The following is a 56,944-nucleotide window of genomic DNA, read 5'->3' as shown; positions in this document are numbered from 1 at the left end:
ATTTTAGAAAATATCACAAAGATTCCAAACATTCAACGACTTTGCAAAAAGTGGTCGATTTTTGCAAAAAGTGGTCGATTTTTAGACCTTTTGACTTTTCTGTTATAACAATATTGTTATACTTTTGTAGTGGTAAACTAAAAAAATTGCATCAAAAAAGCCGGGTTTAAAGCCCGGCTAGTATGATTTTGAAATCGGCCTTAAAACGCATCTGAGAGCGTCACAATATATACCATCTTTTTAGAGTGTACTAATTCTTTCCACCTCAGTCTTAGCGCCATCAAAATCGACATGGGTATAAACATTTAATGTAACACCGATTTCAGAATGGCCCATCAGATACTGAAGTGTCTTTGGATTCATTCCAGATTTTTATAATTCGCATAATAAAATAGCCAGGGAACCTTAATATCCCCTGGCATATAAAGCAGATATTATTGTAACTTCATTAAATCTAACTGAACAGCTTGGTTACGAGCGACATATACCACGCCTATTACTTGTACAATATCTTTTTCTTCATCTATCCAAAAATATACAAAGAAATTTCTGACAAGCATTTTACGAATTCCCTCACTTCTCCACCTTTTATCCTCAATAAGTTTTATCCGTTCGGGCATAGTGGATAGGCTCTTGATTTCCTCTTTTAATAAAGACAATACATTTTTTGCTGCATCAGGTGCATACAAATCCTCGGAAATATACTTATGTATACTGCGGAGATTATCTTTAGCCTGTCTTGTAATCTTAACTTTATATACTTTCACCAATCAGACCCCCAACTCAGAAAAAACTTCATCCACGTCGGAGGATTCATCCTGCTTGGCCTGCTTTAATCCAGTTTCCATAAATTTATCAAACTGTGCATTTGTCATTTCGTCACGTGCCATTATTTTATTAGGAAGTGTCAGACTAAACGGGATACCATTATGGGCTATAATTTGTCTATAGAACATATCGATTGCCACAGAGCGCGGTATACCAAGATTGGCAAGGATTATTTCTGCCTGTTCTTTTATATCAGCTTTCATTCTTAAATTAACATTTGCTGTTTTTACTGCCATACCAAATCACCTCTTTACACAATAATATACAAAAGTAACGCAATTCGCAATACATTTTATATAAATTAAAAGCGGCCCTCACTGAGAGCAGCTATGAGTGGTAAAAAAAGTGGGACTGCCGAAGCAGCCCCTTCAAATATTATTTTAGAAATTCCAGGTTGCGCCCAATTGAACGCTGCCGCCCCTTTGCTTACCTATCCAACCATTAAGACCAAAGTCAAGCGTCAGCGGTCCATCACCGGGCTTCACCTGCCAGCCAAGCTCAAGCAAGCCACTGCTGCCTTTCATGCTTGGGCTTGGAACGCTGTTGCCATTAAAATGCGCCCTTGCCTCACTGCCAAATTCGTACTGGTAAGCAATGCCACCGTAATAGCTGTTTTTATCGTTGATCTTATGGGTAAAACGTGCGCCTATACGGATGCGGTTGCTATCCACAGCATCAAAGTCACCCGTCTCGTTATTCATTCCTGCAATGTGAATGGTAGTAGTATCCCCACCCTGATGGCTGTAAAAATACTTAAAATAGCCATCCACTGTGTTGTTGTGACCAATATCAAAAACTTTGCCCAGGCCAATATGAGCTGCCAAATAATTTGAGTAGCTGTCATAATTTACATGACCAACACCATTTATATCAGACTTATAGTCAGAATCTACCCGTCCACCACGGAGGCTTCCCTCGTAATAGAAGCCATCGTTATTGACCTGACGCGCCATGATGCCGACTCCATAATAGTGAGCACCGCCCTCACCGTGGGTTCCATCATCAAGATAGCTGTCATAGCCACCGCCACCATATTCCACAATCGGACCAAAGAGCAGCTTTCCTTGAGAGTTGTTTATCTCACGGGCAAACCCCAGATTCAGCCCAAAGCCCTTGGTATCCACATGGGAACCGCTTTCTGCCCGCAATGATGAACCGCCGAAGGCCGCAAAGGGGGTAAAGCCGCCGGCAGCCTTCGCGCCTATTCCCGTACCATTGGCCGCCTTTTCAACAGCAACGGCATTAGCTGCCTGTTGGAAGCCTTGGGAAGCCAGCATATCAGCCCCAGCATTTACAAAGGTTGTGGCAGCTGCTCTTGTTTCTACCAAGGACTTAGCCCGCTCCGAAGCGTTATTTTCTACAACATCCCCTAAGGTGGCGGTAATATCTGTACTGTTTTGCCTAATGTTAAATTCATAAGAAGTATCCACGGTAAGGCTGGTGGCCTTTGGAGGTGTGGTCAGCTTCGTGGTAACAGCCGTACCTTCGAAACCTTTTTCGTTTTTTAGCAACGTTACACTATCTCCCTGTGAGAGCTGCACACCTGTAAGTGCTGCTGCACCGACGGTCACACCATTCAAAGATGTTTTTTGGTCAGTAACTGTAACCATCGTATCACCGGCCACAATATCGGCAGGCATGTAAAAATTCAGATTTTGCACATCACCAATTTCTTCTACAGTAATATTCTTGGCAGCAAAATTAATAGTGTTGCCGGAAGATGTAGGGGCATATCCACCATAAATTCCCCTAAATGTCATGCCACTTTTCAAGATATTGACCGTATTATCAGCAGCAGAGCCGTCAAGAGATTTGCCGCCATAAACACGGTACACAGTACCACCGGAAATATTAACTGTATTCCCGTTAGCAGCTCCATCATTTGTATCACCGCCATAAATCTTCATTACTTCACCACTGGTAAAAGTAACAGTATTATTATTCGCATTACCACTAACCGTACTGCCACCGTATGCCGATACAACCTCTCCGCCTGATATGTTCACCTCATTATTTGATGCACCCGCATTGGCTGCTCCACCAAAAATAGCCTGTATATTCGTACCATTATTGATAAACAGTTTATTTCCGTTGGCCTGACCGTTCATACCTTCAGCGTAGGCAGCATGCAAATCCTTATTCTTAAAATTACCACCATCCACCGTAAGAGTGTAGCCAGATAACGTAATATCAGCAGCATTCGAAAACTTAGCGGCATAATAACTATTGAACTCTGTGTTATCATCGCCACTAATCTTCAGTGATGTATCATTTTTAAGATAATATATAGTAACCGGGCTAGTTGCTTTTTCCAAATCCGCTGTAGCTCCGGCCGGTTCACTGGTAATTACCACTTCCGCCGATGCCATCCCACTGCCCGCTATCCACAGCGATACAGCAAGCGCCAGAGCCATATGTCCCTTTAAACCTTTCCAGCCCCTGCCCTGATTGGCTTTATTGAGGCTGATGTCCCCCCCTAGTGGATATTCATACTTCCTTGTAGTCATTTTCATATCCTCCCTGCTTGTCCATTGTGCCATGAGGCACGTTTTTCTCCTTGTTTTAGAAAATATCACAAATATTCCAAACATTCAACGACTTTGCAAAAAGTGGTCGATTTTTGCAAAAAGTGGTCGTTTTTTAGACCTTTTGACCTTTCTTATATAACAAAAATTGCATAAAAAAAAGCCCCTGCCTATTGATAGACAAGGGGTATTAATACGAAAAACCGCCACGGCTACCAACTGAGACGGCTTTTCTATAAACTGTTTCTTGTTCGGGGCTGACCGTCTATCGGTAGCACCTTTTTCTTAGGTTCATTATACCATTTTTAGTATAATCTTGAAAGTTCCAAACATTTGGAGATAGAATAAGGAAACTTCCTATGCTTTTCTTGCCTTCAGCAGCTCCTCAATCTGCTCAAAATGCTTCCGAATTTCTTTTTCCACCTCATCGGCTTCATATCCTTCAGATTGTGCCTTTGCAGCCTCCTTGGCGGCCTGTTTTTTCTTGGCTGCCTCAGAAATTGTACCTACAGCCTCTACAACTATACCAACCATTACATTCAGCAAGGTAATAGAGGTAAGAAGGATGAACACAAGGAAATAAATCCAGGCGTAAGGCTGAACCTCCATTATAGGTCTGGCCACAGCTGTTGCCCAGGACTCAAAGGTCATAACCTGGAACAACGTAAACATGGAGCCACCAACACCACCAAACAGCTCAGGGAAGTTATCACCATACAGAGCACTGCCAAAAACTGCAAAGATATAAAATATAATAAACAAAAGAACCAATGCCCAGCTCATACTAGGTATGGCCTTTAACATGGCTGAAACCAATATCTGAAGCTCAGGGAATTCTGCCAACGCCTTCAGTAATCTAAATATACGAAATGCCCGGATAATAGATACACTGGAAGAAATAAAGATTATGGAGCTGGCCACAACAACGAAATCAAAAATATTCCAGGCATCTGACCAGAAATTTCTCCGATAAACCAGCAGCTTGGCCACCAGCTCTATTACAAATATCACCAAACAAGCCTTATCCACTGCCTCCAGAAGAAAAATCTGTTCCGCTGTCAATGACCTGTCTGTCAATATACCCAACACAATAGCATTTAATATAATAACAGAAGTAATTATTTTCTGGGTGTGCTTCCATTCAAGTGCTTTCTGTAGTATTTCCATACTAATAGACTCCTCAAGACAAAAGGCGCGACAAACATTCGCGCCTTTATTTTTATATCTTTCGAGCCGGATGACTCACCATCTCTGGTGAACCATCCAACTCAATAAGAAGGGTAAATTTTACTCAACTACCCAAACGTCGCCGTCCTCGTCCACGAGAACATCGCCGGACTCTACAGGCTCATCAACAATAAGCTCAACTTCCTCATCCATTAAAGCGTAGTTAGAAGAAGTTACGTTGCAGTCCAGAGAAGCTGCACTAGCCATCTGAGCACCCAAAGCAAATACCATAGCTGCCAAAATCATACTAAACTTTTTCATAAGTATAATCTCCTCTCAATTTTAAAAAACATTTTTACCCTTTGCATACCATGACAGTACCTTAAAGAATTACAAACCATTTACAAACTTCTTCAGGCCATCAACATCAACTGGAGCCCAATACATCTTGCCATCGTCACCCTTAACGACTTCGCATTTGCACTCATAGGTCTGACCCATCTTGAGTGGGAACTCGTTGATGTAGTTCTCAATGCACTCCAGAGTAGCCTTCTGGAAATCTGGATCCTGCTTAAACTGCTCAACAGTGTAGCCATTAGCCTGCAGGGCACCCAATACAACGCCAAGAGCGAGAATATCCTCATTCGTCTCAGCCAGCTTTGCAGCACCTGCCTGATCAAGAACATTGGCTGTTACCTCTACTACAGGATGCTCAGCATCATCTGTCTTAATCTTGGTCTTAATCTGCATAGCTGCCTTCATCTTGGTGATGTATGTTGCAGTGATATCCTCAACATTTGCATCATTCAGTGGGAACTTAGCAAAAGCCTTCAGCAAATCGCCAATCACTGCCTCCTGAATCTGCTCCTCCTGAGCCTTTGTCATGCCGGTAGCTGCCATGCTATCTGATACGCCATAGGCCATTATCTCAGAATAGCCCAAAACAGCCTTGTCGGCAGTGTCCTTTGGCTTCTCCGTGCCACAGCCCGCGATAGCGAAAATGGCAATCAAAGCCACCAACCCTAACAGCAATTTTTTCATCATCTTGTTTTTCCTCCCTGAATTTAAATACTATTTGCCATCATGGTATTGTCTACTCAGAAGAAGAATATTTCTCCCTACTAGACAATTCAATTTTAAAATAATATTCAGTCAATTTCAACAACTTTGCAAAAAGTGGTCGATTTTTAGACCATTTGACTTTTCTTGTATAACAATAATGTTATACTACGATAGAAAATCATTTTAAAAAGATACCCAAATACAAAAAAGGACTGCCGAAGCGGCCCTTTTTTTACATTTTTCAAGTAAATAACCGTTAACAAAGGATTTACACTGTATATATTGTCCTATTTTTTAACCTTTAGCAGGAAAATTAAAATATATATTGAATACTCTAAATCGTGAGATGATGTTTTAATATTTTAGGGGAAAATGTGTTAGAACATCAAAAGTTATATTTTTATTTTTTGGAGGGGATTAATTATGAAGAAGAAAGCATTAAAAGCAGCAATTTTAGGTCTGGCTCTCAGCGTGTCAGCTACTGCCATGGCCGCCACTGGTATGTCCGGCTTGTCACCATTAGATGGCAGACCTGAGACCAACGCAAAGAAAATGCTGCCTAAAGCCACCTACAAAGTGGAATCTGTACACCAGGTTGAGGGACGCCAGGGTGTAGCTTCTGAGGGTGATTATTTTTGGGTTTCCGGTTCCAAGACTCTTGCAAAATATGACAAGAATTGGAATTTGATCGAGATTAACAAGAATCCTTTTGAGGGATACAGCATTCCATCCAACCATATTGGCGATATTGATGTTTACAACAACGAAATCTATGTAGGCGCTGAGAATTTCATGGATGGTGTTGGCAAGGACATTCAGATTGCAATTCACGATGCTGATACCTTGAAATTAAAGAGAACCTTCTCCTTTGAGCCTTCATCAGGTCAGGAAGAATGCTCTGGTATTTGTGTTAATCCAGATACCCAGACCGTGTGGATGTGTTCTTGGGTAGGTGAAGAATCTGGACGCTATCTCTATGAATATGATTTAAAGACCGGCAAATATCTCCGCAAGGTTCATCTCCAGTGCCCTCCACAGTGGGTACAGGGAATAGCATATTACAATGGTTCTTTCTATCTCACTGCAGATGACGGCACCGCTGATGAGATTGAGCCAGACCATGTATACCGCGTAGATATTCAGCCAGGTGCATCCAATGCCACCGTTGTTCTCGAGAGAACCCTTGACGATGTAACCTTCCAGGGAGAAATCGAGGGTATTACCTTCAACAAGGCAAAGAAGCAGATGCTGGTTCACTACAACCGTGGCTCCCGTATCGTACTGGGCATGGTAAAGGGCTTCTATCCTGGCTATGATAAGGAAATTTCCGAAGTATTCTGCTATGATATTAAGAAAAAATAAACTTTCTTAAAGTCCACATAAGGACTCCACAGCAATAATTAAGGCCTTCTATGATGTATTTAATCCTAGAAGGCCTTTTAGTATTTAAAAAAATGGAATTCATGGTCTTTTTGCTATTTTTTCCCTTTGATATCTTCCATCAATTTTACCAGCTTATCATGCCAGCCTTTTTGGAAGAATTTACATGTATCCTCATCTCTGGCCAGTAAATCCTCACCACCGCCTACAGCTGCAACATGGCCCCGACAGCCACCAGCACAACAGTTACGGTATTTACAGGACTCACAGCCTGGATTATGAGCAAAATACTCCCGTAGACGCATATCAATAAAGTCCATATAATATGAGTCCTTCAACGCAGAGCTAAGGGAAGTAGTTTTTAAATTAGGAAAATGACGGCGTCCGCCCTCCACGCTCCCCATAGGAATGCATGGAACCATATAACCATCAGGGGTTATATACATTTGGCTGCGTGCATGACCGCAAAGGCAGTAATTATCACAGTCCTCATCCTCCAAATTCTTTTTGCACGGAATTATATAGTCATCCTTATCAATATTACTGAAAATGCCTGCCAGCATTATATTGAGAGGTGCTCCATCCTCGTAAAATTGCGGGATATAATCTAAATATACCTGATATTCCTCCTCCATGGTTATGGCCTTATCCGCAATAGCCAAGCCTTCTCCTTCCAGACTCAAGCGATTCACCTTCAGGGTTTGACAGCCAAGTTCCCCAAGGAGCTTTACGCTTTCCCGCAGAGCATTAATATTGCCTTTGTGCAGACAATACTCCGCCCCAGTAGGAAAGCCACGTTCCTTGCACAGCTTAAAGGCATGCTTTACTGCCTTTTCCACTCCCGGGATTCCCCGTAGCCAGTCATGGCAGTCAATGCCGTCAAAGCTCATATTAAATTCTGGCTTTATTCCCCGGCGCTCAAATTCATCAAGTGTATGTTCATTTACAAGCAATCCATTTGACATAACGGTGGTAATAAGGATATCTGCATCCAGAAGTGCGTCAACAATTTTAAAGAAGTCGCGACGCAACAGGGCCTCGCCTCCGGTCAGGGAAACTACACGCACGCCAGCCGCCTCCATTTGCCGAACAATGTCCAGACAATCCTCAAGGGAAGGCTCGTCATCCATGCTTGTTTTTGAAGTAGTACGCGTCGGCGCGGACATATAGCAGTGACGGCAGCGACAATTACAATTTCCCGTAATGGACCAATGAATGGAGTAAAGAAAGCGATTAGGATATGCACGGTATTTTTGCTCCTCAGAAAGAGGTACCGGTATATCAGTTTCTTCCAAAATGCCTTCCTCAGATAGCTCCTTAAGATACTTCTTTTCTGTTGGTGAAAAAAGAGGACTATTTGCAGGTATGGAGCTGCAGGCCTTTTGTAATGCCCGATAAACATCCGTGGGCATAAAGCTGACTGCTTCTGAAAGATGTCTCACAATACCCGTAGGTAGCAGTTCCCAGCCCCTTAATCGCAAATCTTCTTTCAGCTTATAATACACACGAACCAACTCCCCTCAGTTTTATCTATACAAGAGTTAATTTCTACAAATAATACCAATATCCTGCAAATTCTCTTGGCAATTCATAGGTCAGCAGCTCTACAGCAACTAAGGCCCCCTACGATTAACACATAATCATAGAAGGCCTTTTAATAGCTTCAAAAAGCAACTTTTAAGTTTTTACTCAGCAGCTCAGCTCTGCTTGTCCTTATATATTGGAGCCCAATCTCTTCCGAGATCTCTGTAGCCAAACCATTTGGTGGAATTATCCCAGAAGAACTGATAGCGTGCAGAGCTAGGATATGGGCGGTATACCTGGTCAAAGGCCAATACCAGCTTTCCATCTCTCAACACTACGATAGTAGGCCGTGCGCCTGTTTCATGAGCGTAGTTCAAGCTGTCAATATAGGTCATCATGGTTTTCTTTTCTGGGGAATAACCGTACATATAAGCACGTTCCATGGACTCAATTACAAAGTATAATTCGCTGTTGCTGGTATTTTTGATTACACGGAAGGTGTATCCATTCTCTACCTGTGGGTAATAGTTATCAGATATTCTCTTATCATCCAACCAGGTGATTACATGCATTTTCTTGTCACTGCTGGAATTCCATAGCTTTCTCATCTGGATCTTCAGGGTACCATAAGGAGTATTGAAGTTTTCGTTAACAGCCTCATCTTCTCCCAAATTCTCGGAGAAATTGTACGCTTCGTAAACCATCTGATAGGTTTCCGCAGCAAAGCACATGGACGCACATGCCATAACCAGCATACCAACTAAAACGGCAAATAATTTTCTCATCTTGTTTCCTCCCTCTTTACAACAAAATACATTTTGGATAATCAACCAATAAGCATCGAAATCCAGCTTCGATGTATTTCTACAAAAAAAGGAGTAATTCCTTCTTTTTTGTTGAAATTTATGAAGTCATCCACAGATAAATCATGAAATTATTTTGATTCGTCCCTGTACTTTGCTGTACTCAGGGGTAATCTTCCCATGAAGTCTGTCTGTAATGTATTTCTGCAGACATTCACTGTCCCAAAGGCCAAGATTTTCAGCTGAAATAATTGCATCTTTAGCTGTTAGTCCGGTGTAGCTGTCACCGCCTGCTTTAATGAAGTTGTTTACAACTATTCTGTATTCGGCATCAGGATCAAAGGCTTTTCCTCCTACAGAATTTATAGTAACACGACTTCCGGGAGCTGCCGGAGCATAATACATGGAACGAGGATACTGAGGTCCCTTCTGATAAGGAACCGTTAAATTCAAGGTATATTCAATACCGGAAACCTGTGGGAAGCCACCCATTTCATCAGGAGTGCACTGGGTTGAAGCCTCAATAATCTCCAAAAGCTTGGAGCCTTTTATGGTAAGAACCCACATATCATTATCGAATGGGAATACAGACTGAATATCCTTAACCTTGATTTTTCCGGCATTGAAGCCGGTTCTGATGGCTCCACCATTTACAATACAGCCATCAGCCTTTTTATCCTGGCCCAAAATCTGATTTGACTGCCATAATATTGCATCTGAGCAGAAATCCCCCATGGCCATTTCCTGATTTCTCAGCCCCGGCATAAACTCTCCACTCATATCATTAACTGCGTCTCCAACAGTAGTGGACAAATGTAAATCAACATTATAGGAGGCATTGTTCACTAGCTTCTCCACATTTCTGTCAGCCTTTGTGTATTCCCCAAGGGAAATCATCTTTTCAGTCCATTTGCCGTCCTCGTACACTATACAGCCCAAATGCTCGGTAAAACTACCGGTTTCCACTTGTAATGCATTGCCAACAATATTATTTTTCACTAAGTGATCGTGACCATCAATAAAAATATCAATGCCATTTACATTTGCAATAACGTCCTCGGAACGGCTGCCCATGCAGCTGTCTTTACTGCCCAAATGCCCCAACGCAATAATGAGATCGCATTTTTCGGCAATCATTTTGCTAACATACATCTGGGTGCTGGCCATAAGCACCTTTCCTTCAAGAAAGTTCAAGGTGGCGACATTTTCAGGAAGGGCACTGGTCTTTGTTTCCGGAGTGGTTAAACCAATAATACCGATTTTGCCATACTCCTTTTCCAGAATAGTATAAGGCTTCACAAAGGTATTTTCGGTATTGTTGTCGATAATATTGGATGAAATAAACGGAAATTTAGCTTCCTTCATGCGTTCTTCCAATACACCAAGGCCGTAATCGAATTCATGGTTACCAATAGTTGCAGCATCATAGCCTATGGCATTCATAAAATTAATGCAGGATTTGCCCTTGTCATATTTTGCCAGGGCATTCCCCTGAATAATGTCCCCAGCATCCAGCATAATAACATTATAGCCCTTGGACTCCATATCCTTCTTGATCTGGGCAATTATAGGCATACCTATATGCTTGTCGTCTCCCTTGACAAAGCCATGGGTATCATTAGTGTGCAGTATCATTACCTTGCTAAAATCGGCCGCAAATACCGTCTGGCAAAGTAATAAAAATACTACCAGAAACGAGTACAAGGAACGCTTAAAAAAGTTGTAGCCCTTTTGATTCATTGTTTTTCATCCCCCTAAGAAAATAAAATGACTTAATTTATACTGCTATCTTGGCTTCTCCAACCACTTCGCCCTTGGCATTTCTTATGGTTCCGTCACGGTGGTAGGTTCTTATGATTTTATCCTCTCTGGTTACCAGCACTGTGTCCCCATCAGAATTTTGCTTAAATCTTCCCATTAACTGGCCATCACTGTCTACGATGGTACCTGAAGCCTTGGTAAAGATAAGCTCATTGCCGTCCTCCAGAAGAATACGGTCCGTATCTGTGGACTCATCATAAATTATTTCGGAGATATCCTCTCCTTTTTCATTCTTTATAGTAGTATGGTTGTCATCATCATCCCTAATGGTCTGAATGCCACCATTAAAGAGTGTCTGAAAGCCAGCTTTGCCTTCATATTTTTCAGCACCAACATATATTCCCCGCACCGCAAGGGTTGCCATCGAGGATTCAATAGCCGGTGAAAGAGCCGCTGCATTTTCCACAAACCAGCTTCCCATATCCACATTGGCCACATCCATAATCGTAGTTACCTGACTTGGCATTTCTACAGTTGGTACATGAACAGTATTATTCACTCCATCGATTCCTGCAATGCCATCGGTGCCGTCTGCCAGGGAACCGGAGAACAATGTATCTCCTCCAAGGTCAATTTTAAGGAATGGTAATACCATGGCCATAACCACCAACGGGGTTAAGCCGATTACATAGAAGGCCCTGTCTGTAGTATAACCGTGCTTATACAGCCAGCCCAGAAGCCTGTGGAAGAAAAATGCCAAAAACAGAGGCAAAATATATGAGCCCACATGGAGAGCTTCCTTGATAAAGCCAGTGGTGGCGTTGACAGCATCCACTCCCTGCTGGCCAAAGGTTTCCACAGCAGTTTCGCCACCAGCATTAAAGAAATCCACAACTCTAAGGGTAGCCTGAACCACTACAGTTTCATAAAAGAAGGAATTAAAGACCACAACCAGCAGATATATTCCATAGGCGTACAGGCCAACGCTTAAGGCCCGCCAATTATCTATGACAAAGCTGATACGCATAAGGAAAAATATCAATGCCAGACAGGCCACAGCAAAGCCTAATGGTGGGAATATGGCCGTCAGTATAAAGACCGCCAGCATAATTAGTATTGATTTCTTCAGCACATTCATGGCTGTCATGGTAAAAAACACAAAGCTCAGAACCAATCCTAAAAGGGCTGAATTAGTATCCAGAGTAAAGCCCAAGGAAAGCCACCATATCAGCAAAAACAGGTAATGCTTTAGTGTAAATATCCCCTTACCGTCTCCGCTATTTTCCATGTCAGTTCACCCCACCTTTAATTTGTTTTAAAAAAATTTCCCAAATACAATTATAACGCAGCTACTCATAATTTTCCCATAAAAAAGAAAATAGAATAACTGCGTTATGTTTTTACGCAAATATAAACTGCCAAGCTTTATGAAGATGTTTTCTTAAGAACTCCAAACCCTCTTTTTCATATTCAGGGTCACAATAGCATCTATTAAGTACGTTAGTGGCTGGGAAGGTAAGAACCTTGGCAACGTAATCAACATCAATGTCTGCATCCGGCTTTCTCAGCTTAACCAGACGCTCCACCAGATTGAGGGTATGCTTCTCAGGCAGCTCATAGCACTTTTCAATGTACATGAGACGAGCCCGTTCATTGCGGAACTGCTCAATAGTCAGCAGCTTTTTAATGCTCTTCAAAATTTCATCATGCAGAACATTTTCTACGAACGGCATTAAATAATTGACAAAGCTATCCTCATCCATTTGTTCAATATCAATGTCATCCAGATCTGCCACAGACAGGCTATGTTCCTCATAGAGCTCCACTACCCAATCACTGATAGCCTCTACAATTTCCTTTTTGCCGGTGAAATGCTTGTACAATGAAGGCGGAGTTACCTTCACAGCAGCTGCAATCATTTCAACCCCAACAGCCTCATATCCATACTCTGAAAATAATCTAAGTGACTCCTTTAATATTCTTTGTTTAGTATCTGTGCGTCTTATGATAATCAAACCCCTTCTGTAATAACCATAAAAACAAAACTTACTTATCCAGATTCCTCTTTTCATTATAATTAGAAAAGTAAAGTTTTACAAGCTAAAGTGTTATTTTTCTTTATAAAAGCTAATAGTATTTAATAATACGTTAATTTTATTTCGTCAAATCAACGATGATTATATTTTCGGAAGGTATTTTTATTCTACAACATACATTATATTTATAATTGTCATCCAATTCCGGATGAGAAAAAATAAAACCAGGAATAACAGAGGCACTTCCATAGAAAAGGCTTTCCATATCAGCTTGGGTTGCCTTGGCATAGCTTTCCAGCCTGGTCCACTTATCTGCCGTCATATTATATTCATCCAGATACTCTGCCAGCTCTTTTGTATTTTCCTCCACATCACAGCCGATTTCCGCACCAATAGGGCCATCAGCTATGGCAATGGCACACATAGCCCTGTCTCCGGAATAGGCGAGACTGAAGCCCAGTTCAGGATGCTTGGAATAAAATGGCTTACCGTTATTATTAAATTGCAGCTCCAGCTCCTGCTCTTTGTAGCCGGCCTCCTTTAAGGCCCTGGATAAAAGCACCCCTGCCGCCAAAACTGCCTGTTTGTCACGCTGGTCCTCTGTTTTATCTATTTTTTCTCTCCTATATTCATTGGCATTATCATAAAACTGCTGAAACAGCCCCTTGTCCTGGAGCTTGGAGCTGTCAGTAATATATACCTTTACATTTATATTATGAACCATATCTGTCATGAAAATTTCCCCCTAAAAAATCTCCTGAAGGACTCTTGAGCGAATCCATCAGGAGATTTTATTTTGAATTATCTTTTTTACCAGTTTATGAACCTTGGCAGCAGATTAAAGCTTAAACTTGGTTACATAATTCTGGAGAGACTGGGACAGCTCTGCCAAGGATGTACTTGCTCTGGCAATTTCATCCATCATGGCTGCCTGCTCTTCAGTGGAAGCACTTACGCCCTGAGCCTCATTTGCGGAACGATTACCCAACTGAAGCACATTATCCATGATATCTCTGATATCGTTGCAAACGATACCAGTCTTTTCGATGGCCTTCAGGGATACATCGATCTGGGTATTCATGTTGGTAATAAGCTCGGAAATCTGATCAAAAGCAGCTCCTGCTTCAGAAACAATCTTCGTACCTTCCTGTACGCCCTCATTGTTTTCCTTCATGGCCTGAACAGCCTTAATGGTATCAGACTGGATAGTAGTAATCATGTCGGAAATACTCTTGGCAGCAATCTCAGACTGCTCTGCCAGCTTTCTTACTTCCTCAGCTACTACAGCAAAGCCACGACCAGCTTCACCAGCACGGGCTGCCTCTATAGCAGCATTAAGAGCCAACAAATTGGTCTGACTGGCAATATTGGAAATTGTCTCAATAACCTGAACGATGCTGGCGGAACGCTCACCAAGGGCTTCCACGATAACGGAGGAAGCATCTATCTGCTTGGACATATTGTGCATAGTCTCAATGGCCTTACGAACAGTAACCTGACCATTGGCAACACCCTTAAGACTGTCATTGGCAGCTTCCTTCATATCGTTGGAATAATTTGTAAGGTCAGTCATGTCATTATTCATGTTGCTAACCTTATCATGAGTATTTTCCAGCTCTCTTACCTGATCCTGGTTATTTTCAGCCATCTTTACTGCGCTATTGGCAACCACACGGATACTTTCACCTGTCTGATTTGCAGTAGCTGTAAGCTCCTGGCTGGCTGCGGCTACCTGCTCTGCTGAGTGGGCAATGTTGGACATCAATGTTCTGATAGCATTCTTCATGCTGTTGGTATCATGAGCCAACAGAGCAATTTCGTCACTACCTTCAATATGGAGATCCGGAATACTGAGGTCTCCATTTGCCACATGCTCCAGAGCACTCTGAACCGACTTAAGAGGACTTAAGGTATGACGAACAGCAAAGGTGACAACTACGCCCATAATTAGGATAAGAATAACAGTAGCAATAGCCATACTTGTCATAAAAGCGTTGGCCATTACATCAAGGTCTGTGGCTGGTACACCTACAAACAGCATACCAATAATATTATTGCTGGAATCTTTAACTGGCTGATAGCATACGTAATAATCTTTGCCTACTACTTGTGTTACCATGTTTACGGTTTCACCCTTATTAAGAACTCTATCAGCTACCTCCGCAGAACACTTGGTGCCGGTGGCACGGGAGCCGTCTTCTTTCTTAACTGTAGTGGATACACGGGTATCACCTTGGAAGATGGTAATGGCATCACCTGTTTGTTCGCTCAAACGGTCAATATTGTCCGTCTTGCCATTTATAAGGGCATCACCCTTGTACAGCTGACCGTTTTTAATACTCCAGGAGCCATCATACTTGCCGTCCATAACTTCACGCAAGTAAAAGCCATCATTTAATGCCTTGTTTGTCAGAGCTTTATCGAATCCCGATATAGCATTCCGATATCCTAGAAATGCCGTCACCAGACAAACAGCGATAACACAGATACTAAAAAACAAAATAGCCTTTTTTTGCATATTCATTTTTTAAACACCCCTTTATACTTATAATTCCCCCTCGGCTTATGTCCAAGTTTTTAACCACAAAACAGCTATCACTGTCCTAATTATGAGTTAATATTTCTACACGATAACTTATTATCCTTCTTTTTTTGAAAAAAAATTAATTTTTCGCCATAAATTATCTGCAGTAAATAAAATTACGTCCTTCATTTCCAAAAAGCTTTTAGCTTATCAATACACTCCTGCATATCCAGAGGCATAGGGGCGGTGACCTCCACCATTTGTCCTGTAACGGGATGCTGAAATTGAATAGCAGAGGCATGAAGGGCCAGACGATTAATCAATCTTGAAGGAGTGCCATACATCTTGTCCCCCAATACCGGGTGTCCTGCAAAGTCCATGTGGACCCTTATCTGGTGGGTACGTCCAGTTTCCAGCCACAGCTCCAAAAGGGTATTGGGGCCGATTTCCTCCACCAGTTTAAAATGGGTTACCGCTGGCTGCCCCTTATCATCAGCCCTACGGCGATTTGACATACCGGGAACCTTGCCAATACTCTTTTCAATACGACCATCGGGATATTCCTCCAAGATGCCTTTACCAGTTACTATGGCATTATATATGCGGTGCATAGTATTGGACTTAAGCTGCGCCTCCAGCTTGGTCTGATATTCAGGCTTCTTGGCAAAAAGTACACAGCCGGTGGTATCACGGTCAAGACGATGCAAAGGACGAATGGTAATGGTCTGGCCCTTTTCCTGGAAATATCCCGCCAGAAAATTGGCCAAAGTGAAGCTGTCCGTCTGCCCTGTTGGGTGAACCAGCATATTGGCAGGCTTGTTCAGCACAATTACAGCATCGTCCTCGTAAAGAACATCCACTGGTCCAATCTGTGGCTTTACCCCAAAGGTATCATCGGCAAACAGGCGGATAGCAACCATATCGCCACCCTTAATACGCTGCTTTGAATGAACAGGGCGTCCATTTACAAATACATTCTTGGAACGAAATAGACGCTGGCGATTGCGTGAGGATACCTTCATTACTGATTTTAAATAATCCTCCACAGCCATATCGCCATATTTATCCGCCACAATATATTTTTTTAATGAATTTTGATTTTTCTTCATACAAGCTACTGTCCTATCATTTTTAGGAATTCAGCCTCATCAATTACGGGAATGCCAAGCTCCTGGGCCTTGGTCAGCTTACTTCCGGCAGCATCACCAGCCAAAACATAGTCTGTTTTCTTGGAAACACTGCCCGCCGCCTTGCCGCCGTTGGCTTCAATAAGTGACTTGGCATCATTTCGGCTAAGGGTTGGCAGGGTACCAGTTACCACCACTGTTTTGCCAGCCAAAATATCACTGACTATACCCGTATCCTCCAGCACCATATTAACCCCCTGTGCCTTCAGACGATTAATAACATCAATATTTACCTTATCCCTAAAGTAATCATAAATTGCTCTGGAGCTGATTTCGCCAATATCACGAACCTCCATTATTGCCTCAAGATCAGCCTCTGCCAACGCATCAATACTGCCAAAGTGCAGTATAAGCTCCCTTGCCGCCGCCTTGCCGATACCGGAAATGCCAAAGCCTGTCAAAAGTCGCTGAGGCTCGTTATTCTTGGATTCTTCGATAACTGCCAGCACCTTGTCCGTGTTCTTTTCCTTACCGATAATCCCCTTTTCAATCAGCTCATCACGATGATTTTTCAGCACGAAAATATCGGCAATATCCTTTATATAGCCAGCTTCAATGAGGGCCTTGATATTCTGCTCACCTATTCCCTTGATGTTCATGGCATCACGGCTGACAAAATTAATGATATGATTTTCCAGCTGGGCTGGGCAGGATGGGTTAATACACTTGATGTCAGAGGTATTTTCCTCTCTGATGGCTTTGGCACCACATGCAGGACATATATTGCCAATGGTAAATCTCACAGCCCCGGAAGGACGCTTTTCCTTAACCACACTGCGAACCTTTGGGATTATTTCCCCTGATTTGAATACCCGAATGGTATCACCAATACATATATCCAGATCGTCAATGTAGTCCTGATTATGGAGAGTAGCCCGCTCCACCTTTGTACCGCAAAGCTGCACCGGCTCAAAGATGGCTGTTGGTGTAATGCGACCAGTACGCCCTACAGACAGCTCTATATTCTTTAAAATGGTTTCCTTTTCCTCTGGAGGGTATTTATAGGCTACAGCCCAACGAGGTACCTTGGAGGTGGCTCCCAGCTGTTCTCTCTGGGCCAGACTGTTCAGCTTTACTACAGCACCGTCGATGTCGTATTCCAGCTCACCACGGGATTCACCTATGGCATCAATGGCCGCCAACACTTCCTCAGCCGTATGGCAAACACGATAGTTGTGAATTACCTTGATGCCCTGTTTTTTCATAAATTCATATGCCTCAGTATGGGTGCTAAACTCAATGCCTTCAGCAGTCTGGAGATTGAAAACGAACATGGAGAGGTTGCGCTCCTTGGTAATACGGCTGTCAAGCTGTCTAAGGGTTCCCGCTGCACAGTTGCGAGGGTTTGCAAAGGTTTTCATCCCCAGCAGCTCCTGACGTTCGTTCACCCGTTCAAAGGCCTCACGGCTCATATACACTTCGCCACGAACTTCAAAATATGGCACCTGTTCCTTCAGCTTCTGCTTAATATCCTTAATAACTCTGGCATTTTCTGTAACATCCTCGCCCTGCACAACACCATCGCCACGGGTTATGGCCTGGGTCAGCTCACCATCACGGTAGCGAAGGGCCAGAGAAAGACCATCAATTTTTTCCTCTACCACAAACTCCGGGTTATCCAGCTGCTCCTGCAGAGAAGTCACAAAATCAGTGACCTCCTCCTTGGAAAAAACATCCTGCAAGGACAGCATCGGCACATCATGAGCCACCAAAACACCGGCCTCACGCTTGGCTACACCACCCACCATCTGAGTCGGTGATGTTTTGGTAATGAGCTCTGGATACTCAGCCTCCAGCTTTTTCAGCTTCAGCATAAGCTGGTCAAACTCGTAGTCGGAAATCTCCGGAGCATCATTGTTGTAGTACAGATTACTATGATATTTTATTTCTTTTCTGAGAGCCGCCAGCTCTTTTTTAATCTCTTTAATGTCCATGTTAAGCCTTCTTTGAATAATTATGCTTTCTTAATAGGGGCATATTTAAGTACCAGCCTCTTTACTCCCTTATTTGGAAATGCTATCTGAAGCTCGGCATTTTCCCCACTGCCAATAACCGAAATAACTGTTCCTGTACCAAATACACCATGTACTACCTTGTCCCCGGCCTTCCACTCAATGCTGGTATCCGGCTTTATACGGCCAGATGGTTTGTTAGTGGTTGCTGTAGCAGAATTACTGGTATTGGTTACAATTCTGGCAGGTCCAGTGGTACCACGAACGGTTTTAAGGGCATCCATGGCAGACATGGACTGACCCTGATGGCCCGTATTGCTACTGCCTTGGGAGAACCGTGGCATATATGAGTTTCCCTGTCCTCTGTTATTTCCATAGGCACCGAAGCTGTTTCCAAAGCTGCTGCCGCCAAAGCTTCTATGGCATCTGGCAGAAAGCTCCTCCTTGTACTGAGGTGGAATTTCCTCCAAGAAGCGGGATGGATCATAAACTCTGGTCTGACCATAAATAGTACGCATTGAGGCGTAGGTTAAAAACAGCTTCCGCTCTGCGCGGGTTATGCCCACGTAGCAGGTGCGACGCTCCTCCTCCAGCTCCTCCGGGCTGTCCAGGGTTCTGGAATGAGGGAACATTCCTTCCTCCATTCCAGCAATAAATACCACCGGGAACTCCAGCCCCTTAGCCGCATGAAGGGTCATCATAGTAACCCTATCTGTGGCCTCAACGGTCTTATCGAGATCAGTAATCAAGGAAATATGCTCCAGGAAATTAAAGAGGCTGGTTTCTGTTTCCGTCTTTTCAAAATCCTTGGCCACACCCACAAATTCACGGACATTTTCTATGCGGGAGGTATTGTCCTCTCCCTTCTTCTTATCCGCTTTCAGAGCCTCGATATAACCTGTTTGGTCGATAATTTCCTCCATAAGCTGGGAAACTGACATACTTTCCTGCTTGTTCATCAGGTCCAGCAAAAGCATGGAGAAGGCCCCTAACGGATTCTTGGTCCTGGCAGTCAGACCAGGAATTTCATTTAGGGTATCCGGGTTGGCAATTATCTCGAAGAGAGAAATTTTCTTTTCGTTGGCATAAGCCAGCAATTTATTAATGGAGGTATCACCGATACCACGACGAGGCACATTGATAATACGCTGAAGGCTGACAGAATCAAATGGATTGGATAATACACGCATATAAGCGATAATATCCTTGATTTCCATGCGCTCATAGAACTTTAAGCCGCCTACCATGGTATATGGCATCCCCTGACGCATAAAGGCTTCCTCCAGCACTCGGGACTGGGCATTGGTTCTGTACAGCACTGCCATATCTCCATAAGGGGTGTTGAAAATGGTATTCTGCTTTACGATGTTGTCCAGAATAAATCTGGCCTCGTCACGCTCATCAGAGGCCAAATATGTGGTGATGGGGTCGCCCTCGGTGTTATCAGTCCACAGCACCTTTTTCTTTCTGTTCGGGTTATGCTCGATAACCGCATTGGCTGCCGCCAGTATTTTCTTTGTGGAACGGTAATTCTGTTCCAACATAATGGTGCGTGCCTCAGGATAATCGCTTTCAAAGTTCAGAATGTTGCGCATATCAGCACCACGCCATCCATAAATTGACTGATCCGCATCACCTACAACGCAGAGGTTGTGATGTCCACCGGCCAGCAGCTTGGTCAGCTCATACTGGGCCCCATTGGTATCCTGATACTCGTCCACCATAATGTATCTGAAACGGCGCTGATAACGGGTTCTGATTTCCTCATTTTCCTCCAGTACGGATACAGCTACCAAAAGCAGGTCATCAAAATCAAGAGCATTATTTGAACGTAGCTTGCTCTGATAAAGGGTATAAACCTCGGACACCTTCTGGTCGTAGAATGTACCATTAGTGCGAACGTGCTGGGCAAAAGCCACTGGCCCCATCATCTGATTTTTGGCATTGGAAATAGCCCCCAGTACAGCTCCTGGGGAATACTGCTTGTCATCAAGATTCAGCTCTTTAAGACACTTTTTAACCATAGACTGGGTATCGCTGGCATCATATATAACAAAATTTTTCTGGTATACTCCCGTAGCCTCTATCTCACGGCGTAAAATACGGGCGCAGAAGCTATGGAATGTGCTGAGCCAAATATCCTTTGAACCAACACCAATCATACGGTCAACACGCTCACGCATTTCAGCTGCTGCCTTGTTGGTAAAGGTAATGGCCAAAATGCTGTATGGAGATACTCCATGGGCTAAAAGATTTGCAATACGATGGGTCAGAACTCTGGTTTTTCCGGAGCCTGCTCCCGCCATTATCAAAAGTGGTCCTTCAAGGCACTCCACCGCTTCCCTTTGGGCGGGATTTAATCCACTGAATATATCCAAGGTTATCCTCCTAATTGTTATTCAAAAAGAAATAACCCCTTCAGGGCCTATTTAGGCAATAGAGCCATGCTGAAGGGGTAAAAATCACTTAGAATTTTGCAGCAGCCTCGGTAAGAGGAGGTACAATCTGCTTTTTGCGGGACATTACCCCTGGCAGATGAATGCAATCGCCGGAAGCATCCTGCTTGAAGGCATCTGCAATCAGCTTCTTTGGCTCACCATAGAATACCAGATCAGTGGATTCCTCAATGATGTCAGTAACCATAAGCATAATCAGATTATAGCCTTCCTTATCGCAAATATCCTTCATGGCAGCGGTAATATCAGCCTTCATATCAAGAACCTCAGCAGTGTCCATAACAGAAATCTGGCTTACCAGAGCCTTGTAGCTACCAAAGCTGAATGGCTTGGAATCTGTCTTGGCAATCTCAGCAGGAGTCTTGTCGCCAACGCCGGCACCAGCCTTCAGCATAGCCATAGCATACTCATGAAGGTCAACCTCTGCAATCTCAGCCAGCTTCTCAGCAGCATCGTGATCCTTGTCAGTGCAGGTTGGAGACTTATAAAGGACTGTATCGGACATAATCGCAGAAAGAAGAAGACCTGCAATGTCCTTTGGAATATTGATGTTCTTGTCCCAGAACATATTGGCAATAATAGTGGAAGTACAGCCAACTGGCTCAGTATGAACATAGATTGGACCAGCAGTGTTCAGACCACCGAAACGATGATGGTCAACGATTTCAATAAGCTCAGCATCAGCAAGGCCGTCGATAGCCTGTCCCACCTCATTGTGGTCCACCTGAATAACCTTCTGACCAGCCTCGACCTTGGTTGCCAAAATTGGAGCAGCCACATCGAAATAATCAAGTGCGTACTGGGTTTCCTTATTGATTTCACCGCAACGGATGGCAGTTGCATCCTCCCCCATAGCCTGCTTTAAAGCTGCATAGGAAATAGCAGCACAGATGGAATCGGTGTCTGGATTCTTGTGTCCTACAACATAAATACTCATTTAAAATAATCCTCCTAAATATGTATGAAAAGTGTCAAGTCCTTGGTCCTGGTCCAACCTGCTGAAGATTTACATAATCCAGCTGGCGCATGGCTTCATAAGCCACGATAGCCGCAGAATTGGACAGATTCAGTGAACGGGCACCTTCTATCATTGGAATACGAATACACTTTTCCCAGTTAGCCTTTAAAATGGACTCCGGGATACCAGCGGTTTCCTTGCCAAAAACCAGCATATCATCCAGTTGGAAAGTGGCCTCGGAATGGGCTCTTGGGGCCTTGGTGGAACAATAATGGAAGTTATTTTCCGGATATTTATCCAGCACCTCCTGAAAGTTTTCATGGACATGAACCTTCACCATGTCCCAATAGTCGAGACCAGCTCGCTTTAAGTGTTTATCATCAATGGAAAAGCCCAAGGGCTTCACCAAATGAAGCTCAATACCAGTTGCCGCACAAAGACGGGCAATATTACCGGTGTTGCCGGGAATTTCCGGCTCAATAAGAACAATATGCATTACAAAACCTCAAAATTTAATCAGCTGTCACCACAGCACCCTTGGATGCAGAGGTGGTGAGCTTGGCATAGCGTGCCAGATAGCCGTGCTTAATTTTTGGCTCTGGCTTAACCCATGCAGCCTTACGCTTGGCAAGGGTTTCATCGTCTACACGAAGCTCCAGCTTGCGATTTGGAATATCAATATCAATGATGTCCCCGTCCTCAATAAGGGCGATAGGACCGCCTGCCATAGCCTCTGGAGATACGTGGCCAATGCAGGCACCGCGGCTGGCTCCGGAGAAACGGCCATCTGTAATAAGGCCAACCTTCAGACCACGGCCCACAATAGCAGCGGTTGGATTCAGCATCTCCTGCATACCAGGACCACCCTTAGGGCCCTCATAGCGGATAACCACCACATCACCATCGTGGATGTCGCCATCCATAATAGCGTTTACAGCATCCTCCTCAGAGCTGTAGCACTTGGCCTTGCCAGAATATACCAGCATATCCTCAGCAACAGCAGAAGCCTTTACAACGGCATTTTCAGGGCAAAGGTTTCCGGAAAGAATTGCCAGACCGCCCTCTGGACGATAAGGCTCCTCAACTGTTTTTATTACATCTGGGCGCAAAATCCTTGCATTGGCAATGCGATCTGCCACAGTGCCACAAACAGTAAGGGCGTCAGTGTGAATAATGCCCTTCTTGGACAGCTCCTTCATTACGGCTGAAATACCACCAGCCTCGTTCAAATCCACAATATGATGATGTCCAGCAGGACTCAGGCAAGCAATATATGGTGTATTGTGACTGATTTCATCAAACTTCTGGGCAGGCAGCTCAATGCCGGCCTCATGGGCAATAGCAGTGAGATGAAGTACAGTATTGGAAGAACCGCCGATACCCATATCCACAGTAATGGCATTTTCAAAGGCCTTTTGGGTCAAAATATCCCGTGGCTTAATGTCCTTCTTCACTAATTCCAGAATCCGTTCACCGGCCCGCTTGGCCAACAAGCGACGGGCCCCAGTGTAGGCAGCTGGAATAGTGCCATTACCAGGGAGTCCCATGCCCAGGGCCTCAGTAAGGCAGTTCATTGTATTTGCAGTAAACAGGCCAGCGCAGGAGCCACAGCCAGGGCAAGCTACTGCCTCGATGGCTGTCATATCATCCTCGTTGATTTTACCTGCAGCAAACTCACCGGCCGCCTCAAAGGACTGGCTGACGCTTATGTCCTTGCCATGATAACGGCCTGGCAGCATAGGGCCACCACTTACAACGATACAAGGAATATTGAGACGGGCTGCTGCCATAATCATGCCCGGAACTACCTTATCGCAGTTTGGAATCAGAACCAATCCATCAAAGCCCGTAGCCATAGCCACTGCCTCAATGGAGTCAGCAATCAGCTCACGACTGGCAAGTGAGTATTTCATGCCTGTATGTCCCATGGCGATACCATCGCAAACACCGATTGCAGGGAACTCCATAGGAGTACCGCCGGCTGCGGCAACACCCAACTTGGCTGCTTCCGCAATCTCCTTGAGATGAATATGGCCTGGAATTACTTCATTAAAGGAATTGCAGATACCAATCAATGGCTTCTTCAAATCCTCCGGGCCAAAGCCCATAGCATTAAACAGGGAACGATGGGCGCAACGGGTAGCGCCTTTTTTTACAACATCTGATCTCATAAATACACACCTGCCTAAATATTTGATTCTAAAGCGTGTTTACTAAGCTACACACATACGCATATTTTATCATATTTCAAACGTGTTTGAAACTGATAATTGATTCATTCAGCACAATCTGATTTTTAGAACTCTATGCCCTTTTGTGCCTTTATGCCCTTTTGATAAGGATGCTTTATGAGCTTCATTTCCGTTACCAAGTCAGCCATATCAATTATTTCCTCTTTGGCATCACGGCCGGTAAGTACCACATGAAGCTCAGCAGGACGCTTGGCAAGCAGAGCCTTCACATCCTCAACAGTTATCAGCTCAAACTTCACCGCATAATTTATCTCATCGAGAATTATAAGGTCGTAGTTGCCTGATTCAAAGGTGTTCCCCGCTTCTTTAAGTGCCTCTTTAGCTGCCTCAATATGCTCTGCCTTATCATCAGTATTTCGCTGAAATCCCTTTCCCAGCCTTTTTAGCTCAATACGGCCATCTATCTCCCCCAACTTTTTGATGGTTTCAATTTCTCCGTATTTCCAGCCGCCTTTAATAAACTGCAATATGAGAACCCGAAGACCATCCCCCCAGGCTCTAATGGCAAGGCCCAAAGCTGCCGTGGTTTTTCCTTTTCCATTTCCCGTATGGACAATAATTAAGCCATTTTTTTCTTCCATAGCTTCTTCTCCACTCTGTTAAACACGTGAATATACAGTCCTACAATTACAAATACAGTAACGCTCCAGCTTATTGGATAAACCGCCATCAGCACCTCAAAGGTTGGGTATTCTGCAAAAATGGTATAAACGTAAAAAATACGGAAGACGCACACGCCCAGCATACAGGCGATGGCCGGAACCAGTGAATAACCCACACCTCGCATGGCACCACTGAGAGTTTCTATAAATATATTGATAATCTCAAAGGTAAGTATATAACGAATACGTATTGCCGCATATTCCAATACTGCTGGATCTGCAGTGAAAATCTCTGCCAAGGGATATGCAAATACAGCAAAAGCAATGCTTACCGAACCGGTGATTAATGTGCTGATTCCTAAAGTAACCTTGATAACCCGTCGGCAACGGGCAATATTCTTGGCTCCATAATTCTGCCCCACAAAGGTGGTTGCGGCCTGGGAAAAGGCCTGGAGGATAAAGAAGCCTGCAAACTCAAAGTTTAGGGCAACAGCAGTGGCTGCCACCACTTCGGCTCCCAAATTATTTAAAGCCACCTGAATAATAACATTTGAAAAGGAGAACACCATGCCCTGAAAGCCCGTTGGCAATCCCACCTTGCAAATGTGAATAAGGATAGCTTTATCAACCCACAATTTATCAAAGCGTAATTGCATTGGCCCCTTTTCATTATGAAGCCAATATATCATCAAGCTGGCACTGGCACAGCTGGCAATTACGGTAGCAATAGCAACACCTTCCACAGCCCATCCCAGCTGAGTAACAAAAAACAGATTCAGCAGTACGTTAATGGTACCGGCGCACAGCATGGCGTAAAGGGGACGCTTGGTATCTCCCTTGGCCCGTAAAAGCGAGGCTCCAAAGTTATATACCAGCATAATAGGCACGCCACCCATTAAAATGCGGAGATACAGCACCGCCTGATCCATAATATCCTCAGGGGTATCAACCATGCGCAAAATATCCGGGGCAAAATACACGCCAAAAATTGCCAGCACAATACCGCTAGTAACAGCCAGCACGATTGATGTATGAATGGTCTTTTTTATGCGCAGATAATCTTTTGAGCCTATGCGCATGGCACAGACCACATTTGCACCAATGGAAAGACCGATAACGAGGTTCAGCATAAGATTGATGACAATAGCATTGGCACCAACTGCGGCTAAGGCTTCCTTGCCCACGAACTGACCTACCACAGCAACATCTGTTGCGTTAAACAGCTGCTGCATAATACTGGTACAGGCAAGCGGGATAGCGAATTTCAATATCTTATCCCAGATACTGCCCTCCAGCATATTTATACTTCCTAAAGCCAAATTACTTCTCTTCCTTTAAATGCTCTTCTAACTTATCCATAATTTCAAAGGCCTGATCCTCGGTTACAAGGATTTCCCGTGGCTTGCTACCCTGTGGCGGGCCCACAATCTTCAACTGCTCCATGGTATCCAGGAGTCTGCCGGCACGGGTAAAGCCAATGTGATAACGGCGCTGGAAGCTGGAGGCAGAGGCATTACCGGTCTGCATAACCAGCTCAACAGCCTGACGAAGCAATTCATCAACACTGCTTTTTACCTTGGTGTTATCACCTTCACCACCCTCGGCCTCCTGCTCAGCCTTGTTGGTAAAATCAATAATCTCCTGATTAATCTCCAGCTTATGGCCCTGCTGCTTGATGCGTTCCACTAACAATTCCACATCAGCATCACTGACAAAGGCACCCTGAACACGGGTAGCCTTTGGCTCGGTCTGAGGCTTAAAGAGCATATCGCCCTTGCCCAACAGCTTTTCTGCACCAGCAGAATCCAAAATAGTTCTGGAATCGATCTGAGATGTAACAGCAAAGGATATTCTGGATGGAATATTGGCCTTAATAACGCCTGTAATAACGTTTACAGAAGGACGCTGGGTTGCCAATACCAGATAAATACCAGCGGCACGGGCCTTCTGAGCCAAACGGCAGATAGCATCCTCCACATCGTGAGGTGCCACCATCATTAAGTCAGCCAACTCATCGATGATAATTACTACTGAGGACATCTGCTTGTCCTTTTCCTCAGCATAATACTTGTTATAGGTTTCAATATTCTTGACCCCAGCCTGGGCAATGAGGCCATAGCGCTTTTCCATCTCCTGAACTGCCCAATTAAGAACAGAGGCCGCCTTACGGGCGTCAGTAACTACAGGGACCATCAGATGAGGAATATCATTATAAATAGACAGCTCCACCATCTTAGGGTCAATCATAATAAACTTGACCTCATCTGGCTTTGCCTTAAAGAGAATACTAGTAACAATGGTGTTGATACATACAGATTTACCGGAACCGGTGGCACCAGCCACCAATAAGTGAGGCATATCGGCAAGATTTCCGAAAATTGCCTTACCGCTGATATCCTTACCAAAGCCCACTGTCAGCTTTGATTTGGCCTCATCAAAGGCTGGATTTTCCAATACTTCGCGGAGAGGAACGCTTTCCAGCTTACGGTTTGGCACCTCAATACCAATGGTGGAACGGTTCGGAATCTGCTCAATACGTACAGATGTAGCAGCCATACTAAGGGCAATATCATCAGCCAGGCCTGTGAGCTTGTTCACCTTAACACCTGGAGCCAGCTTTACCTCATAACGGGTAACAGCAGGACCATGGGTTGCTCCTAAAATAGTGGCATTAACCTTAAAATCCTTCAAGGTCTGAGCCAGGACCTTGGCCTTGGTCTGAATCTCAGCTTCCAGCTTATCGTCCTTTTCCTTTACGACTTCCTTTAAAACGTCCTTAACATCAGGCACTTCATAAGGAGGCAATTCCACCTTTTCTTCTTCGTCCTGCATCTGGGCACTTAATGCTGCCGCCTGGGCCAGCTTGTCAACCTCCTCAGCTGCAGCGGCTGCTCCAGCTGCCTTGGATGCTTCAAGGGCTGCTGTCTTTTCAGCCACATCAGCAGCAATATCCTCCTCATCATCTGGAAGACTCTGGGTAAAGGAGGACTCTCCTTCATGATCGGAGCTGAAATCAATCTTAAAGTCACTGTCTACACTATCGTCAGAGTCACCAGCGTCATTATTGGAAGCAGCAACAATATCATCAGACTCACCAGCGGGTTCATCCCCGGAAGTATCGTCTTCGTCTTCTTCGAAATCAGTTCCATCAAAGCTAAAGGTTTCTGAAGTTTCGTCAGCTTCCTCATCATCGTTGATAAGGTCATCAATGGAAGCCACTATCATCGGATTTACATCGTCCTCATCAGGTTCATCAGCTGGTTCCAAAACAGTTTCTGTGCTTTCTTCGATTTCACTGACTTTTGCTGTTTCAGCCACATTCTCCCGTTGCTCCACCAGGAAGTCCAAATCTTCCTCAGATTCTGGAGTATCTACATTGAGAATAGCTTCTTCATCTTCGTCAAATTCTGCATCCAAATTACCCTTTAACCGCCAATTGTCAAAGGTTCTTTTTCCCACCTTATTGGTGCGGATATTCTTATAGCCAGATGTATCAAGCTGCTTAAGATTTCTGTCCAAATTGCCTGCTGCTTTATAGGCAAATTCACTGATATATTCTTCCCCGTTGGAAGCAGTAATAACTGAAGCTGTACCAGCTGCAGAAACAGAAGAAGCTGCCGTTGAAGCACTTCCACTCATATCCGGACTGTCAAACATGGCTTCATAAAGGCCTGTACCAGTGCTCTGAGCCTCATTATTCACAGGCTCTTGGGCGACAGTATTATTGACATAGGGATTATCAAAGGGCTGCTGATTCGCCTTTGAAGAAGGTGCCTGCCAAGAGGGAGCATTATCTCCCTTATTTAGTGGAATAATGGGCTCAATATTTCCTACACCTTCTCCTGCCGGGGAAAATGTCGAACTATATGAGGCGGATGAGGTGTAATCCTGCCCGTCCATAGCCGGACCATCCATAAAGGAATCATCCCGGGTCTGGTCATAGAAGGAATTACGGCTCTTAAATTTCTGCACCTGTTCCTCCACATGGTTCTGAACCTTATTACCCACCTTACTGCCTACGGATTTTGCATTATCGTATACCACCTCTGCCATATCCATGGCCACATCTGCGCCCTTTTCTGACACAGCCTTGGTGTTAAGAATACCCTGGGCCAGGGACCATGGAGTAGCCAACAAAATAGAACCGATAATAGCAGCAATAAACACAATAACCGTGCCTGCATTGCCCAATGGCTTATGCAAAATGAAGGCCAATACGCCACCCATAAGGCCACCGCCTTCGGCGAGACTGGTTGGCAAAATCTCAGAGCCAATAGGAATAACCATGTGATGATATAGGCCCAAAAGGGAAATAAGAAGCAGCATTACACCAATGGAGGTCTTATTAAAGCCCACCCGCTTATGCTTCATAATATTATAGCCACCTACTACTACAAAGAGCAGGGCTGTTACCGCTGACCCAATGCCAAAGAAATACTTTAAAAAGCTGGCTACATAATGGCCTATATAACCCACATTTAAACCAGCCAAGCCGCATAAGGAAATCAAGCCAAAGGCCACAAATAAAACGCCAACTATCTCAAATTTTCTGGTAGAAGGCTCTGCCCCCACTGCCTCTGCCTCAGGGCTCTTTTTCGTAATATTTTTCTTATTTTTAGCTTTATTTTTAGTATCCTTTTTCTCCTTCTCTTTGGAGGAGCGTTTAGTTACTTTTTTCTGCAAAATTTTCACCTCATATGATAAATCCGTTAACATCGGAGTAATTTGAAACACCAGTTTATTATAACAAAATCAGGCAAATAATAAAAGGCTTGAGAATATATCTCAAGCCTTTACCCCTTATGTTACGGTCTTTTTTACCAATATTTAACTTCCGCCTATATTAAAGTTAAATAGCCCTTTTGTAATTTTTCAACTGATAAATTCCCGTAGGTAATGGCAGCTTATCATAGGTATTCCTAATGATTGCATGGAGGACCGCTTTTCGTGCAATACTGGTTTCGGGCTTGCGCCATTCCTCATAAAGCTTATGAGTAACGTGATAAGCCTTCAGCGTTTCCCGGGAATGTATCTGTATTTCAAAGGTCTGGCCGGATGGACTCAGAACGTTAAGATGAACCGACTTATATCTGCCTTTATGGTTAAGATATTTATTGTCGATTTCATAAAGAATGTAGCCCTTCTCCTCAAGGAGCAACACCGTCTTAAGAACCTTATCCGCCATTTCATCATGCTGAACCAGCTCTGTATAACGAATCAGATCGCCTAATTCAGCCACATAAGCATAATCCTGCTTGGGAGCTTCACCTGACAACAGAGCAGCATTAGTAAGGCGTTCAATTTTTTTCTTGATGCTGGAGGCTGTTTTAATTGAATACTCCAACCCCACCATGGTAGTATCCAATTTATTGGCTATATCCAGCATATCCTTAGTAATGTATGGTTCCTTGGCTATGGCCATGTTGTAAATCATCTGGGCCCGTGGCTGACATCCTGCTATAACATTATCCTGGGCTGCAGCACTACCGGAAACTACACCTTTATCAACGATATTACATAATGGCATTGATAAATTGTTTGTTTTTGAATAAATCAATTCTTTCATCTTTTCACCCCTATTTGATCTCAGATGATTTTTTCCCTTTTCATCATTACATACGAACAGTATAGTGATGTATTACAAAAGATTTGATTAAAAATAAATTAAATTTCACTAAAAAATGTCCCAGCCAAATATTATGGCTGGGACAAGTTTTTTGTTTATCACTCTTTTTTATTCATAAGAGCTTCTTTTTTCTTCGTAAACTTCTGGGATACCGAGATTACCACGCAATATAGTACAGGAATAAGGAATATTCCCAAACAGGTGGCAAAGAGCATACCACCTACTACCGCTGTACCCATACTGTTTCTGGCAGCTGCACCGGCACCGCTGGCAGTGGCCAGTGGCAAACAGCCGATGATAAAGGCCAGTGAAGTCATCAGAATTGGACGAAGTCGTAATCCCGCAGCTTCAACAGTTGCCTTTATAGGGTCCATTCCCGCGTCTACACGGGCCTTGGCAAACTCAACTATAAGGATGGCGTTCTTGGCCGCCAGACCCATAAGCATGATTACACCAATCTGCATGTAAACACTGTTTTGAAGTCCTCCATTCAAATATCCGCAAAGAGCTTCAATATTCAACAGGCCATACTGTACAAAGAAGGCTCCGAAGAGACCTGTTGGAACTGACAGAAGAACCGCAAAAGGAACACTCCAGCTCTCATAGAGAGCAGCCAGACAAAGGAATACGAATACTATAGACAGAAGCATAATCTGACCGGTGGAACCAGCAGATTTCTTCTCCTCACGGCTCTGACCAGACCATTCAATCATATAACCGGCTGGCGCCTTTTCCTTTACAAGCTGTTCCATAGCAGCCATAGCCTGACCGGAGCTATAGCCGTCAGCTACAGAACCTTGGATACCAATACTTCTGGCACCATTAAATCTGGTTATAACTGAAGTGGAGGTGGAAAGTCTTGGAGTAAGAAGGCTGTCCAAAGGAACCATCGCTCCATCCTTGTTATTAACAAAGCAGAACTTCAAGGCCTCAGACTCACTTCGATACTGGGCGTCAGACTGCATCATAACCTTGTAGGTTCTGCCAAACTGAACGAAATCGTTCACCTGGGTACCACCATAGTTAATCTGAAGCGCAGTAAATACATCAGAAAGATTTACCCCCATCTGCTTAACCTTTTCCCTGTCCACATCGTACTTACATATTGGTGAATCAATTGAGAAGGTACTGTATACCATATGAAGCTCAGGCCGCTTATTGGCCTCAACCAAAATCTCCTTTAAGAGAGCATCCAGCTCCTGATCTGTATGACCAGTTACATCCTGCAGCTGCATGCTCCAGCCACCTACCATACCCAAGCCAGGCAGGGACGGTGGAAGAATACCCATAATCTGGGCCTCATTATGCTTGAGTCCCAAAATATTGGAATTTCTTATAATGGATGTAATGGAAAGGTCATCAGATGTACGCTCACCCCAGTTGTCCAAAGCTATAAACAGGGTACCCGCATTGGATTTGGTACCGGATGAAAGTACATCATAACCGGAAACCTTCAGAATGTGTGCTATACCCGGAACATCCTTCAGTTCAGCAGCATAGGCATCCATGGTATCATATGTACGGTTTAGGGATGTGCCCTCTGGCATAGTAACTGATACGATGAAATATCCCTGGTCCTCATCTGGAACGAAGGTGGATGGCAGCTTCATGAAGAAGAATCCTGCTAATACGCAGATTACCAAAAGTGAAGCCAAGCCAGCCTTGGCATGATCAATAACCCATGCCACACCGCCACTATAGCGATTTTGAGTACGATCAAACCAATCATTGAAGCGGTCAAAGAATCTGTCCAAGAAATTCTTCTTATCTGAATGGGAATTTGGATCATGAGGCTTCAACAATGTGGCGCAAAGGGCAGGAGTAAGAGTCAGTGCCACAAAGGCCGACAATGCCATAGATACCACAATGGTCAAAGCGAACTGACGATAAAGCACACCAGTTGTTCCCGAAATGAAGGCTACTGGGATAAATACTGCGGACAGGACGAAGGCAATTGCCACTACAGGGCCCTGCACCTCATCCATTGCCTTTTCTGTGGCCTCCACAGGCCCCAAACCATCACGCTGCATGTGGGATTCAACATTTTCCACCACAACTATGGCGTCATCTACTACCAGACCTATTGCCAATACCATTGCAAAGAGGGTCAGGGTGTTAATGGAAAATCCCAAAATGATAAAGCTGGCAAAGGTACCAACAAGTGATACCGGGATAGCCAGAACCGGAATAAGTGTTGCCCGCCAGCTCTGGAGGAACAGGAACACGATGATAATAACCAGAGCCAGTGCCTCTTTAAAGGTCTGTACTACTTCACCGATGGACTCTGTAATAAACTCAGTGTTATCGATGATTGGTATATACTTCATATCATCCGGAAAATCCTTGGAGGCATCCGCCAACACCTTTTTAACTGCACCAATGGTTTCCATGGCATTGGCATCATCTGTCAGCTTAATACCATAACCAGCTGCCGGAGCACCATCGCAGTCAGAAATAACGGAAGTAGTCTTGGCACCAGTCTCTACCCGTGCCACATCCTTAAGATATATACAGGAGCCATCGGAATTGGTCTTTAAAATAATGTTTCCAAATTGCTCCGGAGTTACAAGTCGTCCTTCCAAACTGCCTGTATATTGCTTCTCCTGATTAGCTGGGGCAGGAAGCTGACCAATAGTTCCCGCAGGAGCCTGGACATTCTGTTCCTGAATGGCGTTTTTAACCTGGGAAATTGTAATACCAAGCTCGGCCAATCTATCAGGATTCAGCCATACACGCATAGCATAAGTGGAACCGAAGGCGGATACTTCACCTACGCCCGGAATACGCTTAAGACTATCAACAATGTAGATATCCGCATAGTTCATCAAAAATGTACGCTTAAAGGTACCATTTGGAGAAACCATTGCGAACAAATAGGTCATATCACTGGAGGATTTCTTGGTAGTAACACCAGTTTCCTGAACATCAGATGGAAGACTGGCATTGGCAATAGATACATTATTCTGTACCAATACGGAGTCCATATTACCATCTGTTCCCAAAGTGAACTTTACATCCAGACTGTAGCTACCGCTATCATCAGAAGTGGATGACATATAATCCATGCCCTGGGTACCATTTACCTGCTCCTCAATAACCTGGGCCACCGTCTGATTAATTACACTGGCGTTGGCACCAGTGTAGGTGGTGCTGACATTGATGGTTGGCTGGCTAATCTGAGGATACTGGGCAATTGGCAGGCTGAAACCCGCCAATGCACCCATGATTACAATGATAATGGCTATAACAATGGCGAAAATCGGGCGATGTATAAAAAATCGAGCCATAATTCCCGCCTCCTTAGGACTTGTTTACAATATCACTAGCTTCTTTAAGTGAGAATCCCATGTCATCTGCAGTTACCATAGTAACATCCAGCTCCTTGCCGGACTGGAGGTTGGTCAGGCCGTCCACAATAACGGTGTCATCCTTGGTTATGCCCTTCTTAACGATATAGTAGCTGCCTACCTTTTCACCCAAAACAACATTCTTGGAAAGGGATTTGCCGTTCTCATCAACTACAAGTACGAAGGACTCCTCCAACAGCTGCTGAACAGCTCTCTGAGGAACCAAAACAGCATCCTTCACCATTACATCAAAGAACTTAACTCTGGCGAACATACCAGGAAGCAATGCCCCATAAGGATTGGAGAAAAGGGCCTTAATGGTGAGGGAACCGGAATTATCATTAAAGGAACGGTCTGCCGCAGTAATTTTGCCCACCATTGGATATTCATAACCATTTGAAAGGACAATTTTCACATCTGGTATGTCACCATCATCTTCCTTGCCCAATAAACCTTCCTCCACAGCTTTGGCCAAAATATTAAGATATTCTGTCTCACTGACACTGAACTGGGCATAGATAGGGTCCAAAGAACCAATGGATACCAGCTTGGTGCTGCCTGCAGTAGCATAGGTGCCCACAGCCACATCATCCACGGAAAGTCTGCCGCTCATAGGAGCGTAAACGATGGTATCGTCAAGATTTTCCTGGGCCTTTCTCACAGCTGCCCTTTCAGAGTCCACTGTGGCCATGTTGGCCTTCACATTTTCTCTCTGATTAAAGAGCTCCTGTTCAGAAATGGCCTTTTCACTGAACAGCATTTCATCCCTGTACAAATCATCCTGGGCAGTTCTCAGGTCTGACTCAGCCTTGTGGAGATTAGCCTGGGCCTCAATAACTGCTGATTCATACTGTCTGGAATCGATACGATACAAAGGCTGGCCCGCTCTTACTGTGTCGCCACCCTTAAAATATTTTTCCATAATACTGCCAGATACTCTGGAATGAATTTCTACATCATCCGTGCCCTTCAACTGGCCTGGATAGCTGTATGTTACATTTGTATCCTGCTGAAGTACCTTCATGGCCTTTACTGGAGTCTTCCCCGTTGCAGCCTGTTCATCGCCACCGCAGCCGGCAAATATTATACTGGTCATTAATGCCAGAGCACCTATAACAGCTCCAGCCTTCTTTCCGCTTAAACCCATCACTGGTTATTCCCCCTTCACTTCGCTTTTTTCAATCACCTGTCGATAAGGCTCAATATCTAAATCAACGGGAACACCCATTGCTGTATCAAGACTTGCCTTGCTGTAATTGTATTTATACAGGGCGTTGATAAAGTCGCCCTTGGCGGAAACCAGTTTATCCTGGGCATCCATAACCTCAAGGTTGGTGCCCACACCTGCGTTATAGCGAACTACCTCAATGCGATAATCCTCCTGGGCTTTCTCCAGTGCTTCACGCATGGTACCAATATTTTCCTCTGCTGCCCGCATATTGAGGTATTCAGTGCGTACATCCAGTCTTACACTGTTCACCTTGTCCATTAATTCGGCTTCAGCCCGATGCACAGCTGCTTTCTTCTTATTCACCTGTGCCGAGGTTATGCCACTGTCAAAAATATCCCAGCTTAGTGAAACCCCCGCAGTCCAACTATCCGAGGAAACGCTGTCGGTCTTAAAGGCAGAACTCCCCCCAATATTACGGCTAACTCCCGCATCCAGCTTTGGACGCATCCCGGACTTTGCAGCCTCCATTTCAGCTTTTTTCTGTTTAAGGTTATACATCTTTTGGAACAAGTCAGGACGATGAATCAGAGCATAATCATCACACTCCGGCAGAGTAAAATTGTACGGCTCGTATTTCAGCTCCTCCTTTGGCGTGGTTTCAGTTTCCATTGGTAAGCCTACATCGTTGTTAAAAGTGGCTATTGCCACACGCAAATCATTGATTTTGGTTACCAGATTCTGTTTCTCCTCAGCCAATGAAACCTCAGAACTGAGTACATCCTTCTGTGCCACCACGCCAGCCCTTAATTTGGCATTTACATTATCCAGATGGGCCTGGAGATTGTTCACAGATTCCTGATAAACCTCCACCTCACTGCGGCACTTCAAAATATAGTAGTAGTCCCCTGATACGGTACTTCGAATGGTTTGCTTGGTCCGCTCCAAATCAAGCTCCGCTCCGGAGAGTCCCATCTCAGCGGCTTCAATGTTATTTTCTATTTTACCGCCAGAATAAAGGGGCATAGAAAAGGAAAATTGATTTCCATATAATGCATTATGATTCCATCCCTCGTAGGATTTGCCCCCTACACGATAGGCAGTGCTGTTCCAGCTTACTGTAGGTCCTCCATTACGCCGGGCCTCTCTCAGTCCCCAGTAGGCACTATCCAAATCTGCACCACTTTCCTCAATGGTGTAGTTGTTCTCAAGAGCCATCTTTATTCCTTCGTCCAGAGTTATATCCAAACGCTCTGCTGATGTTGTGCCACAAGCAGTAAGCACTGCCAAAGCCAATGCAACAGCTCCAACTCTTTTCTTTCTGAATTTCATATAGACATCCCCCCTGTATAAAAGCAGGCAATGAAAAAGCCTGCTCATTACCCTTAAAAAGATAAATACCTATCAATTCAGAATATTTCTACATGTAAAATTATAAATCCTTTATTTTTTTGAAAAAACATAAAAAAATAGGCCAAGCTAAATACTCGACCTATTTATCATTTATATTTTTATATTTCAAGTGCTGCCTTGGCCAGCTTATCAGCCAGCTCATTTCCCTCTACCCCGGTATGTCCGGCCACCTTTACAAAGGTTACAAGACCGCGCCGTTCCTTCATAAAGGCTGCATAATGGGTAGTAAGAGGTGTATTGGTCTTCCAATGGCCCAATGCCCACTCGGAAATACCAACATAATCATGGCATATAGTAATGTGCTCCAGCCCCTGGGCCTCGGCCCAAAGCACTGCCTCCATGGCTCCGGCCACCTCGCCGGCCACGTTATGGAGCTTGGCAGCCTCCTCAGAGGTTCCCTTGCCATTTGCCTTGAATATCAACTGGTTGTCTTCGTAAATAGCCATACCCCAGCTGTATTCCCCGTTAAAATAGGAACCATCAACGTATGCCACAACACCTTCTACAGGCGCTGATAATACTTCCTCATCATTCATATAGGCCTCAGCCTCAGCTTTGGTGACAAAGCCCTTGAACTTGGCACCCTTAAAACCCACGGTCTGCTTCTGACATTCAGCCCATGTAGTATAAATTCCCGGCTGACGCCCCTGCTTTACAGCATAAAATTTCTTTTGAGCCATTATCTGTTCACCAAATCCATAGCTGTTTCCTGTGCCTCATGGAGAATTCTTTCTTCGTCCAGGGTAAGGACCTCACCCTTTTCCATGATTACCTTACCATCACAGATTACAGCATCCACGGAGCTGGAGCTTGCGGAATATACCAAAAGGGATACCAAATCATGGCGAGGACACCAGTCAGCACGGTTCATATCATAAAGCACAATATCAGCCTTATAGCCAGGTGTCAGCTTGCCAACCTTATCCAACAGAAGGGCCTTGGCTCCGTTTTCAGTACCCAGCTGGAGAGCCACCTTGGCAGGAACAGCCAATGGATCCAGTTCATTTACCTTGTGGAGCATAGCCGCCAGACGAACCTCCTCCAGCATATCAAGATTGTTATTGGAAGAAGCACCATCAGTACCCAGTGCCACATTTATCCCCTCCTTCAAAAGGCGAGGAACAGGTGAAACGCCACTGGCCAGCTTCATATTGGAGCCTGGATTATGAATAGCAGAAATATTATGCTTCTTCATAATGGCAATGTCCTCATCATCCAGCCATACACAATGAGCTGCAATAGCTGGCAGCTCAAAGAGGCCAGTATCTTCAATGTACTTAAATGGACGCTTGCCATACTGCTCCTGTATCTGCTTGATTTCTGCCTGGGTCTCATTCATGTGAATATGAATTGGAATCTGATGCTTTACAGCCAGCTCCCTTGCGTATTCACAGAACTCAGGTGGACAGGTATATGGTGCATGAACCCCCATCATGATTGTAATAAGGCCATCACCGGCACCATGATAATTCTCAAATAACTTAACATTGTCCTCTAGTATCTGACGACCTGCAGGGAACAGTCCAATGGCACCCCGGGCAATTACACCACGGATACCAGCTTTAATGGTAGCCTCGATAACTGACTCCATGTGAGGCCCATACATATCTGCATAGGCAGTAGTACCAGTTTTAATCATCTCCAAAAGAGCCAGCTCGCCACCTACGCGAATATCCTTTTCCACCATTTTGGCCTCTGTTGGCCAAATGCGGTTGTTGAGCCAATCCATCAGCTCCATGTCATCGCCATAGCTTCTAAGCATGGTCATGGAAGCATGGGTATGACCATTAACAAAGCCCGATGCTGCAAAGTGGTTGCTGCCGTCTACTGTGCGATCTGCCTTAAAATCAGCAGGAATATCGCCAATAGCCAGAATCTCAGTGTCCTTAACGGCAATATCAGCCTCTTTAACGGTATAATCATCCAACAAAACATGGGCGCCCTTAATAAGTAAATTGCTCATTTATTACCCTCCATCTAAAACATTTTGTTCTACGCTTTAAAATCAACATCAATAATCAGGATACCATTTTTCTATCTGCTCCCGTGGAATCTCAAAATGCTGGTAGTCCTTTTCCACGTCCCAGTCACCGCCCCATTCAAAGCCATTTTCCTCAAAGAGACGGACACAAATATCATCCTTGACGATTTTATAAGGATATTCCTTGTCCCTATCGCAATACTGCTTTCCATTTTCCGGTACAATATAGATACTGCCATCATCCAGTGGCTTTATATACGGGTTATATCTTGGATTTATGTCCACTGCCAGCCCCAGTCCATGCTTGGAAATCCGGTTAGTGTGGGCCACAAGACGGAAATTAAAGCAGGAGCCGTTGTTATCTGCCATGGATTTGTCATCATCTGCGTCATATTCATCAATAAGACGGAACTTCTCCATAGGATAGCCACACTCATAGAGTTTTTTAAAAATATCCAAAACCCGTTCTGCAATGTGAAAATTGCAAACCATCTCACCTTCAAGAGTTTCTCCCTTAAGGTTTTTATGAAGAAAATGAAGATACCTTAGTTCTGCCACTGGCAAAATACAATGCTTGGCAAAAGACTTCCCCTCCATCCTGGCAAAAAGCTCAGGGGAAATTTCCTCAATATAAAAATCCTTGTCTGTCATTATATTTTCGCTCTCCCTATTAAATCACTACATTTTATGATATTTCATTAACCAAAAGAAGTCAATTAAAGGCCTAATTGATAATTTTACATTTTTGATATTTTTGTTTCCTAAATAATATTGAAAGATGTTATAATGAACGCAATGTTGTTTCAATCAACAAAATATAAACCAAAAGGAGCAAGATCAAGCTATGAAAAAAAGAGCTTTATTGGCGATTTTCGCCGTATTTATGTTTGTCTTGATGGCAGGAGGCTGTGGTTCAAACAGTGCCTCTGACTCCAAGACTATTTCCATGGCCCTATCCAACGAGCCATCCTCCCTTGACCCGGCCATAACCTACGGGCTTTCTGAAAGCGATGTGGAGCTGGCTATTTTTGAGGGCCTTACCCGTATTGACGAAAAGGGTGTAGCTCAGCCTGCTTTGGCTGAAAAATGGGATGTGTCTGCTGACGGACTTACCTATACCTTCCATCTCCGCAAGGATTTAAAATGGTCTGACGGCACTCCTCTCACCGCCAAGGATTTTGAATATTCCTGGAAGCGCGTACTGGATCCTCAGCTTGCCTCCGGCAATGCATATATGCTTTTCATCATTGAAGGTGCAGAGGATTATAACAGCGAAAAGGGAAGCGCTGATAAGGTAGGCATTAAGGCTGTGGACGATAATACTCTGCAGGTTAAGCTCGCAGAGCCAGCAGCATACTTCCTTGACCTCACCGCATTCCATGCTTTCTATCCAGTACCAAAGCACGCAGTTGAGGCAAACAAGGATGGCTGGGCAGGCAATGCCGAAACTATCATAGGCAATGGACCATTCAAGATTACCAAATGGGCTCATTCTGGCGAGATTGTCCTTGAAAAGAATGAAAATTACTGGAATCCTTCTGTAGTTGCTTCCAACACTATTAAGATGCCTATCAGCGAGTCCAAGAGCACCCGTCTTACAATGCTGGAAAGCAACCAGACTGACCTTATTTTAGATCCACCACCTGCTGATGAGGATCGTTTGAAGGAAAAGGGCCTTTACAAGGTTGAGCCACAGATTGGTACCACATATTATGTGTTCAATGTAACCAAGGCACCTTTTGATAAGGTTGAGGTTCGTAAGGCCTTTGCCATGGCTGTAAGCCGCACAGATATGATTGAAAAGGTAGTCAAAAATGGCAAAAAGGCTGCTGTAACCTTTATTCCACCAGATATTCTGGTTAATGGCAAGGACTTTGCCAGTGAAAGCGGTTCCCTTGTGGTTGAAGATGCAGCACAGGCCAAAAAGCTACTGGCAGCATCCGGATATAATGGAGAGCCTGTAACCATTCTTTACAACACCAACGAAACTAACAAGGCTATTGCTGAATCCATCCAGGCCATGTGGAAATCTGCCCTTGGCGTTAATGTTGAGCTTACAAATCAGGAAACAAAGGTATTCTATGCTTCCCGTGAAAATGGCGAATATCAGGTGGCTACTGCCAACTGGATTGCTGATTTTGCTGATCCTGTGAACTTCCTTGATGTATTTACAGCCAAGGATAATGATGCCCAGTATCACAATGCTGAATACAATGCCATCATGAAGGCTGTTCATAAAGAGGTGGACCCGGCAAAGCGTGCCCAGCTCATGCATCAGGCCGAAAAGAAGCTCTTTGATGACTGTGTAATTATTCCGCTGTACTACACCTCCCAGGTTATTGCAGTTAGCCCTAATCTTACAGGCTACTACTGCTCCCCTATGGGTGTAATTGATCTTATCAAGGCTCACAAGTAATAAGGATTCAATATGTCCGATATAAGGGAATTTCTCTGCTCACTAGCAGAAAATAATAAAGAAACATTAAATAATATAGCTGATTATATACATGCAAACCCGGAGCTAGGCTGTGAGGAAGTCAAATCCTCCGCTTATCTCCGAGAGCTGTTAAAAAATGAAGGCTTCACTGTAGAGGATGTTCTGAAGGACCAATTCCCCACTGCCTTTCAGGCTTCCTATGGGAATGGTGATATTCACATTGGCTTTTTGGCAGAATACGATGCCCTGCCAGAAATCGGTCATGGCTGTGCCCACAATCTTATTGCTGCCATGAGCACCACTGCTTCAATAGTCTGTGGAAAGGCACTGAGAGAGAAGATTACTGTTCATCTCTTTGGCTGTCCCGCTGAGGAAACTATTGGCAGCAAGGTAATGATGAGCGAAGCTGGCTTATTTGATGGACTGACAGCTGCTCTTATCTGTCATCCTGGCTGTGATACCACCTTTGGTGGTACCTCCTACGCCACTCATCCCCTGCAGATAACCTTCAAAGGGAAGCCTGCCCATGTTGCGGATCCTGATTATCATGGAATCAATGCTTTGGATGCTTTGGTGGATTTTTATACCCAGCTTGCAGAGCTGGAAAAGACCTTTACAGAGCCTTATATTCTGGGAAGGATAATCACCGAGGGAGGTACTGCTCCCAATATTATTCCCGACAGAGCTGTAATGAAAGCCACCATCCGCTCCCTCAGCACCACATACCTTGAGGAAGCCATGCTTCCAAAAATCAAGGAGCTGGCTAAAAGGATTTCGGATAAGCACGGCACAGAGGTGGATTTATACCACTATGAGCCATTATTCAAAAACATGGTTAATCATAAGAAGCTGGAGACATATGCCAAGAATAATTTCTCAAGCCTTGGTATTGAAGATATAAAGGTCTTTCCAGATGATTATGCTGACGGCTCCACAGATGTGGGAAATGTAAGTCATGTGGTCCCAACCATTCAGCCGGAAATCAAAATCGGTGATGATATTGCAGCCCATACCCCGGAATTTGCCGTTGCTGCTGATAGTGCTTATGGCAAAGAAATGGCATTAAAGGCTGTAAAGGGTATGTGTATGACGGTGGCTGATATTGTGGAAAAGGGCTTGTAAAGCCTAAAATATTAAGCCGACTTAATAAAATAAGGCGTAAAAAAGCGCGATATGGCGGATAATCCGTCACATCGCGCTTATTTTTATTTCTTCATATCGTCAATGATGAAGTTGAAATACATATTTGGATAAGGCTCATTCTTCAGGAAGAAATGCCACCACTCGGTATCAATAGGCTCGAAGCCGTGCTTCATCATAGCCTCACGGAGAATCATGCGGTTCTTGAACTGCTTCTCGGTAATCTTGCCATTTTTAGGAACTGACTTGCCCTCAAATTTTCCGGTATATTTGCCCGTATCAGGGTCACCGCACCATGTTGGATGGCTTTCCAGCCCGAAGTGGTCAAAGGTACCACCCATGTCTACTTCCTTGCCTGTTTTCATATCAAACAATGTCAAATCAATAGCAGACCCACGGCTATGGCCAGATTTGGCATCAATATAACCATCCTTAAAGAGTCTGTTTTTGTTTACTTCAGGATAGAAATAATCCTTCATGCGCTTGTCATCTAAATTCTCAGCCCAGGCCACGAAATTATCTACAGCTCTCTGGGGACGATAAGCATCATATACCTTCAGGCGATAGCCCTGCTTAATCATATCATCGGAAACCTTCTTAAGGGCCTCAGCAGCTTCTCTGGACATGAGAATACTTGGCTGAGTGTAGCCATTGATACGATCACCCACAAAATTGTAGGTGGAATAATAACGGACCTCCTGAATGATATCAGGCACCACATCAGAAAGCACCACAAATCCTGTTGGGTCATTTACATCCACACTTTTGGCGGAATTAACAACAGAACTGGTATCAGCCACCTCAGCAGCATAGCCGTGAACAGGCATAAACACAGTGGAAGCCAACAGCATTCCACCAACTAATCCTAAAAGCTTTTTATTCATTCAAAATCCCTCCTGATGTACCCTTATTCTATATTTATATGAATTTTCCTTCACAATCAAATTAAATGACAGGCGATTTGATGACCTTCAACATTTTTGATTGCCGGCATCTCCTTAAAGCACTTATCACTGGCCTTGTTGCACCGCGGCGCAAAAGGACAGCCTGTCATATCACCGGTTCCGATTTCCCCCTTAATGATGGAAACATCCTGACGAACATCCGGATCTGGCACCGGAATAGCTGCCAATAGTGACTTAGTATATGGATGCAATGGGTTCGCATAAAGCTCTTCTGCAGCTGCCAGCTCCATAATAGCTCCCATATACATAACAGCCACCCTGTCACTGATGTATTTTACCATGGCCAAATCATGGGCAATGAAAAGATATGTCAGTCCCAATTCCTTTTGTAATCTTCTCATAAGATTAACCACCTGGGCCTGAATGGAAACATCCAATGCCGAAATAGGCTCATCACAGATTATAATATCCGGATTTACCGCCAAAGCTCTGGCAATGCCAATTCGCTGTCTTTGCCCGCCACTAAACTCATGGGGAAAACGATTAGCCTGCTCCCTGCTAAGACCCACCAGCTCCAGAAGCTCATATACACGTTGCTGCTTTGCCTTGTTATCATCATAGACATTATTAATTTCCAGTGGCTCACCGATGATTTCACCTACGGTCATGCGAGGATTAAGGCAAGCATAAGGGTCCTGAAAAATCATCTGGATGCGTTTCTCCGGTCCCTTGGATAAATCCAACTTCTCACCATGGAGATAAACCTCACCGGCAGTAGGCTTGTATATACCCATTATGGTTCTGCCGGCTGTTGTTTTGCCGCAGCCGGACTCGCCCACCAGTCCCATGGTCTCACCTTTATTAATATCAAAGGATATACCATTTAATGCATAGGCGTATTCCTTGGGATGACCAAAGAAATTCTTCTTGGTGACAAAATGCTTCTTTAAATTTTTAACGGAAAGCAAGGGCTTGTTATTTGGGATTTCTGTATTATTCATGGTGCCCCTCCTCTCTGTCACGGGCTGGAAGCCAACATTCCACACAATGCTCCTTACCCATATTTTCATTATTTGGGCGACAAGCAGCACAAACCTTCATAGCCTCGCCACATCTAGGGGCAAAGCTGCACCCCTTAATATCATATAGCAAATCAGGAGGATGGCCCTCAATAACAGGCAGCTCAGTATCATCCACCTTATCCACCCTTGGCAGAGAGTTTAAAAGGCCCCTGGTATACGGATGCTGTGGGTTATGGAAAATTTCACCTACCGGGCCGGACTCCACGATACGGCCAGCATACATAACATTTACTCTGTCACAAATACGGGCAATAACTCCCAAATCATGAGAAACCAATACTATGGACATCTTCATTTCACGGCGAAGCTCATCCAATAATTCCAATATCTGGGCCTGTATAGTTACATCCAATGCTGTGGTTGGCTCATCTGCAAACAACAGCTTTGGCTTACAAATAAGCGCCATAGCTATCATTACACGTTGACGCATACCACCGCTGAATTCATGTGGGTAAGCCTTCATACGTTCCTCTGCCTTGGGAATTCCCACCCTCTTTAAAAGAGCCAGGGCTTCCTCATGGGCATCCTTTTTGTTTAACCCCTTGGATTTAATAATACCCTCCGTCATTTGTTGTCCAATGGTCAATACAGGATTTAATGAAGTCATTGGATCCTGAAAAATCATAGCCATTGATGTACCACGGAGCTTGGCCATTTCTTTATTGGACTTATTGGTAATATCTTCACCTAATAATTTTATGTTGCCTTGATTTATAAAGGAGTTTTCCTCTGGCAAAAGCCCCATTACTGCATGGGCAGTAACGCTTTTACCACAGCCGGATTCCCCCACAATACCGACGATTTCACCCTCATTCACATTAAAGGTTACACCACGGACTGCCCTTACATCTCCCCGATAGGTATGGAAGCCAACTGATAAATTATTTATTTCTAAAATCATCTTCAAGCTCCCCCTTTAACGGCGCATTTTAGGGTCCAGGGCATCCCGCAGACCATCACTGAAGAAATTAAAGGCCAACATGGTTAAGCTGATGGCCACAGCAGGGAAAAATAACTGAAATGGATATGCTCCCAAAGTATTAATACCATCGGAGCAAAGAACACCCCAGCTGGCCATTGGCGCAGAAACACCCAGGCCGATAAAGCTCAAAAAGGCCTCGGTAAAAATAGCATCCGGAATTGAAAGACTCAAAGATACTATAATAACCCCTAAGGAATTTGGTATAAGATGCTTCATGAGAATACGGGCGGGACTTGCTCCCATGCTGCGTGACGCCAGCACAAATTCCTGCTCCTTGATTTTCAGCACTTCTCCACGGACAATTCGGGCCATTTGCAGCCAATAGCTTATACCAAGGGCAATATAAATATTAAGAAGTCCCGGTTTAAAAACCACCATTAACAAAATTACATACAAAAGGGTTGGCACACTATAGAGAATATCCACGATATTCATCATAATTCGGTCCGTTCGCCCACCCACAAAGCCGGAAATGCCACCATAAAGTACTCCAATAAAGAGATTAATCAAAGAGGCCACCACACCGATGGACAAGGAAATGCGGGCACCATAAAGGACGCGGATAAGCATATCCCTTCCAAGATTATCGGTCCCGAAAAGATGCTCCATGGTTGGTGCCATATTAGTTCTGGCAAAATCCTGATCCTCATAGGAAATGCTGGAGAACATAGGTATAAAAATAGCAGCCACCATCATTAATACAATGAATCCCATACCCAGCATGGCAGCCTTGTCCTTCTTCAGACGAATCCAGGCGTCCTGCCAATATCCCATGGATGGTGCCTGTTCTGACTCCACAGCCATAGCCATCTCAGATTTGCTCAGAGGAGAAAAATCATATTCCTTATTCATCCTTAATCCTCCTTCTCCCCAATTTTAATACGTGGATCCAGCATAGGATAAATTATATCCACAAGCATATTCATCAGGATAATAATAGCACTATAGAATATAGTTACACCCAAAATTACTGTATAATCACGATTATATATTGAAGTTACAAAATAGCTGCCCAGTCCCGGAATGGCAAATATGGTCTCAATAACAAAGGAGCCTGTCAAAATACTGGCAACCATTGGGCCGATATAGGTAACCACGGGAATAAGGGCATTTGGCAAAGCGTGCTTAAAGAGAATATAGCTTGTCCCCAGTCCCTTTGCTTTGGCAGTTTTAATATAATCCTGTCCCAAAACCTCCAGCATGCTGGAGCGGGTCAGCCTTGTAATGAAGGCCATTGGCATTGCTGCAAGGGCAAAGGCAGGCAGGATACGGCTTTTCCAGTCAATCCACATGGCAGCTGGAAGCAGTCCCAGCTTCATGGCAAAAATCTCCACCATAAGAGCTGCCAGCACAAAGCCCGGCACTGCAATACCGATGGTTGTCAATAAATTAACAGTGCGGTCCTGCCAGTTATTTCGCCGATAGGCTGCCAGCACTCCCGCTGGAATCCCCAGCAATAAAGAGATAAGAATGGCCTCCATGCCCAGCTCAAAGGACACAGGGAAGCTCTCCCCAATAATATCATTGACAGAGCGGCCCACATATTTAAAGGATGGCCCCAAATCACCATGAAGAATATTCTCCACATAATCCATATACTGGGTGGACAATGGGTCATTTAGCTTGTAACGGGCCTCAATATTGGCCTGCACAGCAGGAGGCAGATTCTTTTCTGCGGTAAAGGGTCCACCTGGTATGGCGTGCATCAGCAAAAAAGTAACCGTCATTACTATCCACAGTACAATTATGGAATTTATTAATCTTTTACCCAAATAATTAAGCACTTTGGCTTCCTCCCCAAAATGTTATTTAAAAAGCATGACAAAGAGCGTCCATAACCTTTTCTTCCCAGATAAAGTTATTGCTGAACTCGCCGTGGCTCCGCTCATCTTCCTCGGCCATACCCTCACCATTCATAATATACACAAAGCCATCCTTAGTCCCCGGTACATAAAACATTCCGGAATAAAGGCCAAAGGCCTGACCAGTATGACCCACCAGAAAAATATCGTGATGCTGACATACTCTGGCAGAAGAATCTCCCCTTATCTGATATAGCCCCAAGCCATAGGACAGAAGCGTATCATCAGCAGTATCACCATTACTGCCATCATAGCTCCACTGGGCCTTTGTCATTTCATTAACGGAAGTCTCAGATAAAAATTGCTTCTCCCTAAATGTCCCCTTATTCATCAGCATTACCAAAGCATTGAACATACCCTCCAGGGAAATACGGAGTCCCCCCTGAGGTGCAAAGAAGGTTGCATTAGTACCCGGAACATAATTTTCTAATGAATATACCCTTGGATCGTCATTTATGGCATAAGGATTTTGCATTGTAACCGTGTCCCTGGCAGGCTTGATACCATTATAGAAATCCATAACAGGCCGCCATGGCATATCGTCCCGCCATATTCCCCCAATATCCTTTTTCTGATACAGGGTACCCAGACTGGCAAATTCCGTGGCAGACAAATTCCCCGGCAAATAGCCTCCGATGATATCTAATTCCTTTAAGATATTATTTTGTAAATAATAATCAAAACGCTCATGAGTTACTGCCTCAATAATAGTGCCCAAAAGGCCATAATTGAGGTTGCAATAACAGAAAAACTCCCCCACAGGCTCGCTTGCAGGGGAAAAATGGGCCCCATCCTCATAAAATTTTCCCTCAGGAACAAAAAACGCCATCACTGAATAGCCAGGGGGAATGCAGTAAACTACACCATCCCTAAGACCAGAGGTATGATTGGCCAACATTCTCACCGTAATTTTAACCTCTGGAAAATCAGGATGACGCAGAGGAAATCCCAAATAATCACTGATATCGTCATCAAGACCTATTGCTTCAGCCTCCACCAGCTTCATAATTGCGTAAATAGTAAATTGCTTGGATACAGAGGCTATGCGAAAAAGAGAATCTGCCTTAAACAGCTTTTGCTCCTTACCAAAAGTGGCATATCCCCCACAAAAGCTAAATACCGGCTTACCACCCTTTATAAGCACGGCTCCCAACCCTGGAACCTGGGTATAGTGGTTCCCCACCATACCCCTTAATTCATCTTCCAATAAATCAAACTCATCCATGAAATTGCCTCTTTATGCTGGATAAATGCAAACCCGAACATTGTTATCCACATGCTGCAAAATTTTTATCATGTTTTTCTCACTGACAGCGATACAACCTAAGGTATAATCGTATTCTCCCATGCAGTGGATAAAAATATAGGAACCCAACCCAGGAACACACTCACGGTTATAGGTTAAAAATAAACCATAATTAAACTGTGGTGCCCCATTGTTCATAGGGTCCAAATCCAGCTTTTCCAATACCTTCTTAGGAATTTTACGGTCGTCAATCAGCTTATTATAATAAGGCCCATCAGCGCAGAAAATATGCTCGTCAAAAAGAAGGTAATCAGCCTTGGTGCCAGGATTAGGCTCTATACCACCGGCGGTAAAAATACCGAAATCCCCCTTTGGAGTTTTCCTATCTCCCTCCTTGGTCTTGCCTAAACCATTTTCTCCTACAAAGCCCTCACACTTCAATACCATATTCCATTTTTGCTCATCATCCTTTTCATACAGCTTTACATCAGCCTTGCTGTCCCCCTTGTACTGTACGAAAATCACCTGCTGAACACAGGATATCTCACTGTATTGGTTCAGCTTATCCTGCCAGAAGGGATTTTTTTCATTAGGGGCAGCGGCCTCAGCCACCAGAGATCCCTTTAAAATAAATAAAAGGCACAATAAAGTTAATAATAATACCTTCATAAAAAAGGCACCATCCTTTCAATAAGAAAATAGGCTCCTAAAATCCTTAGAAGCCTATTAATTATTTTAAATAAGTCTCATTTAATTAGCACTGATGCAGATAAGCGTACTGTTCAGGAGTCAGCTCATCAATTTCGATGCCCATGGCAGCCAGCTTGATTTTCGCAATCTTCTGATCGATTTCCTCTGGCAATACATATACCTTATTTTCCAGCTTCTCATGATTTTCGAGAATGTACAGGGCTGAGAAGAACTGAACGCCCCAGGAAAGGTCCATAATTTCAGCTGGATGACCATCGCCACAGGCCAGGTTTACAAGACGGCCCTCACCAAGGAGATACAGCTTCTTACCATCAGCAAACTTAAATTCCTCAATGCCTTCCTTCACCTGCTTGCGGGACTCAGTCATGGCCTGCAGCTCAGGGATGTTAATCTCTACATCAAAGTGGCCGGAATTACACATTACAGCACCATTCTTCATGGAAGCAAAATGACGCTCACGGATAACATCCTTATCACCAGTCAGTGTAAGGAAAATATCACCAATCTTGGCAGCCTCATCCATAGGCATTACGCGGAAGCCATCAAATACAGCCTCAATAGCCTTTACTGGATCAACCTCAGTAATGATAACATTGGCACCAAGACCCTTGGCACGCATAGCCCCCCCCTTGCCACCCCAGCCATAACCAGCGATAACAACGGTCTTACCGGAAATTACCAGATTTGTGGCACGCATGATGCCCTCCCAGGTGGACTGGCCAGTACCATAACGGTTATCAAAGAGGTACTTACAATAAGCATCATTGGCAGCCATCATAGGGAACTCCAGCTTGCCAGCAGCTTCCAGTGCCTTGTCACGAAGAACACCTGTGGTGGTTTCCTCGGAGCCGCCAATAATCTTTGGCAGCAGCTCACGGCGGTCATTGTGGAGACGATAAATCAAATCGCCACCATCATCCATAATGATATCAGGCTCAGTGTCCAGTGCCATATCAATATACTTGTCGTATTCCTCCATGGTGCAGCCATGATGAGCCAATACAGTTACGCCTTCCTCAACCAAAGCAGCACATACATCATCCTGAGTGGATAATGGATTGGATGCAGTGGCAATAACCTCAGCACCGGCATTTTTAAGTACAAGAGCCAAATATGCAGTCTTTGCCTCCAGATGCATGGTCATAACCATACGCTTGCCGGCAAATGGCTTGGAAACAGAATATTCATCATTTACAGCCTTCATAACAGGCATAAAATTCTTTACCCAGTTGATTTTATCATGACCAGAAGGTGCTAACTTAATGTCTTTAATTTTAGATTCCATGATACGCCTCCTAATAATTTACAAAAGATAAGCCCTCCCCTACGGGGAAGCCCTAAAGGACTATGCTTCGCCGTCGGTGTCAACGAAGTTGACGGATGAGGTATCCGACGTTTCATTATAACATGTATTGTGACTTTTATAAAGATTTTCCTGATGCAACCTTTACAACTCTTTTCCTGCCACATCTGAAAGGTATTTGTGATCCGCCACCTTAAGGCGGATTGGGGTAACTGTAACATTGCCCTGATTACAAAGAACCACATCAGAAATAGGGCTGTTGCCTTCATCTATAATATTCCCTTCCACAACATAATAGATTCTTCCATCCGCATCGGTCCGCGGAATATAGGCATTTTCATAATTTCTGATGCCCTGATATGCCCACAGCCACTTGAAATCCTTGGCTAACTTAACAGGAAAATTAATATTGAGAAGGTATTCCTTCTCCTCTCTTTCCATATTCAAAATATCCGGCAGCTTCTTTACCAGCTCTCTAGCCACCTCATCAAAGGTCATAATAGGGTTATAGCTAAGAGAAACTGCAATAGAGCGGATATTATGAATAAAGCCTTCCTTAGCAGCACCAACTGTTCCCGAATAAATTAAATCAGTCCCCAGATTAGAACCATCATTGATTCCAGAAATAACGAGATCAGGATACTCCTCCTCATTATTCTGCAGCACCCCTTCTAGATACAGCTTAACGCTGTCTGCCGGGGTTCCAGCGATACCATAGGCCTTGATACCATATTTTTCAATAAGTGGCTCATATTCATCAATATAAATACGCTGTCCCACAGTAATGGCATGAGCCTTGGCACTCTGCTGGCTTGCAGGGGCTGCCACAATAACCTCATGCTCCTTGTACAGGTGCTTAACCAGGGCTTCAATTCCCGGGGACATAACACCATCATCATTAGTAATAAGAATCTTCATACAATCACCTTTCATATACAAAAAAAAGGCTGGAAGATATCCAACCTGTAATGATTCATAATGGTGACCCACCGGGGACTCGAACCCCGAACCTGCTGATTAAGAGTCAGATGCTCTACCAGTTGAGCTAGTGAGTCATAGAAACAGGCTGCAAAACAACCTGTAATATTTTCAATGGTGACCCACCGGGGACTCGAACCCCGAACCTGCTGATTAAGAGTCAGATGCTCTACCAGTTGAGCTAGTGAGTCATTTGCTTTACGCAACAATTGATATTATAGTCATTTCATATATCCGTGTCAACAAAAAATATGAAAAAATGTAATCTTTTACATGGATAATATTATTTATCCTCAAATACCTTCTTTATATATTTTTCTCCCAAGGCCTTTTTACACTTTTCAAGGATTGGCTCGATTAGCTTTAGTGCCTCTTCACGATTTTGAGCTGCTGCAGTTATGCGAATAAGACAGCCATCCTCTTTGGCATAAGTGGCTACCGTTGGATTTTCGTTGTCGCACAGGTCACCTAACCGCTCAGCACATGGTCCTTCACCAACGATTGTTACCGATACTTCATCACGGCTCATCATTTTTATATCCATAGAAACAAATACCTTATCACTAAATTTCCGGAGATAAGGTACGCCATATTCCTTAAACATTGGCTGCATTTCCTTTGGAGGCCCCGGAAACAGCATACAATACTTGCCATTATTTTCCATAATACAGCCGGGTGCAGTACCGTTATGATTGTACATTATAATGGAATTCTTTGGTACGTAGGCCTGCTTTTTCTGGCTGTCACTGAACTGGGTAAAGCCACTGCGGGTCATGCGTTCCTTCATCATTTCCCAAGCCTTTTCATCAAGAACAACTTCCTTATGAAAATAGTCCATAAGCATTTCCTTGGTAAGGTCATCCTTGGTAGGTCCCAAACCACCAGTGAGAATAACCATGTCACCACGGGAAAAGGCCACATCCAAAGCACTTTTTATCCGGTCAGGATTGTCTCCCACCACAGTCTGGTAGTAGCATTCCATACCCAGCTTTGCCAGCTCCTTTGAGATAAACTGAGCATTTGTATTGACGATATTGCCCAAAAGGAGCTCTGTTCCCACACTAATTATTTCTACAATCATTTCCACTTTTCTCCTTAATATGTAGTTAGCATTGTATTAACTGTTTTGCTGCCTAAATGCATGGGGACTGCAGCCCCTATACAAGCGAAAGGCCTTGCTGAAATGACTTGGGTTATAATATCCACATGCCATGCCAATAGATAGAATTGACTCATTGGATTCCAAAAGCATTTCCTCGGCCACCTGTAACCGGTAATTTTGTATATACTGACGTGGCGACATATTGAATATGGACTGGAAACACCGCTGGGCCTCCCGCTCACTTATTCCAGCCTGAGCTGCCAAATCCTCAACAGATATCTGATCACCATAATGACCATGAATATAGTCCACCATCAGCTTTATTCTTTCCATTTGTGGTGTTGTATAGCCTATCCTTGAAGCTGTTGGATGGTCACTTAATATAGCCAAGGCTTTGCCTATATTATACCTAAGATCAAGCTCAAAGCCGAAAATTTCTTTTTGGGCAGCAATAAATGCTCTTCTTATATTAATTATGACATCCCGTTCCCTTTTTACATCGGTGTGTAAATATTTCCCTGAAAACATTTCATCGGTGACAATTGGCTTAACATATTTTTTATAAATAACATTTGCAATGCCACCGCTTATGAATTTCTCATCAAACAAGATGCAATATAGCTGACACCGTTCCCCATCCAGCGCATATCTGTGCAATACCCTGGAATTGCAAAAAAAGCCATTTCCTGCTTCTACTATTGCCCTTTTACCTGCATATTCAACTACAGCGCGGCCAGATGAAACATACATAAATTCCAGCTCACGATGCCAATGCCATGGTAATGATTGAATACCTCCTCTATTCCATTCAATGCAATAACTGCTACAAGGAAAAAGGGGATTGTCATGCATTTGCTCTTTTTCCTTGTCCGCCATTATACGGATTGTAGTCATTTTCTTAATCATAAAAAATCTCCCTTTTCTGTCGCATAGAGAACATTTTTTGTCGTATAAAAGGCAGAAAGCTCAGATTTTACAATATATAATGTAATCACAATAAGAAAACAATAGAATTTTTAAAGGAGGAATCAGCCATGAAAGCAGCAGTAAGACTTTCCAACATGGAGCGTTTGTTAATGAACGTTAATACCCATCATTATAGTTTCTTGGAGGGTGAGGCTTTCCACTCTGTAAAAGAGAGTGATCTCAGCTATCGCCTTGGTATTCACGAGTTACGCATTGGTACCTTTGCAGCTTTGGTGGTAGGAACTGCTTTAGCTATTTGCCTTTAATATACAAGCTAATTATACGGCAAGCATCCAGTTATTTCTACCCCCCATTTTAATATAGTGTTCTAAAAACGACGGGATTGTTTTGTGCCCCTTGGTACATAAGCAATCCCGTTTTTTTCGTGCTGTAAAAAATGCCTTCAAACTTGTTTGAGTAATATGCATCAAATAAGTTGACCGAAACATAAGTATTTTTCATAGTTTTTTCAATGGAATGAAAAAACTATACTTTTAGTAGTAGTTTTTTCATAATAAAAAGAGACAGCCGCGAGGCTGTCTCAGTTTTTTAGAAGAATTAATTTAGTTTTCGTGTGTACTATTACAATAAATTTAATAAACTTGGTTCCTTGGAAAGAATCTTTAATAGATTTGAAATAGCTCTGCTGGGGAGTATTTCACCACTTTCATATTTTTGAAAAGCTTTTTTTCCTCCACCTAATATGGTTCCGGCCTGTACCTGCGTGAGTTTTAATTTCTTGCGAATGGCACGAATATCCGTAGGAAGTAATAAATTTTCCGCCTCTGCCTTTAATTGATTTAATGCCCTATCATAGGTTTTCATGTCATCATCAGTAAATGTGCCCTCATCATTGCCCTCAGGGTACCAGCCAGGCATTGGAAAGGTTTTACTATAACCTTGATAAGTTATTGTGACTTCTCGCACATCACGAATTAACTTCTCGCCGGTTTCAACATCATATTTTACGTTTTCCATGTATAACACCTCACTTCTCTTTAAAGGATAGAAGAGTAAATTCAGTAAGCGTTCCTTTAGTGAATTTTATATACAACGTAATGCCAGAGTATGGAACATGATAAACATCCTGCCAAATTCGATGATTTTGATATGATGTCATTGACTTATAAAAGTGCGTTTTATTCATGGTCTTTATTGCAGCATATATATCTGTTCGACCAAACCCTAGAGCCGCCGCTCCACGCATTGCAGCTATTTTAATTTCGATTTTAGACCTTTTAAACGCATCCAAATCGTATGTAGGAGTAAATTTATCAACGACATTAGGCATTTTGTTAGAGTCGGCCGAAATTAGCCACTCAGGGTCGGTCAAAATTCACCAATTTTAGTCGGTATATAAATAGCCATTCCTTTTTTCATTCGTTTCCTCTAAACTGGATAGTGACCAATTAACCCAGCTGGAAGGAGACAATTTGAATGATATAAAAGGTAATGGCTTAGTGCCAATTATAGCACAAGCCTTAGAAGTAATGGAAGCCAAAGCAGGCCACAATATACCTTTAGATAAGGTAAATCTTGCAGAGCTTGGCAGATTAACTGGATTATCTCGCAGCAAGCTGCGTACTCTAAAAAAGAATGGCTTCCAAAACGGTATCAAATCTAAATTACCATGTGTTAAGCGTAAAGGGAAACTTGATGCGTTTAAAGAAGTTATTAATACGTACTTGAAGCAAGGAGTAACAAACTCAGCTGTTATCTTCTCCGAGCTTAAGAAAGAAGGTTTCACTGGCGGTCTTACTATTGTAAAAAACTATATATCCAGCAATAAAGACCTTGTTCCTGCTAAACGTATTTTAGTGGCCCCTCAAGGCAGTCGTGGTAGACGGTATAACACACAACCAGGAGAAGCATTCCAGATGGACTGGGGCTTTACCAAGGTTGTTGATCCATTGGGCAAAGAATACCAAGTAGCATGCTTTGCCGTTGTTTGCCACCACTGCTGCTCAGCCTATATAGAGTTTTTCTCCAGTGCCAAACAGGAGAATCTATTCATTGGTCTGGTAAGGGCATTTGACCGGCTTGGGGTTCCGGAATATATCCTTACAGACAACATGAAAAGTGTTGTTTTAAAACGCGATATTGAAGGCCATCCTATCTGGAACAATGACTATGAAGACTTTATGAATACTGTTGGCTTTAAGACCAAGCTATGTAAGCCCAGACATCCATTTACCAAGGGACGTGTGGAGCGCCTAGTCAGGTTCGTAAAGGATAACTTCCTTGCAGGAAGGGAATTTCTGAACATAACTGACCTCAATATGGCAGCACTTAATTGGTGTGATAACAAGAATAACGTTTACCGTACATTTCTTGAGGGCAAACCTGCTGATATACATGCAACAAAATGTTCATGCTTTCTTCATGCACTGGAGCTCAGCGATAACCTTAAATTTTATTTAGCACCGCTTCGAACGATTAGCTTCGATGGCTTTGTAAACTATGAGAGCAGGCGCTTTGGTGTACCATATACCTATACCAGGAGGCTTGCAAGGGTGATGAGGCAGGGTGACAAGCTATACATCTATTCAGATGACTTAAAGCAGCACCTTACTACTCATGATGTTACATGGAGCCGTAAGGATTCATTTTGTATTGGACAGTATGAAAATATTGAACAACCTGAAGAATTTCCTACAGCAAAAGTAAAAACCACTATACGTCAGCTTCCTCATGAAAGCTCTGTAACATTCGATAAATTCAATTTCGGTGATACGGAGGATATGTGGAATGACTGATATGTTTGAAAATATTAATGACTGTTGTGTAAACCTCAAGATTGATCTCTGCGGAGCTGAGCTTGCAAAGATTGCCGTGGATGGAAACTATACAGCAGAAACAATGGAAGCCTTGTCACATCTTTTCACGTATCTTTCGACTAAAAAAGATGCAGCCATGGTTCAGGATATATTAAACAAAAGCAGATTGCCTAAAAGTGCTCCGAAAACCTTTGATAACTTCGACTTCACACGTATAAGGGGACAGGATGTGGAGCGTATAAAAGGCATAAGCAGTTTGGCAACACTTTACTCTGGCTCCAATATTACATTTGTAGGCCCACCTGGTATTGGTAAAACTCATCTTGCCCAAGCATATGGTTATGAATGCGCGCAGCGCAGAATAAAAGTATATTTTATTAAGGCAACTGAGCTGAGGGATAAATTCAACAGAGCAAGAAAATCCGGTTCAACAGCCAGCTGTGTTAATACCCTTGTTAGATACCAATGTCTAATTATAGATGAGATTGGCCATTGTAAATTCGACAAGGAAAATACAATGCTATTCTTTGATGTAATTGACAGACGGTATAATAAAGAGGGCATGTTCAATACGGTATTTACAAGTAATAAGCAGCCATCCCAGTGGAAGGAGTGCTTTGAGGAGGAAGATGCTCTTCTCTGCTCACTGGACCGTATATTTGATAACGCCATAGTCTTTAACCTTAAGGGAAAAAGTTACCGTGGCCGGAAGCTCAAAGTAGTAAATGTTCAGGTTGACAATCTGAACAATGAAGATAAATAGTGTTTAGATAAGGCTAACTAACAGCCGAAGCTGGGTTATTGGTCAACAAAGCTGACTGTTGTATTGGTCATTTTAGACTGACTCTGAAATGGCTATGACGACCGACCCGTAGGTGGTTAAATTACGCCGACGCTAATA

At 43.7% G+C, this 56,944-nt stretch carries 49 protein-coding genes and 2 tRNA genes; 6 read left to right on the top strand and 45 right to left on the bottom strand.

Going from position 1 to position 56,944, the window contains the following annotated elements; genetic code table 11:
• Positions 1-240: 240 nt before the first annotated feature.
• From T355_RS15055 to T355_RS0110830, 7 genes are all read right to left on the bottom strand, one after another.
• A complete protein-coding gene (locus T355_RS15055) occupies positions 241-363 on the bottom strand; it encodes a tyrosine-type recombinase/integrase (RefSeq protein ID WP_081777672.1) in 123 nt (40 codons plus the stop codon).
• 71 nt (positions 364-434) lie between these two features.
• On the bottom strand, positions 435-767 hold the full coding sequence (locus T355_RS0110855; RefSeq protein WP_027397778.1) for a type II toxin-antitoxin system RelE/ParE family toxin: 333 nt from the start codon (positions 765-767) through the stop codon (positions 435-437).
• A 3-nt stretch (positions 768-770) separates the two neighbouring features.
• Positions 771-1,064, bottom strand: a complete 294-nt coding sequence (locus T355_RS0110850; protein WP_027397777.1) for a type II toxin-antitoxin system RelB/DinJ family antitoxin — start codon at positions 1,062-1,064, stop codon at positions 771-773.
• 144 nt (positions 1,065-1,208) lie between these two features.
• Positions 1,209-3,335 carry an autotransporter domain-containing protein gene (locus T355_RS14275; RefSeq protein WP_027397776.1) on the bottom strand — a complete coding sequence of 709 codons (2,127 nt, stop codon included), beginning with the start codon at positions 3,333-3,335 and terminating at the stop codon, positions 1,209-1,211.
• Between the two features lie 375 nt (positions 3,336-3,710).
• Entirely contained in the window at positions 3,711-4,520 is an 810-nt protein-coding gene (locus T355_RS0110840) for an ion transporter (protein ID WP_027397775.1), read from the bottom strand.
• Between the two features lie 120 nt (positions 4,521-4,640).
• The gene (locus tag T355_RS0110835; RefSeq protein WP_027397086.1) at positions 4,641-4,841 is read right to left on the bottom strand and encodes a hypothetical protein; all 201 of its coding nucleotides are present in this window, start codon (positions 4,839-4,841) and stop codon (positions 4,641-4,643) included.
• 69 nt (positions 4,842-4,910) lie between these two features.
• On the bottom strand, positions 4,911-5,564 hold the full coding sequence (locus T355_RS0110830; protein ID WP_027397774.1) for a lipoprotein: 654 nt from the start codon (positions 5,562-5,564) through the stop codon (positions 4,911-4,913).
• A 441-nt stretch (positions 5,565-6,005) separates the two neighbouring features.
• On the opposite strand from T355_RS0110830, the gene T355_RS14270 reads away from it, so the two are divergent.
• Positions 6,006-6,944, top strand: a complete 939-nt coding sequence (locus tag T355_RS14270) for a hypothetical protein (RefSeq protein ID WP_037330125.1) — start codon at positions 6,006-6,008, stop codon at positions 6,942-6,944.
• 113 nt (positions 6,945-7,057) lie between these two features.
• On the opposite strand, the gene T355_RS0110820 is transcribed toward T355_RS14270, so the two are convergent.
• The 23 genes from T355_RS0110820 to T355_RS14250 form a co-directional block, all read right to left on the bottom strand.
• Positions 7,058-8,467, bottom strand: a complete 1,410-nt coding sequence (locus T355_RS0110820) for a radical SAM/SPASM domain-containing protein (protein ID WP_037330124.1) — start codon at positions 8,465-8,467, stop codon at positions 7,058-7,060.
• 192 nt (positions 8,468-8,659) lie between these two features.
• Complete coding sequence (locus T355_RS0110815) at positions 8,660-9,271, bottom strand: hypothetical protein (protein WP_027397772.1); 612 nt, start codon at positions 9,269-9,271, stop codon at positions 8,660-8,662.
• A gap of 141 nt (positions 9,272-9,412) precedes the next feature.
• Positions 9,413-11,029, bottom strand: a complete 1,617-nt coding sequence (locus T355_RS0110810) for a bifunctional metallophosphatase/5'-nucleotidase (protein WP_027397771.1) — start codon at positions 11,027-11,029, stop codon at positions 9,413-9,415.
• A 37-nt stretch (positions 11,030-11,066) separates the two neighbouring features.
• Positions 11,067-12,338, bottom strand: coding sequence for a hypothetical protein (locus tag T355_RS0110805; RefSeq protein ID WP_027397770.1), 1,272 nt, complete (start codon positions 12,336-12,338; stop codon positions 11,067-11,069).
• 112 nt (positions 12,339-12,450) lie between these two features.
• Positions 12,451-13,122, bottom strand: coding sequence for a TetR/AcrR family transcriptional regulator (locus T355_RS14855; RefSeq protein WP_081777670.1), 672 nt, complete (start codon positions 13,120-13,122; stop codon positions 12,451-12,453).
• An 82-nt stretch (positions 13,123-13,204) separates the two neighbouring features.
• Positions 13,205-13,819: a 4'-phosphopantetheinyl transferase family protein gene (locus tag T355_RS0110795; protein ID WP_027397769.1), complete on the bottom strand. Its 615-nt coding sequence runs from the start codon at positions 13,817-13,819 to the stop codon at positions 13,205-13,207.
• 105 nt (positions 13,820-13,924) lie between these two features.
• A complete protein-coding gene (locus T355_RS0110790) occupies positions 13,925-15,610 on the bottom strand; it encodes a methyl-accepting chemotaxis protein (protein ID WP_027397768.1) in 1,686 nt (561 codons plus the stop codon).
• Between the two features lie 185 nt (positions 15,611-15,795).
• The gene (locus T355_RS0110785; protein WP_027397767.1) at positions 15,796-16,719 is read right to left on the bottom strand and encodes an RluA family pseudouridine synthase; all 924 of its coding nucleotides are present in this window, start codon (positions 16,717-16,719) and stop codon (positions 15,796-15,798) included.
• Between the two features lie 5 nt (positions 16,720-16,724).
• A complete protein-coding gene (ligA, locus tag T355_RS0110780; protein WP_027397766.1) occupies positions 16,725-18,731 on the bottom strand; it encodes an NAD-dependent DNA ligase LigA in 2,007 nt (668 codons plus the stop codon).
• Between the two features lie 20 nt (positions 18,732-18,751).
• Positions 18,752-21,127, bottom strand: a complete 2,376-nt coding sequence (gene pcrA / locus T355_RS0110775; RefSeq protein ID WP_027397765.1) for a DNA helicase PcrA — start codon at positions 21,125-21,127, stop codon at positions 18,752-18,754.
• An 88-nt stretch (positions 21,128-21,215) separates the two neighbouring features.
• A complete protein-coding gene (locus T355_RS0110770) occupies positions 21,216-22,142 on the bottom strand; it encodes a manganese-dependent inorganic pyrophosphatase (protein ID WP_027397764.1) in 927 nt (308 codons plus the stop codon).
• 34 nt (positions 22,143-22,176) lie between these two features.
• Positions 22,177-22,659, bottom strand: coding sequence for a tRNA (uridine(34)/cytosine(34)/5-carboxymethylaminomethyluridine(34)-2'-O)-methyltransferase TrmL (gene trmL, locus T355_RS0110765; RefSeq protein WP_027397763.1), 483 nt, complete (start codon positions 22,657-22,659; stop codon positions 22,177-22,179).
• Positions 22,660-22,675: 16 nt separating this feature from the next.
• Complete coding sequence (ilvD, locus tag T355_RS0110760; protein ID WP_027397762.1) at positions 22,676-24,334, bottom strand: dihydroxy-acid dehydratase; 1,659 nt, start codon at positions 24,332-24,334, stop codon at positions 22,676-22,678.
• 125 nt (positions 24,335-24,459) lie between these two features.
• Complete coding sequence (gene cobO / locus T355_RS0110755; RefSeq protein ID WP_027397761.1) at positions 24,460-24,996, bottom strand: cob(I)yrinic acid a,c-diamide adenosyltransferase; 537 nt, start codon at positions 24,994-24,996, stop codon at positions 24,460-24,462.
• A complete protein-coding gene (locus T355_RS0110750; protein WP_197019581.1) occupies positions 24,975-26,336 on the bottom strand; it encodes an MATE family efflux transporter in 1,362 nt (453 codons plus the stop codon). Before T355_RS0110750 ends, cobO begins: the two co-directional genes overlap by 22 nt.
• A 1-nt stretch (position 26,337) precedes the next feature.
• The gene (locus tag T355_RS14850; protein WP_051555545.1) at positions 26,338-29,700 is read right to left on the bottom strand and encodes an FtsK/SpoIIIE family DNA translocase; all 3,363 of its coding nucleotides are present in this window, start codon (positions 29,698-29,700) and stop codon (positions 26,338-26,340) included.
• Positions 29,701-29,866: 166 nt separating this feature from the next.
• Complete coding sequence (locus T355_RS0110740) at positions 29,867-30,583, bottom strand: hypothetical protein (RefSeq protein ID WP_027397759.1); 717 nt, start codon at positions 30,581-30,583, stop codon at positions 29,867-29,869.
• A gap of 158 nt (positions 30,584-30,741) precedes the next feature.
• Positions 30,742-33,930: an efflux RND transporter permease subunit gene (locus tag T355_RS0110735; RefSeq protein ID WP_027397758.1), complete on the bottom strand. Its 3,189-nt coding sequence runs from the start codon at positions 33,928-33,930 to the stop codon at positions 30,742-30,744.
• Between the two features lie 13 nt (positions 33,931-33,943).
• Positions 33,944-35,137 carry an efflux RND transporter periplasmic adaptor subunit gene (locus T355_RS0110730; RefSeq protein ID WP_051555544.1) on the bottom strand — a complete coding sequence of 398 codons (1,194 nt, stop codon included), beginning with the start codon at positions 35,135-35,137 and terminating at the stop codon, positions 33,944-33,946.
• Positions 35,138-35,143: 6 nt separating this feature from the next.
• The gene (locus T355_RS14255; protein WP_051555543.1) at positions 35,144-36,490 is read right to left on the bottom strand and encodes a TolC family protein; all 1,347 of its coding nucleotides are present in this window, start codon (positions 36,488-36,490) and stop codon (positions 35,144-35,146) included.
• Between the two features lie 179 nt (positions 36,491-36,669).
• Positions 36,670-37,251, bottom strand: coding sequence for a viroplasmin family protein (locus T355_RS0110720; RefSeq protein WP_027397756.1), 582 nt, complete (start codon positions 37,249-37,251; stop codon positions 36,670-36,672).
• Positions 37,251-38,534, bottom strand: coding sequence for an amidohydrolase (locus T355_RS0110715; RefSeq protein ID WP_027397755.1), 1,284 nt, complete (start codon positions 38,532-38,534; stop codon positions 37,251-37,253). Before T355_RS0110715 ends, T355_RS0110720 begins: the two co-directional genes overlap by 1 nt.
• 48 nt (positions 38,535-38,582) lie before the next feature.
• Complete coding sequence (locus T355_RS14250) at positions 38,583-39,203, bottom strand: M15 family metallopeptidase (protein WP_037330123.1); 621 nt, start codon at positions 39,201-39,203, stop codon at positions 38,583-38,585.
• 193 nt (positions 39,204-39,396) lie between these two features.
• Between T355_RS14250 and T355_RS0110705 the strand changes: the two genes are divergently transcribed.
• Together T355_RS0110705 and T355_RS0110700 are read left to right on the top strand one after the other, a co-directional pair.
• Positions 39,397-40,968, top strand: a complete 1,572-nt coding sequence (locus T355_RS0110705; protein WP_027397754.1) for a peptide ABC transporter substrate-binding protein — start codon at positions 39,397-39,399, stop codon at positions 40,966-40,968.
• A 12-nt stretch (positions 40,969-40,980) separates the two neighbouring features.
• Positions 40,981-42,111, top strand: coding sequence for an amidohydrolase (locus tag T355_RS0110700; RefSeq protein WP_027397753.1), 1,131 nt, complete (start codon positions 40,981-40,983; stop codon positions 42,109-42,111).
• Positions 42,112-42,194: 83 nt separating this feature from the next.
• Here T355_RS0110700 and T355_RS0110695 read toward each other — a convergent pair whose 3' ends face one another.
• The 13 genes from T355_RS0110695 to T355_RS0110635 form a co-directional block, all read right to left on the bottom strand.
• Complete coding sequence (locus tag T355_RS0110695) at positions 42,195-43,013, bottom strand: M15 family metallopeptidase (RefSeq protein WP_027397752.1); 819 nt, start codon at positions 43,011-43,013, stop codon at positions 42,195-42,197.
• A gap of 56 nt (positions 43,014-43,069) precedes the next feature.
• Positions 43,070-44,035, bottom strand: coding sequence for an ABC transporter ATP-binding protein (locus T355_RS0110690; RefSeq protein WP_037330122.1), 966 nt, complete (start codon positions 44,033-44,035; stop codon positions 43,070-43,072).
• Positions 44,028-45,017: an ABC transporter ATP-binding protein gene (locus tag T355_RS0110685; RefSeq protein ID WP_197019580.1), complete on the bottom strand. Its 990-nt coding sequence runs from the start codon at positions 45,015-45,017 to the stop codon at positions 44,028-44,030. The genes T355_RS0110690 and T355_RS0110685 overlap by 8 nt, the downstream gene beginning before the upstream one ends.
• 15 nt (positions 45,018-45,032) lie before the next feature.
• On the bottom strand, positions 45,033-45,908 hold the full coding sequence (locus T355_RS0110680) for an ABC transporter permease (RefSeq protein WP_155851718.1): 876 nt from the start codon (positions 45,906-45,908) through the stop codon (positions 45,033-45,035).
• A gap of 44 nt (positions 45,909-45,952) precedes the next feature.
• Positions 45,953-46,882, bottom strand: a complete 930-nt coding sequence (locus tag T355_RS0110675; RefSeq protein WP_027397748.1) for an ABC transporter permease — start codon at positions 46,880-46,882, stop codon at positions 45,953-45,955.
• Between the two features lie 25 nt (positions 46,883-46,907).
• Positions 46,908-48,185 (bottom strand): serine hydrolase domain-containing protein, encoded by a 1,278-nt coding sequence (locus T355_RS0110670; protein ID WP_071997205.1) that lies wholly within the window; start codon positions 48,183-48,185, stop codon positions 46,908-46,910.
• Between the two features lie 12 nt (positions 48,186-48,197).
• On the bottom strand, positions 48,198-48,875 hold the full coding sequence (locus T355_RS0110665) for a L,D-transpeptidase family protein (protein WP_027397746.1): 678 nt from the start codon (positions 48,873-48,875) through the stop codon (positions 48,198-48,200).
• A gap of 85 nt (positions 48,876-48,960) precedes the next feature.
• Positions 48,961-50,202, bottom strand: coding sequence for an adenosylhomocysteinase (locus tag T355_RS0110660; RefSeq protein WP_027397745.1), 1,242 nt, complete (start codon positions 50,200-50,202; stop codon positions 48,961-48,963).
• 162 nt (positions 50,203-50,364) lie between these two features.
• Positions 50,365-51,138: a 5'/3'-nucleotidase SurE gene (surE, locus tag T355_RS15050; RefSeq protein ID WP_027397744.1), complete on the bottom strand. Its 774-nt coding sequence runs from the start codon at positions 51,136-51,138 to the stop codon at positions 50,365-50,367.
• A gap of 61 nt (positions 51,139-51,199) precedes the next feature.
• Positions 51,200-51,275 (bottom strand) — tRNA-Lys (locus T355_RS0110650).
• 38 nt (positions 51,276-51,313) lie between these two features.
• A tRNA-Lys gene (locus T355_RS0110645) sits at positions 51,314-51,389 on the bottom strand.
• A 92-nt stretch (positions 51,390-51,481) separates the two neighbouring features.
• Positions 51,482-52,279 (bottom strand): molybdopterin-binding protein, encoded by a 798-nt coding sequence (locus tag T355_RS0110640; RefSeq protein ID WP_027397743.1) that lies wholly within the window; start codon positions 52,277-52,279, stop codon positions 51,482-51,484.
• 36 nt (positions 52,280-52,315) lie between these two features.
• Positions 52,316-53,206, bottom strand: a complete 891-nt coding sequence (locus tag T355_RS0110635) for an AraC family transcriptional regulator (RefSeq protein ID WP_027397742.1) — start codon at positions 53,204-53,206, stop codon at positions 52,316-52,318.
• Positions 53,207-53,334: 128 nt separating this feature from the next.
• Between T355_RS0110635 and T355_RS0110630 the strand changes: the two genes are divergently transcribed.
• Positions 53,335-53,532, top strand: a complete 198-nt coding sequence (locus T355_RS0110630) for a hypothetical protein (RefSeq protein ID WP_027397741.1) — start codon at positions 53,335-53,337, stop codon at positions 53,530-53,532.
• Between the two features lie 316 nt (positions 53,533-53,848).
• Here T355_RS0110630 and T355_RS0110625 read toward each other — a convergent pair whose 3' ends face one another.
• Both T355_RS0110625 and T355_RS15625 read right to left on the bottom strand, forming a co-directional pair.
• Positions 53,849-54,244: a type II toxin-antitoxin system MqsA family antitoxin gene (locus T355_RS0110625; RefSeq protein ID WP_027397740.1), complete on the bottom strand. Its 396-nt coding sequence runs from the start codon at positions 54,242-54,244 to the stop codon at positions 53,849-53,851.
• Positions 54,245-54,254: 10 nt separating this feature from the next.
• A complete protein-coding gene (locus T355_RS15625; RefSeq protein ID WP_027397739.1) occupies positions 54,255-54,557 on the bottom strand; it encodes a type II toxin-antitoxin system MqsR family toxin in 303 nt (100 codons plus the stop codon).
• Between the two features lie 142 nt (positions 54,558-54,699).
• Here T355_RS15625 and istA point away from each other — a divergent pair, with 142 nt between their 5' ends.
• A complete protein-coding gene (gene istA, locus T355_RS0110615; protein WP_027396481.1) occupies positions 54,700-56,022 on the top strand; it encodes an IS21 family transposase in 1,323 nt (440 codons plus the stop codon).
• Positions 56,015-56,806, top strand: coding sequence for an ATP-binding protein (locus T355_RS14245; RefSeq protein ID WP_051555340.1), 792 nt, complete (start codon positions 56,015-56,017; stop codon positions 56,804-56,806). The genes istA and T355_RS14245 overlap by 8 nt, the downstream gene beginning before the upstream one ends.
• Positions 56,807-56,944 lie beyond the last annotated feature (138 nt).

The sequence above is a fragment of the Anaerovibrio lipolyticus LB2005 genome, assembly GCF_000621545.1.
GTDB lineage: Bacteria > Bacillota > Negativicutes > Selenomonadales > Selenomonadaceae > Anaerovibrio > Anaerovibrio lipolyticus_A.
Note: the sequence above shows the minus strand (reverse complement) of the source record. Positions and strands in the feature narration are given on the sequence as shown.

Excerpts from the sequence above, each read along its gene's own strand:
- T355_RS0110810 (WP_027397771.1), bottom strand. The coding sequence starts at position 11,029 with ATGAATCAAAAGGGCTACAACTTTTTTAAGCGTTCCTTGTACTCGTTT.
- T355_RS15055 (WP_081777672.1), bottom strand. The coding sequence starts at position 363 with ATGAATCCAAAGACACTTCAGTATCTGATGGGCCATTCTGAAATCGGT.
- T355_RS0110735 (WP_027397758.1), bottom strand. The coding sequence starts at position 33,930 with ATGGCTCGATTTTTTATACATCGCCCGATTTTCGCCATTGTTATAGCC.
- T355_RS0110700 (WP_027397753.1), top strand. The coding sequence starts at position 40,981 with ATGTCCGATATAAGGGAATTTCTCTGCTCACTAGCAGAAAATAATAAA.
- T355_RS0110850 (WP_027397777.1), bottom strand. The coding sequence starts at position 1,064 with ATGGCAGTAAAAACAGCAAATGTTAATTTAAGAATGAAAGCTGATATA.
- T355_RS0110665 (WP_027397746.1), bottom strand. The coding sequence starts at position 48,875 with ATGAAGGTATTATTATTAACTTTATTGTGCCTTTTATTTATTTTAAAG.
- T355_RS0110805 (WP_027397770.1), bottom strand. The coding sequence starts at position 12,338 with ATGGAAAATAGCGGAGACGGTAAGGGGATATTTACACTAAAGCATTAC.
- T355_RS0110715 (WP_027397755.1), bottom strand. The coding sequence starts at position 38,534 with ATGAGCAATTTACTTATTAAGGGCGCCCATGTTTTGTTGGATGATTAT.
- cobO (WP_027397761.1), bottom strand. The coding sequence starts at position 24,996 with ATGGAAGAAAAAAATGGCTTAATTATTGTCCATACGGGAAATGGAAAA.
- T355_RS0110795 (WP_027397769.1), bottom strand. The coding sequence starts at position 13,819 with ATGACAGATATGGTTCATAATATAAATGTAAAGGTATATATTACTGAC.
- T355_RS0110695 (WP_027397752.1), bottom strand. The coding sequence starts at position 43,013 with ATGAATAAAAAGCTTTTAGGATTAGTTGGTGGAATGCTGTTGGCTTCC.
- surE (WP_027397744.1), bottom strand. The coding sequence starts at position 51,138 with ATGAAGATTCTTATTACTAATGATGATGGTGTTATGTCCCCGGGAATT.
- T355_RS0110690 (WP_037330122.1), bottom strand. The coding sequence starts at position 44,035 with ATGAATAATACAGAAATCCCAAATAACAAGCCCTTGCTTTCCGTTAAA.
- T355_RS0110670 (WP_071997205.1), bottom strand. The coding sequence starts at position 48,185 with ATGGATGAGTTTGATTTATTGGAAGATGAATTAAGGGGTATGGTGGGG.
- T355_RS14250 (WP_037330123.1), bottom strand. The coding sequence starts at position 39,203 with ATGACAGACAAGGATTTTTATATTGAGGAAATTTCCCCTGAGCTTTTT.
- T355_RS0110740 (WP_027397759.1), bottom strand. The coding sequence starts at position 30,583 with ATGAAAGAATTGATTTATTCAAAAACAAACAATTTATCAATGCCATTA.
- T355_RS0110705 (WP_027397754.1), top strand. The coding sequence starts at position 39,397 with ATGAAAAAAAGAGCTTTATTGGCGATTTTCGCCGTATTTATGTTTGTC.
- trmL (WP_027397763.1), bottom strand. The coding sequence starts at position 22,659 with ATGCATATTGTTCTTATTGAGCCGGAAATTCCCGGCAACACCGGTAAT.
- T355_RS14275 (WP_027397776.1), bottom strand. The coding sequence starts at position 3,335 with ATGACTACAAGGAAGTATGAATATCCACTAGGGGGGGACATCAGCCTC.
- T355_RS0110660 (WP_027397745.1), bottom strand. The coding sequence starts at position 50,202 with ATGGAATCTAAAATTAAAGACATTAAGTTAGCACCTTCTGGTCATGAT.
- ilvD (WP_027397762.1), bottom strand. The coding sequence starts at position 24,334 with ATGAGATCAGATGTTGTAAAAAAAGGCGCTACCCGTTGCGCCCATCGT.
- T355_RS14245 (WP_051555340.1), top strand. The coding sequence starts at position 56,015 with ATGACTGATATGTTTGAAAATATTAATGACTGTTGTGTAAACCTCAAG.
- T355_RS0110640 (WP_027397743.1), bottom strand. The coding sequence starts at position 52,279 with ATGATTGTAGAAATAATTAGTGTGGGAACAGAGCTCCTTTTGGGCAAT.
- T355_RS0110790 (WP_027397768.1), bottom strand. The coding sequence starts at position 15,610 with ATGAATATGCAAAAAAAGGCTATTTTGTTTTTTAGTATCTGTGTTATC.
- T355_RS0110680 (WP_155851718.1), bottom strand. The coding sequence starts at position 45,908 with ATGGCTATGGCTGTGGAGTCAGAACAGGCACCATCCATGGGATATTGG.
- T355_RS0110635 (WP_027397742.1), bottom strand. The coding sequence starts at position 53,206 with ATGATTAAGAAAATGACTACAATCCGTATAATGGCGGACAAGGAAAAA.
- T355_RS0110625 (WP_027397740.1), bottom strand. The coding sequence starts at position 54,244 with ATGGAAAACGTAAAATATGATGTTGAAACCGGCGAGAAGTTAATTCGT.
- T355_RS0110835 (WP_027397086.1), bottom strand. The coding sequence starts at position 4,841 with ATGAAAAAGTTTAGTATGATTTTGGCAGCTATGGTATTTGCTTTGGGT.
- T355_RS15625 (WP_027397739.1), bottom strand. The coding sequence starts at position 54,557 with ATGCCTAATGTCGTTGATAAATTTACTCCTACATACGATTTGGATGCG.
- T355_RS0110720 (WP_027397756.1), bottom strand. The coding sequence starts at position 37,251 with ATGGCTCAAAAGAAATTTTATGCTGTAAAGCAGGGGCGTCAGCCGGGA.
- T355_RS14855 (WP_081777670.1), bottom strand. The coding sequence starts at position 13,122 with ATGAAAAGAGGAATCTGGATAAGTAAGTTTTGTTTTTATGGTTATTAC.
- T355_RS14255 (WP_051555543.1), bottom strand. The coding sequence starts at position 36,490 with ATGAAATTCAGAAAGAAAAGAGTTGGAGCTGTTGCATTGGCTTTGGCA.
- T355_RS0110730 (WP_051555544.1), bottom strand. The coding sequence starts at position 35,137 with ATGGGTTTAAGCGGAAAGAAGGCTGGAGCTGTTATAGGTGCTCTGGCA.
- ligA (WP_027397766.1), bottom strand. The coding sequence starts at position 18,731 with ATGGACATTAAAGAGATTAAAAAAGAGCTGGCGGCTCTCAGAAAAGAA.
- T355_RS0110830 (WP_027397774.1), bottom strand. The coding sequence starts at position 5,564 with ATGATGAAAAAATTGCTGTTAGGGTTGGTGGCTTTGATTGCCATTTTC.
- T355_RS0110685 (WP_197019580.1), bottom strand. The coding sequence starts at position 45,017 with ATGATTTTAGAAATAAATAATTTATCAGTTGGCTTCCATACCTATCGG.
- T355_RS0110770 (WP_027397764.1), bottom strand. The coding sequence starts at position 22,142 with ATGAGTATTTATGTTGTAGGACACAAGAATCCAGACACCGATTCCATC.
- T355_RS0110840 (WP_027397775.1), bottom strand. The coding sequence starts at position 4,520 with ATGGAAATACTACAGAAAGCACTTGAATGGAAGCACACCCAGAAAATA.
- T355_RS0110785 (WP_027397767.1), bottom strand. The coding sequence starts at position 16,719 with ATGAAGAAAAATCAAAATTCATTAAAAAAATATATTGTGGCGGATAAA.
- T355_RS0110815 (WP_027397772.1), bottom strand. The coding sequence starts at position 9,271 with ATGAGAAAATTATTTGCCGTTTTAGTTGGTATGCTGGTTATGGCATGT.
- T355_RS0110630 (WP_027397741.1), top strand. The coding sequence starts at position 53,335 with ATGAAAGCAGCAGTAAGACTTTCCAACATGGAGCGTTTGTTAATGAAC.
- T355_RS14270 (WP_037330125.1), top strand. The coding sequence starts at position 6,006 with ATGAAGAAGAAAGCATTAAAAGCAGCAATTTTAGGTCTGGCTCTCAGC.